This is a genomic window from Streptomyces sp. NPDC027189 (assembly GCF_055566975.1).
Map to the genome: position 1 here is coordinate 57,672 of NZ_JBVHRI010000009.1, position 55,698 is coordinate 113,369.

Genomic DNA, 55,698 nt, shown 5'->3' on the forward strand with positions numbered 1-55,698 from the left:
TTCCAGTTCGAATCGCTTTCCCTGACGTACGTCGGAGACACCTTCGAAACCGAGGCGCGGCAGTGCACGCTGCACCGCCTGGCCCTGGGGGTCGAGGATCTCCGGCTTGAGCATGACGTCGACTACGACGCGTGCCACTGGCACTCCCGGTGTGTGGTGCTGAGCAGGTCCCTTCAGACTACCTGCACAAAATTTCTACTCGCGTAGATTCGTAGAATCCTACGTGAGCCCGATCACGATCCCGCATCGACGCGGGGGTCTGTACGGAAAATCCTGGGAAAAACCGCAGAAGAGCGGCAGCACCCCATTGCCTTCGGACACGCGGAAGGTTTTAGTCGGGCTTCACAATGCATTGCCGGGCACTGTACAAAGGAATTGGCAATAGCCGATACTTTGCCCAATAACAGCCGGACAGTCGACATCTCCCCGACAACTCCGTGACGTCTGCGCACGTCATGACTTGATCGCAGAGGTGTCGCACGAAGGGACCGATATTCGTGGCGCAGCGTGTCGTGGTCACTCTCTTTGACGACATCGACGGCTCAGAAGCGGCGGAGACGATCGCCTTCGGACTGGACGGCAAGTCGTACGAGATCGACCTCAATCCAGCCAATGCCAAGAAACTGCGTAAGGCGCTCGCGCCCTACGTCGAGGCCGGCCGCAAGCAGTCGAAGTCCGGGAAGGCGTACACGCACACCGCGCTGACCCCCGACCCGGCCGCCGTCCGCGCCTGGGCCCGCTCCAACAAGATGGACGTGCCGCCGCGCGGCCGCATCCCCAAGAAGGTGTACGAAGCGTTCGCCGAGGCGCACTGAGCCCCCGGGTCCTCCGGGGACGCCCGCGAGGACCCCTCATCGGGCCCTGGGAACAACCGACTTGCGCTGACCCCCCGCTGATCAGCTAGAGTCTGGAGCACGCCGAGGGGCAAGGCCGAAAAAGCCGGAGCTCACGGAGTCACGCGGGTGTAGTTCAGTAGCAGAACATCCCCCTTCCAGGGGGAAGGCGCAGTGTGCAATTCCTGTCACCCGCTCTGCATCTCTTACCGACCACTGTTGTGGATCAGGTAGGCTGGTGCTCGCGCCGATCGGTGAGAGCCGGTCGGAGGCAATGCGGACGTAGCTCAGTTGGTAGAGCGCAACCTTGCCAAGGTTGAGGTCGCGAGTTCGAGCCTCGTCGTCCGCTCCAGCATGAAGGCCCCAGTCGGTGACTGGGGCTTTTTGCTGTGCCCTTCTCGATACCTCCTCTGCTGATCTCCGTACGTCTTCCGTCCATCTGCGTACGTCTTCCCCCGATCTCCGTACGCCTCTCGCCCATCTCCGTACGCCTCCCTCCGATCTCGGTACGCCTCCCCCCATCTGACATTTGTCATGCGGAGTGATGACACCGCGCACTGCTGCCGGGTCCCGTCCGGGGGGACGCTGATTTCATGAACACGAACGAGCACGATGGCGTGATTGAGGTCACTGATCTGCGGCGTGTGTACGGGGGAGATTTCGAGGCGGTCCGTGGAGTCACCTTCTCCGTGGGCCGCGGTGAGCTCTTCGCCCTGCTGGGCACGAACGGAGCAGGCAAGACCAGCACGGTCGAGCTCCTTGAGGGCCTCGCGCCCCCGGCCGGCGGACAGGTGCGGGTCCTGGGGCGCGATCCCTACGCGGAGCGGGCGGCCGTGCGGCCCCGGATCGGCGTGATGCTTCAGGAGGGCGGCTTCCCCTCCGAGCTGACCGTCGCGGAGACCGTACGGATGTGGGCGGGCTGCACGAGCGGGGCGCGCCCCACGGCAGAAGCCCTGGACCTGGTCGGCCTCGCGCGACGGTCCGGGGTACGCGTGAAGCAGTTGTCCGGGGGCGAGAAGCGGCGCCTGGACCTGGCGCTCGCGCTGCTCGGCCGCCCCGAGGTCCTCTTCCTCGACGAACCGACGACCGGACTCGACGCCGAAGGACGCCGGAGCACCTGGGAGTTGGTGCGCGAGCTGCGCGACGGGGGTACGACGGTGCTGCTGACCACCCACTACCTGGAAGAGGCGGAAGAGCTGGCGGACCGGCTCGCGATCCTTCACGAAGGGCACATCGCGGCCTCCGGCACCCCCGCCGAGGTGACCGCCTCCCAGCCGTCCCGGATCTCCTTCGAACTGCCCGACGGCTACTTCCTCGGAGACCTGCCACCGCTCGCCGAACTCGGCGTGGTGGACCACGAGACGGCGGGCCGCGTCATCAAGCTGCGCACCGGTGAGCTGCAGCGGACAGCCACCGCTCTGCTGCTGTGGGCCGAGCGGGCGCGGGTCGAGCTGCGGGGGCTCGATGTGCGGTCGGCCTCGCTGGAGGAGGCGTTCCTGCGGATAGCCCGGGAGGCGGCGGCGCACGGCGCGGGGGTACAGAAGAGGGAGACGGCGGCATGAGCGGAACGACAGTCACGACAGGCGTGGGTACGAGTACGAGTAGGGGTACGACCACGACCGCGGGGCGGATGGCCGCCCTGGCACGCGCCGAACTGACCCTGCTTGGGCGCACGAAGGCGACGCTCGCCGCCGCCGTGTTCGTGCCGCTCACCTTGCCGTTCAGCCTTCGCTCGACGGTCGACCAGATGGACCTGAAGGGCACCGGGCTCTCGGTCGGCTCGGTCATCCTGCCGTCCTCCGTCGGCTTCTCACTCCTCGTCGCGGTCTACAGCTCGCTGGTGAGCGTGTACGCGGCGCGCCGTGAGGAACTCGTCCTGAAGCGGCTGCGCACCGGGGAGCTGCGGGACGCCGAGATCCTCGCAGGCGCGGCGCTGCCATCGGTCGCGATCGGCCTGGTGCAGTGCCTGGTCCTGACGGTCGCCTGCGCCGCACTCCTGGACGTCGGGGCGCCCCAAGCTCCCCACTTCGCCATCCTGGGGCTGCTGTTGGGCCTGGCGATGTGGCCCCTGCTCGCCGCGGTCACCGCGAACTTCAGCAAGAGCGTGGAGGGCGCCCAGGTCGCCGCCATGCCCCTGATGCTGCTCTCCCTGCTCGGCTCTGGAACGTTCATCCCCCTTGAGGTGATGCCCGACGGACTGGCCTCGGCCTGCGAACTGCTGCCCCTCACCCCGGTGATCACCCTGATACGCGGCGGCTGGACCGGCGGCCTCTCCGCGCACGACGCCTTCGGTGCCCTCGCGACGGCAGTGGCCTGGATCGTGCTCGCGGTGTTTGCTGTACGGCGGAGGTTCCGCTGGGAGCCGCGGCGGTGACCACGGATGCGGGGGTGGGCATGAGCAGGCCGGGTGGCTGGTGGCGGGGGTGGGCATGAGCAAGCCGGGTGGCTGGTGGCGGGGCAAGAGCACGCCGGCGAAGGTCGAGACGTACACGCGGTGGTCGTTCCACTTCTTCTTCGTGATCGAGGTCGTGTCGATCGGACTGCCTGTTTTCGGGAACGTGTCGCAGACCTTCTCCTGGACGCTGTTCCTGCTGGTGTGCGGACACGCCGTGCTCTGCGCGGTGACCGCCTCGCAGGCGCTGGACTGGGCGCGCGGCACCCGGGAGCAGCCCGGGCGCATGCTGATCGCGCTGGCCGTGGGCACAGCTGTGATCGCCGTCGTGGCGGTCGTCCTCTCGGGCACCGAATGGCGTCCGGCGAGCGATGCCGAGGTCCGCCTGGCCGCCTCGCTGTTCGTCGGCGTCATAGCGTTCGGCACGGGCACACTCGCACTCGGAACGCGCAATGTTCGAAGGATGACGCACGCGGTGGTCGGTGCGGCCGCGGGTGCCGGAGCGGTGTCGTTTCCGCTGGGCTTCCCGGGTCCCTCCGCGCTGATCACAGCCGGTGTCGTCATGTTGGCCGCCGGGTTCCTCACCTTCACCGCGGCCTTCTCGGTCTGGCTACTCAACGCCGTCTACGAACTCGACGAGGCCCGCGAGACCCGCGCCCGCCTCGCCGTCGCCGAGGAACGGCTGCGCTTCGGGCGCGATCTGCACGACGTGATGGGCCGCAATCTGGCGGTGATCGCCCTCAAGAGCGAGCTCGCCGTGCAACTGGCCCGGCGCGGGCGGCCGGAAGCCGTGGACCAGATGACCGAGGTTCAGCGGATAGCGCGGGAGTCGCAGCGGGAGGTGCGCGAGGTCGTACGCGGCTACCGCGAGGCCGACCTCGGCAGCGAACTCGCGGGCGCCCAGAGCGTGTTGACGGCCGCCGGTATCGACTGCGAGGTCACCGGCTCGGCGACCGGGCTGCCCACCCAGGTCCAGTCGGCGCTCGGCTGGGTCGTACGGGAGGCGACGACGAACGTGCTGAGGCACGGGGACGCGGGGAGGTGTGCGGTGTCCTTGCGGGTGGCGGAGGGCCGGGTGACTCTCACCGTCGAGAACGACGGGGCGCCCGGCTCGGGGTCCGACTTCGAGCCGGGGAGGGGGTCCGGGCTCGCGGGGCTGCGGGAGCGGCTCACGGAGGTGGAGGGGGTGCTGCGGGCCGGGCCTGCCGGGGAGGGTCTGTTCCGCTTGACGGCGGAGGTACCGCTGCCGATGCGGGTGCTGCCGGGGGCGGATTCGGGTTCGGGGTCAGGTTCAGGGTCGGATTCGGGGACTGAGGCAGGTTCGGGTTCGGGTTCGGGTTCGGGGACAGGGTCGAATTCGGGTCCTGGCACAGGCGCAGGTTCAGGGTTGGGTTCGGGTTCGGGTTCGGGTTCGGTTTCGGTCGAGGATCCGGTTTCGGTCGAGGATCCGGTTTTGGAAGCGGGGCTGCTTCCGCCGCCCGGTGCGCATCCAGTGAGCGAGGTCACCCCATGACATCCGTACCGTCCGACTCCCCCATCACGTCCGCACCGGACGCCCCTTCCGCCCCACCCGTGCGTCTGCTGCTCGCCGACGACGAGCATCTGATCCGGGGGGCGCTCGCCGCGCTGCTCGCCCTGGAGGACGACCTGGTCGTGGTGGCCGAGGCGGCGACCGGGCCCGAGGCGCTGGCGATGGCGCGGGCGCACGAGCCCGATGTCGCCGTCCTGGATCTGCAGATGCCGGGGGCGGACGGTGTGAGGGTAGCCACATCGCTGCGGGCCGAACTGCCGGACTGTCAGGTACTGATCGTGACGAGTCATGGGCGGCCGGGGCATCTGAAGCGGGCGCTTGCGGCAGGTGTGCGCGGGTTCGTCCCGAAGACGGTGAGCGCACAGCGGCTCGCGGAGATCATTCGTACGGTGCATGCGGGAAACCGTTATGTGGACCCGGAGTTGGCCGCCGACGCGATCTCCGCCGGGGACTCGCCGCTCACGGCGCGCGAGGCCGAGGTGCTCGAATTCGCCGCCGACGGGGCACCCGTCACGGAGATCGCCGAGCGGGCCGCGCTGTCCCAGGGGACCGTACGGAACTATCTGTCGTCGGCCGCGTCCAAACTCGGGGCGGAGAACCGTCACGCGGCGGTGCGTCTCGCGCGTGAGCGAGGTTGGGTATAGTTGCTCTCGCGCCACGGCGCAGTGCGGACGTAGCTCAGTTGGTAGAGCGCAACCTTGCCAAGGTTGAGGTCGCGAGTTCGAGCCTCGTCGTCCGCTCCGAAGAAGAAGCCCCCGGCCTCAGGTCGGGGGCTTTTTCGTGTGTTCGGGGCCCCTTCGTGGGCTTGGGGATCCCGCGTGGGCCTGGGGATCCCACGTGGGCCTGGGGATCCCACGTGGGCTTCGGGCCCGGCTGGTCGCCGGGCCCGGTCGGGGTTACGACCAGCTCGTGCCCGTCAGGCGCTCGTACGCCTCGATGTACTTGGCGCGGGTGGCCTCCACGACGTGCGCGGGCAGCGCGGGCGGCGGCTGCTCGCTCTTGCGGTCCCAGCCGGACTCCGGGGAGGTCAGCCAGTCCCGGACGTACTGCTTGTCGAAGGACGGCTGGGGGTGGCCCGGCTCCCACTGGTCGGCTGGCCAGAAGCGGGAGGAGTCCGGGGTCAGTACCTCGTCGGCGAGGACGAGCGTCTCGCCCTCGTAGCCGAATTCGAACTTGGTGTCCGCGAGGATGATCCCCCGGTCGCGCGCGATGTCGCGGGCGCGGCTGTAGACGGCGAGGGTCGTCTGGCGCACCTGGGCCGCGGTCTCGGCGCCGACCTGGCGGGCGACCTCCTCGTACGACACGTTCTCGTCGTGCTCGCCCACGGCGGCCTTGGTGGCGGGAGTGAAGATCGGCGCGGGGAGTTCCGAGCCGTCGACGAGGCCCTCGGGGAGGGCGAGGCCGCAGACGGTGCGGGACTGGTTGTACTCGACCAGGCCGGAGCCGGTGAGGTAGCCGCGCGCGACGCACTCGACCGGGACCATCCGCAGGGACTTGCAGATGAGGGTGCGGCCGGCCCAGTCGTCGGGGGCGCCCGGTGGGAGTTCGGTGCTCAGGACGTGGTTGGGGACCAGGTCGGCGAGCTTGTCGAACCACCACAGGGAGAGCTGGGTGAGCGTGCGGCCCTTGTCGGGGATCTCGGTGGGGAGCACCCAGTCGAAGGCGGAGATGCGGTCACTGGCGACCATCACGAGGTCGCCCGCCTCGTTCTGGTACAGGTCGCGCACCTTGCCGGTGTGCAGATGCACCAGACCCGGAACCTCCAGGGGCTCGGGCTTTTCAACGAATCCGGACACGGTTCCTCCCCGTGGTTGAAGAAAAGGGGCGCCCGTAGGGCCCGAATAGGGTGGCGGTGGGCGACGGGTGGGCCAATTGGCTCGATTCTCCCGTATGCGGGGAGCGGCTTTGGCCAGGGGGTGTGCGGTGACGTTCGGGACGCCCTTCGTGCGGTGCTCGGTCAGTCGCGTTTGCAGATGCGGTCGAGGAGGTTGGCTGTGGCCCGCTGGACACGGGTGTCGACGTGGCCGGGGCGGTCGAGTGCCGGGGACCAGGCGAACGTTCCGGATGCGAAGACCAGCGCGCCGGACGGCGCTCGGTAGAGGGACGTCTCCTGGTGGCGCATAGTGCCCTCGCTGTCCCGGTACGGGGAATGGGCGAGCAGGATGCGGCCCTGGTGCTCGGGAAGCGGCGTGCGCGGGAAATAGCGGTCGGCCTCTCCCGCGACCATGCCCTCCAGCTCGTCGCCCTCGTGCGCGTCGGTCGCCTCCCACAGCCAGTGGTCGGCGTTGCGGACCACGAGGGGGTGGGGTTCGGGGACGCGTCCCGCGTACTGAATGCCGATGAGTTGCTGCTCGGGGCGGTCGATTTCACGCCACAGAGCGGGTTTCCCGGGGCCCTTGCGTTTGCGGCAGGTCAGCAGGCGGTCGGCGACGCCGGACGGGGACGGGCCCAACTCCACCTGCCAGTACATGGTGTTGGCGGAGAGGAAGACGAGCGATGTGCCGTTCTCGCGGGCGAGTTCCGTGGTGCGGCGCATCTGCGGCGACCAGTACTCGTCGTGGCCCGGGAAGACGAGGCCGCGGTAGCGGGTTGGGTCGACGCGGCCGGCGTGCAGGTCGCGGGCGTCGGCGTAGGCGAGGTCGTAGCCGTAGCGCTCGGCCCAGCGGATGAAGTCGTAGGCGTGACCCACGTGAAGCGGGAGGCCCGCGCCCGCGTACGGCCGGTCGAAGGAGACCGTCGTCGCGGCGTCCGCCTCGCCGAGCAGGCGGCCGTCCTCGTCCCACGCGTGGTACAGGCTGGCGCCGGTGTGGCCGTCCTCCGGGTACAGGTTGTACGCCTGCCACGTGATGTCCGGGAGCAGGAGGAGCAGGTCGGCGGGGTGGTTGTCGCGGATGGTGAACGGGACGTGGGAGCGGTAGCCGTCGGCGGTGGTGAGGACGGCGACGTACGCGCCGATGCTCCAGTAGGTGGGGATCTGGAGGCGCCAGGAGAGCCACCAGTGGTGGCAGGAGACGGTTCGGTCGGCGGTGAGGGGTGGGGGCTGGACGATGCCGGAGAGGCGGGGGCTGGTGGTGATCTTGCTGGCGCCGTCGCCGCCGTAGTGGCCGATCCGGTAGATGTCGACGCTGAATTCCTGGGGCGGGTCGACGGTGATGTGGAAGTCGATGGCCTCGCCGGGGGCGGCCGCGCCGGTGGAGGTGAAGCCCTTGATCTGGCGGTGGACGTCGTCGGCGGAGCGGGGGCCTCCGGCTCGGGGGTGGGGGATGGCTCGCTTGGCCAACGTGGCCCTGGTGCCGCGGTCGTCGCGGTCGTCCCGTACGAGGGTGGTGCTCCCCTGGGTGGGGTCGAGGTGGTCGATGTACCAGGGGACGACATGGCCGGTGTCGTCGAAGTAGTGCTCGTCGCCGCGGAGCCAGGGGACGGGGCCCTGGCCGAAGGGGTCCGTCACGGCGTGCGCGAGTGCGCCCGACTCCCAGCGGCGAATCTGCTCCGACCCCATGCCTGCTCCCCTCCCTCTTGCCCCCGTTGTCCTTGTAAGCCCTTGCCGTGCGCGCGATCGGTCCCAGCACATCACATAACGCACGCACTCCGTCACCGTTCGTCGCGAATTGATGCGAGTGGAACGTGTGACTCCGCCTTTCTGCTGGTGGGTGGGGCGGGTTTGCGCCGGTGGGCGGCTCTGTCATTCCGCCGGTGGGTGGTTCCGACTTTCCGCCGGTGGGTGGGTCGGTGCCGTCAAGGCCGATACGGGGGTCTGGCCGATACGGGGGTCTGGCCGATAAGGGGGTCTGTGGGCGGAGCCCCCGGGTACGGAACGGGTAGGGGCGGAGGGGGCGAAAAACTCCCGGGCGCGCTCAGACCAGGCGGACCGGCTTTTCCGGGCGGACGCCGAGGTGGCGGAGCCAGTCGCGGAGAGGGGCGGGGTCGCCGGTCTCCACGAGGGTGAAGACGCGGGGGCCCAGGTCGGCGGCGCGTTCGCCGTCGACGAGGAGGGAGGGCCCGTCGAGCCAGTCGAGGCCCGGCGCGGCCCCGGCGGTGTCCATCGCGGCGCAGCACACCATCGCGGTGACGTGGTCGGCCAGTAGCTCCCGGCCCGTGCGGGGTGGCTGGAGGGGGAAAAGAGGGAGCATCCCGTCGTCCCAGAGGGCCCGGTCGGGGTCCTGCGGCTCCGTGCCCCCGACGGGGGCGGGCGCCGGCGCCGACGCCTCCTCGCGGGCCAGCTCCGCGCTGAGCCCGGCCGCCAGCGAAGCAGACCGCTCGTTCCCGAGGCCGAGGTCCACGTCGTCCTCGTCCGCGGTCATCCCCATCTCCGCGTACGCGTCCCCGCGCGGAGCGGCGAGGGCAGCCGAGTCCGGGTCCTCCGGCCGGGCGGACAGGTGGTCCATCACCCGCGCCAGCGTCGGTCCGTCCGAGTCACGTGCCGCCGGGTCGGTGGAGTGCCGCACGCCGAGCGCGTCCAGGACCCGGTGGAGGCGGGCCGCGTCGGTGCGCCATTTGCGGTCGACGACCTCCTCCGGGTAGTCCTGCCAGTTGACCGGCGCCCAGTCGGGCCCGGGCTCGGCGGGGCCACCGTGGAAGAGGCGGGCGGCGAGGAGCGAGGCCGCCTCGTCCACCGTGCCGGGCTCTTCGAGCAGGTCGCAGGCGGGGCGCTCGCCGAGGCGGGAGGCGAACCCCTCGGCCAGGCGGTCACGGCGGGACAGCTCGGTGAGGGCCGCGACGACGCCCGCGTCCAGCCGGGACGGCCAGCGGCCCATCCGCCAGGCGGGCAGCGCGACCCGGGTCAGGAGCCGGTCCCAGCCCGCGTACGCCAGACCCACCTGCTCCTGCGCGACGATCCGCAGGCCGTAATCCACAGCCTGTGCACGCTCGGCAGCGGCGGCCGCCACACCGCGTTCCATCTCGGCCGCGTGACCCCGGCAGCTGCGCAGCAGCAGGCGGGTCACCCAGCCGACGCCGCCGAGCACCGTGCGGGAGAGCGGGCCGCGGGCGGGCGCCGACGTCACGGCCACGGCCGCGTCCAGGCCTCGTACAAAGCGACGGGCCGCAGCTATGTCGGGGTGCGCCGACGGGCCCGTACCGGCGACGACCGGGGCGAGGACCGCGCGCAGTTCCCCGACCCGCATCCACCACAGGAAGGGGGAGCCGATGACGAGGACGGGGGCGGAGGGGGCGCGGCGGGGCTGCGTCGACAGTCCCCGTACGCCCCGTGCTCCACGTATGCCTCGTACTCCCTCTATCTCGTCCCTGGCCTCGGGCGGGGGCGGCCCGTGCGCCGGGTGGGTGCGGTCCTCCAGCCAGCTGTCGCAGTCGGGAGTGAGCGCTATCGCCGAGGGGGCCGGCACGTCGAGGCGGTCTGCCAGGTCGCGGACCATGCGGTAGAGGTCGGGGGCCGATTCCTCGGTGATCGGGACCGTGGGGCTCACCGCGGGCCGGGCGCGGGCGACGACGAGCGCTATGCCCGCGGCCGCGAGGAGAACGAGTGCGGCGAGGACCGTCACGATCCAGCGCGTGGTCCCCCAGTGCCCGCCGGTGATGTGGCCCGTGGAGCCTCCGACGAGCAGCACGACGGCGACGGCCGCGGGCAGCAGGGCGACGGCCAGCGCCCTGCTGCGGATGCGCAGCACGGCGAGAGCCCGGGAACGCGCGGCCTGCGCGCCCACCTCCACACCCATACCGGTCACGACCTGACGTCACCCCCTACTGTCCGCCCCGCACCGGCTGTCTCGCAGCCCGCACCGACGGATGCCCTGGCGTTGCTCACTCCCCCACTGTGGCACCCATCACTGACATCGCAATGCCGGTGGGCCAAGTGCCGGAACGCTTTCGCCGCACCCTAGTTGGGGCCTCGGCCCCCGTCAGCCGGATGGGGCATCGGTCACTCGATGGAATGGCTTTGGGGAAAGGTGGATGACGGTCAGCAACGATCAGGCCCCGATTCCGTACAGAAATCCAAGCGGGCAGACGTACAGAGATCCAGGCAGAAGCCCGGGCAGCAAGAGGCCCCGGATTCCGTGCGGAATCCGGGGTCCGGGAGCTTGCCGAGCGGCGAGGGCGCCTCTGCGGGATGAGCGGGTGCGACTGGACTGCGACTGGGGTTACACCCCTGCCGCCGCCTTCGCCGCGATGTCCGTGCGGTGCTGCGAACCGTCGAGACCGATGCGGGCCACCGCCGCGTACGCGCGGGCGCGGGCCTCGGTGAGGTCGGTGCCGGTCGCTGTGACGGAGAGCACACGGCCGCCCGCGCTCACCACCGCGTCGCCATCACGCTTGGTCCCGGCGTGCAGGACGTACGCGTACGGGGCGTCCTGGGCCGCCACCTCGTCGAGCCCGGAGATCGGGTCGCCCGTGCGCGGGGTGTCCGGGTAGTTGTGCGAGGCCACGACCACCGTGACGGCGGCGTCGTCGCTCCAGCGCAGCGGCGCCAGGTCGGCGAGGGTGCCGTTCGCCGAGGCCAGCAGCACGCCCGCGAGCGGGGTCTTCAGCCGGGCGAGGACGACCTGGGTCTCCGGGTCGCCGAAGCGGGCGTTGAACTCGATGACCCGTACGCCACGGCTGGTGATCGCCAGACCCGCGTAGAGAAGACCGGAAAACGGTGTGCCGCGGCGGCGTAGTTCGTCGACGGTCGGCTGGAGGACGGTCTCCACGACCTCCTCGACGAGCTTCGGGTCCGCCCACGGGAGGGGCGAGTACGCGCCCATGCCGCCGGTGTTCGGGCCCTCGTCGCCATCCAGCGCGCGCTTGAAGTCCTGGGCGGGCTTCAGCGGGACGACGGTCTCGCCGTCCGTGATCGCGAAGAGGGAGACCTCGGGGCCGTCGAGGAACTCCTCGATGACCACCCGGTCGCAGGCGTCGGCGTGCGCGCGGGCCTTCTCGAGGTCGTCGGTCACGACGACGCCCTTGCCGGCCGCCAGGCCGTCGTCCTTCACGACGTACGGGGCTCCGAAGGCGTCGAGCGCCTCCTCGACCTCCTCGGGCGTCGTGCAGACGTACGAACGTGCCGTCGGGACCGCAGCACTCGCCATCACGTCCTTGGCGAAGGCCTTGGAGCCCTCCAGCTGCGCGGCCTCCTTCGAGGGGCCGAAGCAGGGGATGCCCGCCTCGCGCACGGCGTCGGCGACCCCCGCGACGAGCGGGGCCTCCGGGCCCACGATCACCAGCTCGGCGCCGAGCTCGGCAGCCAGCGCGGCCACGGCGGCGCCGTCGAGGGCGTCGACCGCGTGCAGCTCGGCCACCTCCGCGATGCCTGCGTTCCCGGGCGCGCAGTGCAGGGCGGTGACGTCGGGGTCGAGGGACAGGGAACGGCACAGGGCGTGTTCGCGGGCGCCGCTACCGATGACAAGGACCTTCACGGGGTCAGCCTAACCGCCGGGGACGGATGCCTTTGTGGGGGCTTCCGAAGCGGGGGGTGCTGGGCGTTGGTGGGATCCTCCGAAAACGGGGTCACTCGTTGGAGAACTCCTCCACCACCGTCGCGCCCAGCTCGCGGACGATCAGGTCGTGGCCCGAGAGGGCGGACTCGTCGAGGTCGGGGTCGTCGTCCTCGGGGATGTCGTCCTCGGGGGCTACCGGAGGCGGTTCGGGGGCCGGAGGAGGGGTCGGTGCCGGGGCGGCCGCGGCCGGAGCGTGGCTCGCGGACGGGCCGCCCTGGGGAGCCGCGGGGCGCGGCGCCGGGGCCGGCGGCTGCTGGGGCGCTGGGCGCGGGGCGGCCGGGGCCGCGCCGTAACCACCGCCGCCGTAACCACCGCCGCCGCCGAACCCGGAGCCTGCAGGAGCCGGCGGCGCGGTGCCGCCCGGGCCGCCCGAACCGCCCGAGGCGTCGACGATCGCCTCGATCTTCCACTGGACGTTGAACTGCTCGGACAGCGCCTGCCGCAGGACCTCCTCGCTGCCGCTGCTCGCGAAGTTGTCCCGCGCGCCCGCGTTGACGAAGCCGATCTGCAGGGTCGTACCGTCGAAGCCGGTCACCTGCGCGTTCTGGCTGAGCAGGATCCAGGTGAAGCGGCGACGGTTCTTCACCGCCTCCAAGATGTTCGGCCAGAGCATGCGGGGGTCGGGGCCGCCGGGGGCCGGAGCCGCGGCAGGGGCGGGTGCGGCCGCGGCAGGAGCGGCAGCGTGCGTGGGCGCCTGAGCGGGAGCCGATGGTGCCGGAGGCTGCCCCGCACCTGCGGGGGCCGCCGTCGGCCAGCCTCCGGGACGTCGGCCGCTGCCCGCGGCCGTGGCGGTGGGCCAGGCACCGGGCGCGGCCCCCGCCGGAGAGCCGGCTGGGGGCGAAGCGGCCGGAGCCTGCGGCTGCTCGGCCACGGGAGGGGCCACCGGGGCAGCAGGGGGCGCACCGGCCGCAGGAGCCGCAGGCACGGCCGGCTCGGGAGCCGCTCCCGCTTCCTGCGGGACCCCGATGCCCGAACCGCCTCCCCCAGGTCCAGCCCCCCGCACCGCCGCGCGAGCCGCCGCGGGCCCGTTCCCCGGAGGAACCGCCTGGCCTGTGGGCATGGGCGCCGCACCATGCACCTCGGGCCCGGGCACGTACCCCATGACAGGGCCGCCCCCGCCACCGGAGAAGTTCACGCCGCGTTCGATACGGTCCAGCCGGGCCATGACGGACCGCTCGTCCCCGTACGCGGCGGGCAACATCACGCGCGCGCAGATGAGTTCGAGCTGGAGCCGCGGCGAGGTGGCGCCGCGCATCTCCGTCAGCCCCTCGTTGACGAGGTCGGCGGCGCGGCTCAGCTCGGCGGCGCCGAAGACCCCGGCCTGGGCCTGCATCCGCTCCACCACGTCGACCGGAGCGTCGATGAGCCCCTTCTCCGCGGCATCGGGCACGGCGGCCAGAATGACGAGATCCCGCAGCCGCTCCAGCAGGTCGGCGACGAACCGCCGGGGATCGTTACCCCCCTCGATGACCCGGTCAACGACCTCGAAGGCCGCGGCGCCGTCACCGGAGGCAAAGGCCTCGACGACGGAATCGAGCAGCGACCCGTCCGTGTACCCGAGCAGCGAGGTCGCCATGGCATACGTCACACCCGCCTCGCCCGCCCCCGCGAGCAGCTGATCCATGACGGACATGGAGTCACGCACGGACCCCGCACCAGCCCGAACGACCAGCGGAAGCACCCCCTCCTCGACCGGAATGCCCTCACGCCCACAGACCTCGCCCAGGTACTCCCGAAGAGTCCCCGGCGGCACGAGCCGGAACGGATAGTGATGCGTACGCGACCGAATCGTCCCGATGACCTTCTCGGGCTCGGTGGTGGCGAAGATGAACTTGAGGTGCTCCGGCGGCTCCTCGACGACCTTCAGCAGCGCGTTGAAGCCGGCCGACGTGACCATGTGGGCCTCGTCGATGATGTAGATCTTGTAGCGACTGCTCGCCGGCCCGAAGAAGGCCTTTTCCCGCAGGTCACGGGCATCGTCGACACCACCGTGCGAGGCGGCGTCGATCTCGATGACGTCGATGGACCCCGGACCGTTCCGTGCGAGATCGCGGCACGACTGGCACTCCCCGCAAGGCGTCGGTGTAGGCCCCTGCTCGCAGTTCAGACACCGCGCGAGAATCCGCGCGCTGGTCGTCTTCCCGCACCCGCGCGGACCGCTGAACAGGTACGCGTGATTGACCCGGTTGTTCCGCAGCGCCTGCTGCAACGGGTCGGTGACATGCTCCTGCCCGATGACCTCGGCGAACGACTCCGGGCGATAGCGGCGGTACAGCGCGAGAGACGACACGCATACGAGGTTATAGGCGCCCACTGACAACAAGGACCGCCCGACAACGCGCCCCCGGCGTCCCCGGCGTCCCGGGGATCGCTTCCCCGGCGCCCCGAGCGTCCCGGGGATCGCTTCCCCGGCGTCCCCGGCGTCCCCGGAGGACCGCTTCCCCGACATCTCTCGTAAACGCAAGCGCCCCCCACGCACCCGCCAGAGCCAACCTACCCTTGCTGCCTTCCGGCCCTGGGGGAGTTCAGTCAGATAGCGCCACGTGAGGGGCTCTGCACAGAGTACAGGAACTGAGCGGGGGGAACGAGTTCGCGAGCACTCCTCAACGTCTTGTATTGTTTGCGGCGGAGGATTCGCCTAGAGGCCTAGGGCGCACGCTTGGAAAGCGTGTTGGGGGCAACCCCTCACGAGTTCGAATCTCGTATCCTCCGCCAGTGCCTCACCGGGCACGATGTCGAAGGGCCCCACCGTTCGCGGTGGGGCCCTTCGACGTTGTCCGTCTCACATTCCGTCTCAGTTGGTTTCTTAGTCGGCCTTGGGCGGCTCCCAGAGTGCGTCGCCGATCTGCTGCGCGACCTTCCGGAGCATCGGACCCGTGATGTGCATGTATCGAGCGCGCATCCGTGCCGCTCCCCCGGGCTCGCAGCCCATGATCTCGTCGACTACGACGTCCGGGACGCCGAGCAGAAGAAGCACGGTCGCCGCCGTGTGACGGGCGTCATGGAGCCGACCTTCTCGTACGCCCCGCGGCTACTGGTGCGAGTGCTGGACCGAGGACGTCACCACGACGCAACCGCCCGTGCTGTTGGCATCCTTCGACGCCTACTCGGCACCACAGGCCGGCCGATGGATCGCAGTCACACTCAGCACCATCACGCCCGGGCTCGACTCCGGCGCGTCAGGCGAAGCATGGGCCTGGCTGTACGAGGATCGCATCGAGACGCGACAAGCCCTCTTGCGAGCCAAGCCCTGCGCGGTCTCAGTGACGCACGCCAACACCCGCATCACAAGGACCATCCAACGAGTGCTCTTCTTACCACTCGCCCACCGCCAGGGCGTCGAACTCCCAGCGTGCGCACATGACTTCGAGCCCCAGCAGACCCAGCCGACCGACTGAGTGACAACTTTCTCTGCTGGTTCAAGCACCCGGCTCCGCTCCGCCGGGCGGGCTTCCCGGCTGCGCCGACGCCCGCCCACACATGGATAGGGCCAGGGCCAAGAGTCGAGCACCGGACGCCCGCTCCACGGTGTGTGGGTCGACGGCGGACGGGATGGGAGCTGGGGAGAGTGGTGGGCCGGAGCGGTAGTTCGTGAGGCCGAGCAGTCAGCCGCTGCAGGGCTTCCCTCAAGCGGTTCAAGCGCCTGGTCTCGAAGCCCCGGCAGGCCTAGGCTCAGCTGATGACCTTGGAATGGCAAAATGTGATCGTTCACTCGGCAGATCCGGAGGCCCTGGGGCAGTGGTGGGCCGAGGCTCTTGGCTGGGTTGTGGTCCACACCTCTGATGTGGAGTTCGCGATCCGCCCGGAGCCGGATCGCCGGCCGGGGTTGGAGTTCGTCCGCCTTGATGAGCCCAAGAAGGCCAAGAGCCGACTGCATCTCGACTTCGTGCCTGATGATCAGGACGCCGAGGTGGCTCGCCTTGAGGCACTTGGCGCACAGCGTGTTGATATTGGTCAGGGTGACCAGTCGTGGGTTGTCATGGCAGACCCCGAAGGCAACGAGTTCTGCGTCCTTGGCCAACGACCTCAGTGAGAACCCCTGAGAGCGCGCGTGCCCAGCCTGGCGGGCTTGCAGTTCAGAGGCTGCGTCAAAGGCGCAACGAGCTGACACCAGCGCCTGACACCAACACCAGCGAATAGGGGCGGGTGCCGGCGAACACGGATAGCGCGACCACCTTGTGCCCTGTGCTCCGGAACAGAGACAGCCGGGGCGAAGGATCGACCTGATAAGGATGAGGCCACAGGCTCAAATCCCGTTGGCCCCACCCGCGGAAAGACCCCCGGTCCGGTGGGCCGGGGGTCCTTTGCATGTTCGGCTGACACGGCCGCCGGAGACGGCCGCCGCTGTCAGCGCACCAGGGTGTGAGCCCCGGCCGCCAGGAAAGCGACTCCCGCGATCGCGAATTGGATCCGCATGATGGTAAGGCTCCACCAGGGCGTTCCGTACCGGGTCCGCCGCCTGAACACTGCGTCCGCCCAATCCCACACCCACACGTCCACGCCGCGGTAGCCGCCGGCCACCACGACGAAAGCGCTGCCCGCGATCAGTGCGAGCACCCCACGAAGCACCACGGCGTTGCCTTCCCCTCCCCACGACCAGCCTCGCCATCGCGGCATTTTCGCAGAGGGCGCCGAGGGTGCCCACACCTGATTCGCTCCGTCGACCGCTCCGTACAGTGCGCGGCGAGGGGGCAACGTGGTTGATCAGAACTGGGACGATGACACCGAGTATCACCGGGCTCTGGGGCGGGCGTGGGTCATGGTGGCGGTCGCCTCGTGTTGCTCGTTGGTGGTGGTCGGGTTCGTTGTCCTCGCTGTCTTCGGCGTGGGCGTCTTCGTGGCTCTCGTGAACGCTCTCAGCGGATAGTCGGCTGCGGTACGGCAGCGAAGTACAGCAACGACTGCAACCGCCCCCGGTCGGCGGCGTGCCTGTAGGACCTCAGCGCAACCCGCATGACCGTCAGCGCCCGATCCTCATAGAGCTACGGATCTGAAGGTGGCGCTCACACGTCGTACATGCCTTCCATGACCTCTCCGTACGCGTGCTCTACTCGGCGGGCCCAGGCCCATGTCCGCCGACGCCGCAGCGTCCCTCGTACTCGTCGCGGCGGTGACGGCCGCGTTCGCGATGCCCTTCGCCGCCGGCGCGATCGGCGCGCTGGCGTCGGGGGCCTGGCCCTGGTGGCTGATGCCGCTGGGCCGACGCCTCACCTCGTGGCGCGTACGACGCTGGGCACACCCCGACGAGATCGGGAGGGAAGCCGTTCGCGCACGCGCCGCCGGGCGACAGCTACGCGCCGACCGGCTCGACGCGTGCCGGGCGCGTACCGGGCCGGCCGGGCCCGGCTCCCCCACCTGGTCGGGCGATCGGATCCGCGCCGCCGAGGCGCACGTCCGAGCGGAGACCGGCGTCGACATCGTGAGCGACTGGACCGGGCTGCTCCTCGCCGTTCCGGACACCTCCCGCGCCGCGCCGAGCGGGGCCCGCGACGCCTGCGACGCGGCGTGCGAGGCGCTCGCCTGGAGCATCGCGTTCACACTCCTCGGCGCCTGGTGGTGGCCCGCGGCACCCATCGGGGCCGCGGTCTGGCCGGCCTCCTGGCGGTCGCTGCGCCACGCGGTGGGGGCCCTGTGCGGCACCACCGAAGCGGTCTTCGCCCTGCAGCACACCGGCCACCCCACGCAGCCCTGACACAGCGCACACCCTTGGGCTTCCCCGGCCGCCTCAGCTCCGGCGCGGCTCCCGTACCACCGCCACGCCCCCCGGCGGCACGGTGACCGCCCCCGAGAGCCGTACGCCGGTGAGCAGTTCCGTCGCCCCGGCGGAGACCGGGATCCCGGCGCCCCGGCCGCTGTGGTCGATCAGGAAGAGGTACTCGGCGTGCGGACCGCGCCGCCGGACGGCCTCGACGCCGGGCGGAGTGGCGGCGACCGGCTCGACGCCCGCCTCCGTACGGATCCGGGTCAGCAGGTCGGCCAGGGTGGCCGGGTCCGGGCGGGTGGCCAGGTACCAGGCGGTGCCCGCGCCGTACGTGTGACGCGTCACGGCCGGGACACCGGCGAGCGGGCCCTCCGTGTACGAGACCACCGCCTCCGCCCCGGTGAGGCGCACGCGCTCCGACCACAGCGTGGCCGTGCCGCCCCCGCTCAGGCCCACCGTCTCGCCCGGCAGCAGCGGGAACAGCTCGTCGGACCGTACGCCGAGGGCCTGCCGGAAGGCGCCGGGGTAACCACCCAGCCGCACATGGCAGTTCTCGTCCACCGCCCCGCTGTGGAAGCCCACCGCCAGCGTGCCGCCGCGTTCCGCGAAGCCGGCCAGATTCGCCGTGCCGGCGTCGTCCACCAGGTACAGGCTCGGGGCCAGGACCAGGCGGTACGCCGACAGGTCCGCGTCCGGGCGTACGAAGTCCACTGCCACGCCCGAGCGCCACAGTGGCTCGTACCAGTCCCGGATCAGGTCCTGGAAACGGAGTTCGCCGCTCGGCTGGGAGGGCAGCTCCAGGGCCCAGCGGGCGTTCCAGTCCCAGACGACGGCCACGGAAGCCGTGCCCGTGCTGCCGCGCACCTCCGCCAGGGCCTTCAGGTCGGCGCCCAGCGCCACCACGTCCTGCCAGATCCGGCTGTCCGTGCCCGCGTGCGGCAGCATCGCCGAGTGCCACTGCTCGGCGCCCGCCTTCGCCGCCCGCCATTGGAAGTAGGCGATGCCGTCCGCGCCGCGTGCCACATGGGCGAGGGCGTTGCGCCGCAACTCCCCCGGATTCTTCGCCCGGTTCACCGGCTGCCAGTTCACCGCGCCCGTGGAGTGCTCCATCAGCAGCCAGGGGCCGTCGGCGAGCGAGCGCGTCAGGTCGCCGCTGAGCGCGATGTCGATCTCCGACTCCGGGTCCGTGGACCGGAGGTAGTGGTCGTTGGAGACCACGTCCAGCTCCGGGGCCCAGCGCCAGTAGTCCAGGGCGTCGAAGTTGTACATCACCATGAAGTTGGTGGTCGCCGGCACGGAAGGGGCCACCGCGCGCAGGACGTCGCGCTCCGCCGTGTACAGGGACAGCAACTCGTCCGAGCAGAAGCGGCGCCAGTCCAGTACGTGGGTCGGGTTGGGGACGGCTCCGGTGGCGCGGGGCGGCAGGATCTCGTCCCAGTCGTAGTACCACTGGCTCCAGAAGGTGGTGCCCCAGGCGTGGTTCAGCGCCGCCAGGTCATCGGAGTACCTGGCCCGGAGCCACCCGCGGAAGGCCGCCGCGCTCGTGTCGCAGTAGCACTCCGCGTTGTGGCAGCCGTACTCGTTGTGGACGTGCCACATCGCCACGGCCGGGTGGTCGGCGTACCGCTCGGCCAGCGCACCCGCGATGCGCAGGGCGGCCTCCCGGTAGGCGGGGCTGCTCGGACAGAACGTCTGGCGGCTGCCGTACGAAAGGGTGCGGCCGTCGCGGTCCACCGGCAGCGCCTCGGGGTGGGCGCGGAAGAACCATGCCGGGGGTGCGGCCGTCGGCGTGGCCAGGTCGGCGGCGATGCCGTTCTCTTCCAGCAGATCCAGCAGCCGGTCCATGCGGACGAAGTCGAACTCGCCCTCGGACGGCTCCAGTAGGGCCCACGCGAAGATGCCCACACTGACCATGGTCACGCCGGCTTCGCGCATCAGGCCCATGTCCTCGGCCCATACCTCCTCGGGCCACTGTTCGGGGTTGTAGTCGCCGCCGTAGGCGATGCCCGGGACGGACAGGGTGCGGTTCATCGGGCAACTCCCCCGAGCAGACGGCGCGTTGTGGTCACGCCCCACTCGTCCAGCGACAGCAGCCGGTCGCTGGACGCCATCAGTCCGCCGGTGGACTCCACGTGTGCCGCCCAGCGTTCACGGGTCTCCACTGCCGGGCGGGCCATCAGGCAGTCGGGGTCGTTGACCCAGAGGCGGCCGTGCTGCCACTGGCGTCCGGTGCCGGTGAACTCGGCGGGATCCTGGCCGGGTTGGGAGTAGTCGTCGGCCTCGGGGCGGCGGTGCGGGGCCGTGTCGGGACTGACCCGCATCGCGTCGAACAGGCCGATGGAGGGGAGGATCGGCGCGCCGCAGCCCAGCAGATAGGCGTCCGGGCCGATCGCCTCGCGGATGAGCGAGATGCCTTCGCGGTACGCCGCCGGCGCGTCGTCCGAGGAATGCCGTACGCCGTCCAGCGCGCCCGCGTACAGGAAGTCGACCTTGAAGTAGTCGTAGCCCTCGGCGCGCAGGGTCCTGAAGACGTCCGTCAGATACGCCGCCGCGTCAGGGTGGGTCGTGTCCAGGACGCACAGGTCGTGCCCCCAGTTGCGGCCGCCGTGCGCGAAACCGCCCTGCGCGTCCCGTACCAGCCACTGCGGATGCTCGGCCGCCAGTTCGCTCGCCGGGTCGACCAGGAACGGTGCCGTCCAGATGCCCGCTCTGCGGCCCCGCGCGCGGATGGCCTCCGCGATCCCGGCGCGGGAGCGGAAGCGGCCGGACAACGTCAGCCAGTCGCCCAGCGCGCTCTGGTAGCCGTCGTCGATCTGGACGACGTCGATGGGCAGGTCGAGGGTGTCCATCGCGCGGAGGTTCTCGTGGATGTCGTCCTCGGTGACCGCGGTGAAGTACTCGTACCAGGAGCACCAGACGGTGGGCGCCGGTCGCGGTGCGGCGAGACCGAGGCCGTCCGCCCACTTGGCCAGCGCCGACTGGATGTCCCTGCCTGTCAGCTCCCGAACGGGCCCGTCGGCACTGACCTCCGCCCGGTCGCCGTGCACCTCCAGCCGGATGGAGGGGACGGCGTGCAGCGGATCGGCCGCCGCCCACAGCCGCACCGGCGAGCCGTCACCGGGGTCGAGCGCCAGGAGTCCCTCTCCCTGGAAGGCGCCGGACGGGACGGTACGCCCGGGCCGGTAACAGACGGTCGCCCAGTTGTCGTTGGTCGGGCGGTACGGCTTGTCGCCGAGGGCGTAGGCGCCGCTGGGGCTCCAGGACTGCCAGCCCTCCTCGTGGACCCGGGCGGCGCGCGGGTCCACGGACACGGAGGCGAGGGGCGTGAAGGGGTGGGGCACGGTGGTTCTCTTTCAAAGGGTCGGGCCGCGGCCACGACATCAGGTCGGGCGTCAGCCCTTGTTGGCACCGAGCGTGAGGCCGCTGACGAACTGGCGCTGCAGCACGAAGTACACGATCAGCGTCGGGATCGCGGTGAGCAGGGCGCCGGCGGCGACCAGGTTGGGGTCGGTGAAGTACTGCCCGGAGAGGTTCTTCAAGGCCGAGGTGATCGGCATGTTCTCGCCGGTCGAGATGAGGACGATGGCCCAGAAGAAGTCGTTGTAGATCCAGATGGACAGCAGCGTCGCCAGGGCCGCCATCGCGGGCCGGCACAGCGGCAGCACGATCTGCCAGTACATCCGCCACACGGAGGCGCCGTCGACGAGCGCGGCCTCGGTCAGCTCGTGCGGCAGCATCCGCATGTAGTTGCTCAGCACGAAGGCGCAGAAGCCGGACTGGAACGCCACGTGGATGAGGACCAGGCCGAGCGCGGAGTCGTACAGCTTGCCGCTGACCGTGATGCCGGGCAGGTCGATGAGCAGGAACATGCGGTAGAGCGGGGTGATGATGACCTGCTGCGGCAGCAGGTTGCCCGCCGTGAAGACCAGCAGCAGCGCGAGATTGACGCGGAAGTCGAACCGGCTGACGTAGAAGGCGACCATCGACGAGAGGAACAGCGTCACCAGCACCGCCGGGACGGCGATCAGCAGCGTGTTGCCGAAGTAGTGCGCCATGTCCGACTGCGTGAACGCGTTCGTGAAGTTGTCGAAGCTCAGCTTGTCGGGCCAGGAGACATAGCCCTTCGTGCTGGTCTCGGCGTACGGACGCATGGCCGCGTACAGCGCCCAGAGCAGCGGGGCCAGCCACGCCAGCGCGGCGCCCGCGAGGAACAGGTGCAGCAGCAGACGAGCGGGGCGGACGGGCGCGCGCCGCTTCGGCGCGACAGTGGCGGTGCTCATGCTCGCCGCTCCTTCCGGAAGGTGCTCACCAGGTACGGGATGATCACGACGAGCGAGATCAGCAGCAGGACGACCGCGATGGCGGACCCGTATCCGATGCGGCTGGACTCGCCGATGATGTTGTCGGTCACGAGGATCGAGAGCAGTTCGGTGCCCTGGGCCCCGCCGTTGAAGACGTAGACGAGGTCGAAGGCGCGCAGCGACTCGATGATGGTGACGACCAGCACGATGGTGTTGGTGGGGCGCAGCGTCGGGAAGATGACGTTCTTGAAGGTCTGCCATTCGTTGGCGCCGTCGAGCGAGGACGCCTCGCGCAGCGAGGGATCGATGCCCTTCAGGCCGGCCAGGTAGAGGATCATCATGTAGCCGGTGTGCCGCCAGGAGGCGGCGATGAGGATCGCCCACAGGTTGAGGTGCGGGTCGCCGATCCAGTCGATGTAGTGGCCGGGCTTGTTGGCCCCGATGAGGCTGTTGATCAGGCCCGTGTCGGGGTTGTAGACGAGTTGCCAGACGAAGCCGATGCACGCCATCGACACGACCACCGGCAGGAAGAACGCGGTCTGGTACACCCTGCTGAACCGGATCTTCTTGTCCAGCTGCACGGCCAGGAAGAGGCCGAGCGGGGTCGGGATCAGGATCAGGACCACGAACCAGATGACGTTGTGCTGGACGGCGGGCCAGAACTGCGGGTTCTGGGTGAACAGTTCACGGAAGTTCTGCAGCCCGACCCACTTGATGGCGTCGAAGCCGATGCCGTCCCAGGTGGTGAAGGCGAGGGCGACGGAGGCGAGGGCGGTCACCCACACGAGCGCGATGTGCAGGATCGTCGGGACGCCCGCCATCAGGCCCAGGGTGAGCCGGTCGCGGCGGGTGAGGAGGCGCCGGTGTCCCTGCGGCCTCCTCTTCGTGTCGGATGCGGGGGCCGGAGGCGGCGCGACGGCCGCCTCCGGCATCTCAGCGGTGCTGGTGTCGGTGCTCATGAGGACGCGAAGATCGTCTTCTTCTGGCGCTCGATCGACGAGAGCAGGCTGTCGACGCTCTTGGGATCACGGACGAACTTCTGCAGCGCGGGCTGCATCACCGTGGAGGTGAAGTCGGGCCGGCTGTCGCGGTCCATGTACTGGGTGAGGTTCTTGGCGCCGCTGATCAGGTCGTACCCCTTCTTCTGCATGGCGCTGTAAGAGGAGGTGTCGGCCTTGGTGGAGGCGGCGACGACGTTCGGGTCCGACTTGAGGTAGATCTGCTCGGCGGCCGGGCTGCCGAGGTACTCCAGAAGCTTGACGGCACCGGCGTGGTTCTTCGGGGCCTTGCTGAGCATGAAGCCGTCGGTCGGGGCCTCGACGGTGTCCTGCCCGTACGAGGGGTCGATCTCCGGGAACGGGAAGAAGTCCAGGTCTTCCCGGTCGGCGGCGTTGGTGAACTGCTGGCCCACGAACATGCCCAGCAGGTACATGCCGGCCTTCTTCGACACCAGGGTCTGGGCCGCGTCCTGCCAGGTGCGGCCGACGGCGCCATCCTGGTGGTACGGGAGGATCTCGGCCCAGTTGTCGAAGGCGGCGCGGGTGCGCTTGTCGGTCCAGGATGCCTTTCCGGCCATCAGCTCGACATGGAAGTCGTAGCCGTTCGTCCGGAAGTTGATCTGGTCGAAGGTGCCGAGCGCGGGCCACTCGTCCTTGTCACCGAAGGCGATCGGGACCAGGTTGTCCTTCTTCATCTGCTTGCACAGGGCGATGAACTGGGCCCAGGTGGTAGGGACTTCGTAGCCGTACTGCTTGAAGACGCTCTTCCGGTAGAAGATCGCCCAGGGGTACGTGTACAGCGGGACGAAGTAGTACTTGCCGTCCTCGCCCTTGCTGAGCGCCTTCATCGCGTCGGGGAAGTTGCCCTCGATCGTCTTCCACACGTCGTCGATCGGGGTGGCGAGCTTCTTCCCCGCGAAGAACTGCATGCGGTAGCCGGCGAACCAGTTGAACACGTCGTCCGGCGTGCCCTGGAGGTAGGAGTTGATCTGCTCCTGGAAGGTGTTGTGGTCCTTGGTGTTCACGTCGACCGTGATGCCGGACTGCTTCTTGAAGGCCGCGTAGATGTCGGCGAAGGCCTTCTTCGGCACGGCGTCCGACGCGTTGGAGCCGAGGGTGAGGGTCTTCGGGTCGCCGGCCGCACTGCTGCCGGCGCAGGCGCTGAGCAGGGGTATGGAGGCGCCGAGCGCGGCGGCGCCGCCGATGCCGCGCAGCAAGGTGCGGCGGCTGGGACCCGGGACGGAGAGACCGGAGGGGGAGAGGTGGTGCATGAGCGGCTCCTGACGGGCATGCGTCCGGTCGCGGGGAGAGCGGAGTTGAGCCGGATCGAAATCGACCAGAAATCAACTTGACCGAACATCGTGGGCGCAATAACAGCCGTATGTCATGTCATACGTCAAGAGTTGTCGGGCGCCTTTGTTGAAACGTGATCGGCGCACCCGTGAGCAGCTCCGCCGGCGGGGGCTGACCGCGGCGGCCAAGGACCGGGGGGCGCAGCCGTGGGCCGTGGGTCGGCTCAGCGAGCCCGCGAGTCGTCCTGGCGGGGGCTGAACGGTGGTCGCTGTGCTGCTACGAACGGGGTGTCCACGCCGCGGGTGGACTTCCCGGCCGGCCGCGCTGTGGTGGGCGGATCAGCCGATCTTCACGGTCTTGGAGACCGTGACCTGGTCGATGTCGCTGGTGCGCACCGTGACGTTCATGGTCCAGGTGCCGGCCAGCGGGAGCGTGAGGCCGTCCGTCCCCCAGTAGCCGCCCTTGTCGGTGAGTTCGGCGTCGAGCGGGCCGACCTTCTGCGCGGCCAGCGTGAAGGTCAGACGCAGTTCGGGGACGGTCGCGATGCCTCCGTCGGGGCCGAGGATCACGGCCTGCACCGAGTTCTCACCCACCCGGCCCGGCGTCAGCTCGATCTGCACCTTGCCGTGCCCGCCCGGCGTACCGACGTCGAAGGGGGCCAGCGTCGTCGTCGACGTGGGCCGGCCGGGGGCCGCGGTCGAGGCCGCGGCCGTCTCCTCGGCGGCCCGCCCCGGCTGGGTGCCGGTCAGCAGGGTGGTGACCACCAGGACGACGATGCCCACGGTGACTTCGGCGAGGACGGAGCGGCGCAGAGCCCGGCGGTACGCGGCAGGGTCACCGGAGCCGGAACCCGAGCCTGAGCCGGAACCCGGATCACCTGAGCCGGAACCCGGTTCAGGGGTGTCATCGGCTGGTACGTCCGCGGGGGCCGCCGCATTCGCGGCAGCCGGACCCCCGACCGGCACAGCCACCCGTTCCGCCGGAACGGTCGCGGGAACGGCGGCCTCCGCCACCACCAGCCGCCCCGTCCAGCGCCGCGAGTACGCCGCCCCCACGAGCAGGAGCAGCACCCCGCACAGCTTGACGACGAGGATCCTGCCGTACGACGTCGAGGTCAGGGCGTCCCAGGAGCCGAGGCCGCGCCAGGACTGGTAGGCGCCGGTGGCGGCGAGGACGGCGACCGAGGCGAGGGCGAGCCGGGAGAAGCGGGTGACGACGACCGTGGGGAGGGGCTCGCCCGGGAGGTGGAGCGCGGTGAGCAGGGCGGTCAGGCCGCCGAGCCAGACCGCCATGGCGAGCAGGTGCAGCACGGCGGAGACCATCGCCGCGGGGACCTGGTTCCCGGCGGACGCGTGCTCGGCGGCGGCCCAGGTGACCGCGAGAGCGAGGGCGAGCGTCCCGCCGAGCGCGAGAACACCGCGCGCCTGCCCGCGCCCCCGTACGCGCACGCGTTCGGGCAGGAAGGCGGCCGCCACCAGCAGCACCAGCCGGACCACCAGGACCACCCCGGGCCTGCTCGTCAGCGTCTCGCGCAGGGCCGCCGGGTCGAAGGCCGAGGCAACCCCCGTGCCGCGCTCGTAGGGGCCGCGCAGGAGCAGCAGCGCGAGCGTGGACAGCAGCAGGGTCCACCAGCCGGTCTGCAGCAGGCGCCGCACACTGCCCGGGTACCCGCAGGCCAGCACGAAGACGCCCGCGCCGATGAGCAGGGCCAGACCGCCGTACGCGACGTAGCGGGCGATGTCGTAGAGGGTGGCCGAGGCGGCGTCGGCGGCGGGTGCGGTGGGCACGGCGGCGGTGGTCGCGGAGGGTTTGCCGATGGAGAAGGTGAAGGCGCCCGAGACCGGGTGGCTGTCCGCCGAGACGACCCGCCAGACCACGGTGAACGTGCCGGTGCCGAGGCCGCGCGGCAGCGTCACGCGTGCGGTGGAGGACCGGTCGCCCACGTGCCCCGGCTTGCCCGTGTGGACGCGCCGGTTCTCCGGGGTGAGCACACGGAAGGAGTCGTCGAGGAGGCCGACGGACTCGCTGAACGTCAGCGTGACCTGCCCGGGGGCCGACTTCAGCACGCTGCCGTCCTGCGGATCGGAGCCCGTCAGCGCGGCGTGCGCGGAGGCGCCGCCCACGCCGCCGAAGAGGACAAGCACCAGGACACCGCCCAGCAGCGCCAGGCCCCGGACGATGTGCCGCCGGTCTCGCTGTCCGCTCACACGCCGTCTCCGTCTCGCGTTTCCAGAGTCTTGGATACGTACGGACGAATCCGGCGGCGTACTCACCCGCCGCAGCGGGAGATTACCCCCGGAAGGCCGCCTCCCTGGTGAGGAAGGCGAGCTGGGCGCGCTTCTCGGGCAGATATACGTTCGGAAGGTCGATTTCGGGCAGCACGACGGCCGGTCCCAGATCGAAGCCCTGCCGCTCGAAGCGGGCGATCGCCTTCTGGTTGCGCTCGTCGGGATCGACGACGACCCGCGCGCGGTCCAGGCCGACCAGCACGTACGAGGTGAAGGCGACCAGCAGCGAAGAGGAGAAACCCGGGCGCGCGCCGGCCTGTCCGGGCGGCCCGATCAGCAGGTGGACGCCTATGTCGCCCGGCTCGACGTCGTAGCACTCGCTGACGCGGTCGGCCTCGGGCTCGTAGGTCTGGAAGAGCGCGACCGGTTCGCCGTCCTTGACCGCGAGGAAGGCGTGGTGGGTGTCGAGCGAGTCCAGCTGCCGGTATGTGTCCAGGACCTGCTGCTTCGTCAGCCCGTTCATGCCCCAGAACTCGGCCCGCTCCTGGGCCACCCAGGTGTGCACGACGTCGAGGTCGGCGTGCGGGTCGAGGGGCAGGATCCGGACGATGCCGAAACCGTCGACCAGCTGCTCGTGAACGGCCTCGCGGTCGCGCCCGTACGGCTCAGTCGTCATGGTTCTCCTTGGTCAGCTTGTTCCAGTCGGTGACCACCGGGGCCAGATCTCCCCTGAGCCACAAGGGGAGTTGGTCGCGGTGGTGGGCCGTGCCCGGGACGCCGTCGGCGCCGAGGGGAACCACCCAGAGGCTGTTCTCGCGGTCGGCGAGATCCCAGACATAACGGGCGGCGGGGCCTCGCGCGCTCAGGTCGGTCAGACCGGGCACCGCCGACGTGCACAGCACGCAGTCGTGGTCGCCGGAGAGCCCAGGGGCCTCGTACGAGGGGTCGGGGAGTGCGCGCCAGGGAGCGAGCCGGTGGGTGTCACCCCAGGTGCCCGGCGTCCGGCCCGCGGCCACCTCCTCGACGGCGTCCCGCACCACGGCGTCCCGGTCGATGCCGTACAACTCCTTCGCCGTCAGCAGGTTTTCGAGGGCGAAGCCGACGCGCGGGGTGAGGGCGAGCCAGGGGAGGAAGACCTCCGGGTACGCGGGCGGGTCGGCCAGGACCGCCAGCGCGGGGTGCGCCACGAGCCGCCGTACCACCGCGCCGCGCACCGCCGCGTACGCCGCCGCCTCGCTGCTGTCGGCGTCCATCCGCCGGTCCCAGCCCAGGAGTTCCTCCCTGAGCGCGCCCGCCTCGGGGCCGAGCCCCTCGCCGAGGGCGGCCAGCCGGTCCAACAGGGCGGCTGCCGAGCCGAGATGGGTGTCCATGTGCACGGCGGGCATGTCCCGGGCGGACCACGTCCGCGACGCGTCGAGAAGCTGCCGGATGCGGGTGGCGCGGTGCGGCGGGGCGAACTCGACGCCCAGCGGGGTCGCCGGACCGCGCTGGTTCGCCATCACGGCGACGCCGTCCTCGAAGGATCCGTACGGCGTCTCGTGCCAGCCCCGCCACTCGTGCCCGGGCTCCCAGGCGGCCACCACCCGCGTGCGGTTGTCCTCGCTCCGGACCGGGACCCGCCCCGCGACCCGGTGCAGCACTCCGCCCTCGGTGTCGGCGGCCTGGACGACGTTGACGGGCTCCGTCCAGCGGTCGAACGCCCGGTCCACGTCGGCGACTTCACGGGCCCTGAGCAGCGGGAGGAGCGCGCTGAAGCCGAGGTCCTCGGTCACGCGGGGCGGGTAGCGCAGGCTGATGGAGTCCTGCGCGCCGGTTCCCCCTATGACCACGGGCCCGCGCGCGGTCTCGATCACCTCGACCTCGACGGGCTCGCCTCCGGCCACCTCCACGATCTCCGTGTGCCGCGCCACGGGCCGCCACTCACCGTCCGGATCGAGGGCTTCGACGGCCTCGGCGGCCTCGACGGACGAGCCGGTCGGCCTCAGGCGCTCGCGGTACAGGTCCTGGTAGTCGGCCATCGCGTTGGTGATCGCCCAGGCGACGGTTCCGGTGTGGGCGAAGTGGGCGATGCCCGGGACGCCGGGGACGGCGAGCCCGACGACGTCGAACTCGGGGCAGGAGAGGCGGATCTGCTGATAGACGCCGGGGTCCTCGATGAAGCGGTGCGGATCGCCGGCGATGACGGCCTGCCCGGTGACGGTCCGTTCGCCGCTCACCAGCCACCCGTTGCTCCCCGACGTGCCGGGCCCGTCCATGGCGAACAGCTCGACCGCCTCCGCGCCCAGCAGCCGTACGACCTCCTCGCGCCACAGCTTGGCGGGGAACCCGGCGAAGAGGATGTGCGTACCAAGCCAGACGCCGAGCGGGCTCCAGGGCTCCCAGCGGCCGACGGCGAGCCCGGTCGCCGCGAACTCCGGTGCGCGCCGGGCCCCTTCCGCCAGCCCCTCATTGACCCCGTGCACATACGAGACGACCCACGCGGCGGTCTCGGGGTCCCGTCTCTCCAAGGCGGCGAAGCAGCGTCTGGCCGTGTCGTCGAGCCGGGCCCGGCGTGCGAACCGGTCCCAGGCGACGGCCTCGGGGCCGAGGAACGCGGCCGAGGTGCCCTGCGAGCGGTGCCGTTCGACCTCCAGCTGCCAGGCGCGGTCCAGGGCGGTGGTACGGCCCTGAGCGTGAGCGAGTTCCTGTGCGCTGTCCGCGCGCAGGTGCGGGATGCCCCAGGCGTCACGGTAGATCTCGACGGTCACGAAACCATCCCCACTCTTCTCAGGTTAGGCTAACCTAACTCGCATTCTGCGGAATCGTACGCGAGGGGTGAGGGCAGCATGGGTCGCGGTCATGGCTGGGAGGGCGCGGTCCTCAAGCTGCTGCGCGCCAGGGATTTCACCTTCACGGTGACCGGCGCCGAAGACGTCGCCCCGAACTACCGGCGGCTGCATCTCACCGACGGCGGCATGCTCGCGGCCACCGGGGTCCACCCGACCATGTGGGTACGGCTGTGGTTCGACAACGCGGGCAAGCCGCACCAGCGGGCGTACACGCTGGTCGACCCCGACCCGACGACCGGGACCTTCGACCTGGAGTTCGCCCTGCACGAGGGCCGCGCCAGCGACTGGGCGCGGGTGGCCAAGCCCGGGGACACCATCGAGGCGACGGTGCACGGCACCGGCTTCGAGCGGCCCCGGCCCGACCCCTCGCGCGTCGTCGCGATCGCCGACCCGGCGTCGCTGCCGGCCCTCAACTCCCTTGTCGTCGCGCTGGATTCGGCACCGGCGACCATCTGGTTCGAAGGCACGACGGACGACCTCCCCCTCCGTGCGGACCCGGCCCGGCACGAGGTGCGCCACGTGCCACGGCTGCGCTCCGGCGCGCACCTGGTCGAGGAAGTACGCGCCGCACTGCCCGAACTGCTGAAGGGCGAGGCGGATCCGTACGTCTGGATCGCCTGCGACACGACGACGACACGGGCACTCTCGTCGTACGTCCGCAAGGAACTGGCCGTTCCCCGGCAGCGGACGCATGCGCTGGGGTACTGGCAGGCGACGTAGCGGAACCTCCGGACTTGCGCACGGACCTGCGTACGGACCTTAGGTACGGACTCGCGTACGGAGGGACGCACGGAGGGCGTACGACTTTTCGAGGGCCTCGTGAGTCGGGTGGGGTGCCCTGCGACGATCGCGTGTCGCGCCCGGCTGCGTCTCGCGGGAGGTCGGGCGATCATCGACCCATGAACGTCACTCTTCATCTCGCTCAGGACCCCGAGGCCGACGAACTCCTCGGCCGCAGTCCGCTCGCCGCCCTGATCGGGATGCTGCTGGACCAGCAAGTGCCGATGGAGTGGGCGTTCAAGGGCCCGTCGACCATCGCCCAGCGGCTGGGCACGGACGACCTGGACGCGCACGAGATCGCGGCGTACGCCCCCGAGGCCTTCGCCGCGCTCTTGTCGGAGAAGCCGGCCGTGCACCGCTACCCGGGCTCGATGGCCAAGCGGATCCAGCAGCTGTGCCAGTACCTCGTCGAGCACTACGACGGGGACGCGGGCGCGATCCGGGAGGGTGTCGAAACCGGGCCGGAGCTGCTGAAGCGGCTGGAGGAGCTGCCCGGATTCGGCAAGCAGAAGGCGCAGATCTTCCTCGCGCTCCTCGGCAAGCAGTTCGGCGTACGCCCCAAGGGGTGGCGCGAGGCCGCGGGCGCCTATGGCGAGCCGAAGTCCTACCGCTCGGTGGCGGACATCACCGGCCCGGAATCCCTGGCCAAGGTCCGCGCCCACAAACAAGAGATGAAGGCAGCGGCCAAGGCAGCGAAGGCCTCCGGCCGGTAGCCCCGTCAGGGCGCGGGTAACTGCGCGACCAGCCACCACCGGTCCATACCCAAACCCACCCGGCGGGATCTGGGGCGGAGCCCCAGGTACGGGACGGGCAGGGGCGGAGGGGACGAAAAACACCCCGCCCACCACCCCCGCCATGTCCACCGCTCGGCCCATCCCGGTGGCGGGCACCCCCGGGCCGTTCACAGCATGAGTCATGACCGAGCCACCGAGCGGCTCCCCCTGGGGCCCGGAGTACGACGACCGCCACGTGCACGCCGCGAGGGACACGCGGGCGCCCACGGTCGAGCCCGAGGGCCCCCTGCACTTCCTCTCCCGCGCCGCCTGGCAGACCGTCCTGGTCGCAGGCATCGCCGCTCTGGTGCTCGGCGTCCTGGTGCTGATCTGGCCGGGCGCCTCACTCCTCGCCGCGGGAGTGCTCTTCGGCCTCTACCTGCTCTTCAGCGGCGTCCTGCAGCTCGTCGCCGCCTTCGGCACCCACGCGGCGACCTCGCTCCGCGTGCTGGCGTTCATCAGCGGCGCCCTGTCCATCCTGCTGGGCCTCTTCTGCTTCCGCGGCGCGATGCAGTCGATCCTGCTGCTCGCCCTGTGGATCGGCATCGGCTGGCTGTTCCGCGGCATCACGCAGACCATCGCAGCCGCCTCCGACCCGACCGTGCCGGCCCGCGGCTGGCAGATCTTCCTCGGAATCGTCAGCTTCCTCGCCGGAATCGTGCTGATCGTGTCCCCGTTCGAGTCGGTCGCCGTCCTCACCCTCGTCGGCGGCTGCTGGCTCATCGCGGTCGGCATCGTCGAGATCATCATGGCGTTCCGGATCCGCGCCGGCGCCCAGGCCGTCCCCCGCATCCTGTGACCGCTCCCCGACGCCGCCCGGCGTCCCCCGACGTCAACTCCGCGCCCGCCAGGTACGCCAACAGGGCGGATCTCCCGGCACACCCGATGAACCACCGGCCTCCGGTGGGGAGATGACGTCTCATGAGCCCCGCCCCGCGCCACCCGCACCCGCTGCGCCGGTGCGCGCGAGCGCGGGGAGGGGCTCCTTCGCGCGCTTGGCTGCGGATTCTCATCCTGCTGATCGTCGCGATGCTCGCCGCGGGCGCACACCCCGAGGTGTTCACCACGTCCGCCGCCACCACCACGGCCACTGCCGGGTCGGCCACCGCCGAACACGACGTACTCGACACGGCCCTGCGGCCGCCCACCCGCCTGGGACACCGCTCCCTCTCCGCCCTGCGCCCCGACACGGGCCACACCGAGCGGGAGGCCGGCCCCCGCCTCGTACCGGCACCCGCACCGAGCTCGTACTCCCCCACCCTGCACGCCCTGCGCTGCGTGGTCCTGCGCTGCTGACGGACCCGGCTTCCGGACCGGTCCCCCACCAGCGAACACGAGGACACCCCCATGCCCAACGACCCCTACGCGGTCCTGCGCGCCCTGCTGCGCGCGGAAGCCGTACGCAACGCACCGAAGCCGGATCACCGCCCCGAGCCGGACGGGCAACCGTCCGACCGGAACCTGTCGGACGGACAGCTTCCGGGTGGACCACCGCCGATCACCCCCACCAAGGAACACGGCCGCGACTGATCATGGAAGGCGACCGCTTCTTCCCGTTCCCCAGGACGGAGCGGTCGCCCTTCACCAGATCGGTCGTCCTTCACCGGGACGGAACGGTGGCCCTTCACCGGGACGGAGCGGTGGCCCTTCACCAGGTCGGTCGCCCTTCACCGGGACGGAGCGGTGGCCCTTCACCAGATCGGTCGTCCTTCACCGGGACGTAGCGGTCGCCCTTCACCGGGACGGAGCGGGCGGCTAGCGTCGGCGACGAGCCGTCCCGAAGAGCGACCTGGTGATCTCCCGCCCGATCTGCGTGCCGACGGACCGGGCGAGAGACTTGAACAGGCCGCTGCCCACGACCTGCTCGACCATCGACTCCTCGTGCCTGTCCTGCTTGGGGCGCCCCTTCGAGGCGGCCGGTGTGGCCTGCGGCGCCGCCTCCCGCGCCGTCAGCTTCTCGTACGCCGACTCCCGGTCCACCGCCTGCGCGTACCGCCCGTACAGCGGCGACCCCTTCACCGCCTGATCCAGCATCGCCGCGTCGACCGGCCCCATCAGGGACTGCGGCGCCCGCAGCCGCGTCACCGCGACCGGCGTCGGCGCGCCCTTCTCGCTGAGCACGGTGACGACGGCCTCCCCGGTGCCGAGCCCGGTGAGGACCTCCTCCAGGTCGTACCCGGAGTTGGGGAAGGTCTTCACGGTGGCCCTCAGCGCCTTCTGGTCGTCCGGGGTGAAGGCCCGCAGCGCGTGCTGGACACGGTTGCCGAGCTGGCCGAGGACATCGGCGGGTACGTCCTTCGGGGTCTGCGTCACGAAGAAGACGCCGACTCCTTTCGAGCGAATCAGCCGGACGGTCTGCGTAATGGAGTCCAGGAAGGCCTTCGAGGCGTCGTCGAAGAGCAGATGGGCCTCGTCGAAGAAGAAGACGAGCTTGGGTTTGTCGGCGTCGCCGACCTCGGGCAGGTCGTGGAAGAGGTCGGCGAGCAGCCACATCAGGAAGGTGGAGAAGAGCTGCGGTTTGTCCTGCACCTCGGGGAGTTCGAGGACGGACACCACGCCGCGCCCCTCGGACGCCGTACGCAGCAGCTCGCTGGTGTCGAACTCCGGCTCCCCGAAGAACGGGCTCATGCCCTGCGCCTCGAAGGCGGTGAGGGAACGGAGGATCACCCCGGCCGTGGCGGTGGACAGCCCGCCGATGCCCTTCAGCTCCTGCTTGCCCTCGTCCGAGGTCAGGAAGGCGACCACCGCGCGAAGGTCCTTGAGGTCGACCAGCTCCAGGCCCTTCTGGTCGGCGTAGTGGAAGATCAGGCCGAGCGACTGCTCCTGGGTCTGGTTGAGCTGGAGCACCTTGGACAGCAGCACCGGACCGAAGCTGGTGATCGTGGCCCGTACGGGGATGCCGTGACCCATGCCGCCGAGCGCGTAGAACTCGGCGGGGCACCCGGCCGGCGTCCACTGCTGGTGGACGTCCCGGGCGCGCTCCTGGACCCTGTCGTTCGACACACCCGGCGCCGACACCCCCGACACATCGCCCTTGATGTCGGCCAGGAAGACGGGCACCCCCTGCGCCGACAGCTGCTCGGCGATCAGCTGGAGGGTCTTGGTCTTGCCGGTGCCGGTGGCGCCCGCAACCAGGCCGTGCCGGTTGAGCACCGGCAGCGGGATGCGGATCTGCACGTCGGGCAGGCACTTCCCGTCCCAGAGCAGGGCACCGAGATCGAGGGCAGGGCCGGAGAAGGCGTACCCGGAGGCGATCTCCAGGGCCTCCTGGGGGAGGGCGGGAGCGCTCCCGGCCCTCTCGGGAGCGCCGGCTGGAGCCGTCTTGGGGGCCGTGGCCGGGGCCGACCGTGGATCGGTGGCCGGAGGCACGGTCTCGCTGTCGCTCATATCAGGCCCCTGCTCCCGATTTGCATGGATTTACGGCGTCAACGGCGTCTTTTCCAGCGTCGCACTCCGTCGCCATGGCTGCGCCCGGAAGGTCTTGACCGGTAGGCTTTCCGTGTGATCTTCAAGCGCATCGGAAACGGACGGCCGTACCCCGACCACGGCCGGGAAAGCACCCGGCAGTGGGCGGACGTCGCGCCGCGCCCGGTCCGCCTCGATCAGCTCGTGACGACCAAGGGCCAGCTCGACCTGGAAACACTGCTCGCCGAGGACTCGACGTTCTACGGCGACCTCTTCGCGCACGTCGTGAAGTGGCAGGGCGACCTGTACCTGGAGGACGGCCTGCACCGCGCCGTCCGCGCGGCGCTCCAGCAGCGCCAGGTCCTCCACGCGCGTGTGCTCGAGCTCGACTGACAACCCGCCTTTTCAGGGCTCGGCCCGCCGAGGCTGACGCGGAGTTGACCCTTTCGGGTTCTCCTGGGCGGAGTCCAATGATCATCTAGTAGGCATTGCCGCCCAGGCGCATTACGCTGCGCCCATGAGCATGCTCACTCCCCCTGGCATGGGCCGCCAGTACCGGATCACGGGGGACAAGTACCCGCGGATGCGCCGACCCAAGGGGCGCCGCAGGCTCGTGTTCCTGGTCGTCGCCTCCGTCACCGCACTAGGGCTGATCGGGTGGGGAACCCTGCAGCTCATCGACGTGTTCACGGGCGGCGGCAACAAGGCCACGGCGGCGGGCTCCAGGGCGGACTGCGCGTCCAAGGCCAGCCCGTCGGCCAAGGCATCCACGGCGTCCACATCCACCACCGCGCTGCCCAAGCCCGGCCAGATCACCGTGAACGTCCTGAACGCCACGCCCCGCAGCGGGCTCGCCAAGGAGACCGCGGACGAACTGGGGAAGCGCGGCTTCAAGATCGGCAATGTGGGCAACGCGACGGATGCGTATGACAAGAAGGTCGACGGCGCCGGGATACTGCTCGGCGCGAAGGCGGCCTACGCGGCCGCGCTCCCCGTCCTCAACACGCAGCTCGCCGGCGCCGAACTGAAGACCGACGGCCGCGAGAAGGCCGACGAGGTCGACCTCATCATCGGCACCGGCTTCAAGTCGCTGACGCAGAAGGAGGACGCCGACAGGGCCCTGGCCCTCCTGGCCAAGCCCCAGCCAACGTCCTCCACCTCGCAGAAGAGCTGCTGATAGCCCCGTAGGCCTCGGAGGCCTCGAAAGAGGGGCTACTCGGCGGCTCCGTACATCCGGTCACCCGCGTCGCCGAGGCCCGGCACGATGTAGCCGTTCTCGTTGAGGCGCTCGTCGACCGAGGCCGTGACGACGGTGACCGGCGTGCCCGCCAGTTCGCGCTCCATGACCTCGACGCCCTCGGGGGCGGCGAGGAGGACCACGGCGGTGACGTCGTCGGCGCCGCGCTTGATCAGCTCCTGGATCGCCGCCACGAGCGTGCCGCCGGTGGCCAGCATCGGGTCGAGGACGTACACCTGGCGCCCGGAGAGGTCGTCCGGCATGCGGGTGGCGTACGTGGAGGCCTGGAGCGTCTCCTCGTCGCGCACCATGCCCAGGAAGCCCACCTCGGCGGTCGGCAGCAGCCGCACCATGCCGTCGAGCATGCCGAGACCCGCCCGCAGGATCGGCACGACGAGGGGGCGCGGGTGGGAGAGCTTGACGCCCGTGGTCGAGGCGACCGGGGTCACGATGTCGACCTGCTCCGTGCGCACGTCCCGTGTGGCCTCGTAGGCGAGCAGGGTAACCAGCTCGTCGGCGAGGCGCCGGAAGGTCGCGGAGTCGGTGCGCCGGTCGCGCAGGGTGGTGAGCTTATGGGCGACCAGGGGGTGGTCGACGACGTGGAGACGCATGTCGACAACAGTAGCCGGGCCCGGGGCGCCCGCCACTGCCCCGCCCGCCCCGGACGGACGCCTCTGCCCGGCGCGACACTGTCCGGCAAGAGCCTGCCCGCACTGCCACCCGAACGCTGGCATCAAACCGCCCATCAGAGGGAAGGTGGGAGGGACGGACCTGGGGCGGTGTGCCTATGCGAGACCAGGAAGAGGAGTCACCCGAGCAGTTGGAGACCGACGCCGAGCGCAGGAGGCGCCGCGCCCAGTTCCTGCGCGAGCTGACCGAGGCGCGCGAGCTGCGCGACCGGGTCCAGCCCCGCCGCGCCAAGGCCGCCCGACTGCGCCACGCCATGCGCATGCGCACCTTCCGCTGGTAGCGCGCCCGCCCCGACCGACGCCGCACACGCCCCGGGCCGATGCCCCGACCGCAGCAACCCGATCCCCCGCCCGCGCCGCGCGAGCCCGTGTCTGGGCCGGGAGGTGCGTACGAGTCGCCGACAGCCGCGTACGATCCGCTGTTAGCGATCAAAAGAGGCAGACACAGCAGGCCGAAGACGTCCCCTGAACGCTCTGTTTCTGCCACGATTCCGAGTGGGTGGGGCTCGGAGAAGCACTCCCCGCCCACAGCCTCCGCCGGGGGGACCCCCAACCGGCACGCCTATGACCAGTGGGAGAGTCACGGTGTACTTCGCCGCACTGCTCGCGCGCACCGAAGACGGGTGGGAAGCGAGCGACACAGAGCTCGACGATGTGGAGACCCTGTCGGATCTGACCGACCTGGCCCGTGAAGCCTCGGACGAGGACACGGTGCTCGTACTCATCGAGCAGGAGGACGCGTGGTTCGGCGTCGTCCGCGTGGACGGCGAGGAGGATCCTCGTATCTACGTCTCGGACGCCGCCGCGGCTGCCCGCAGCTCGTACGGCGAGATCCTGCTCACGGACGAACTACTAGGACGGGAGCCCGGCGACGACGATGCCGACCTGGACTCCCTCGACCTGGACGGCACGGAGGACGGTGAGCCCGAGGACTCCGACGAGGACGAGGACGAGACCGCGTCCGGCGAGGCCGTTTCGCACAGCCCCGTCGGGGACCGCGACATCCTCGCGGACCTCGGAGTGAGCGAGAAGGAACTGCTCGCCCTGGACGAAGGCGACGCGCTGAACACGATCGCCGACGCCCTCGGAGCGGCGGAGGTCCTGGAGACCGTCCGGTAGGGCCTGTCTTTCGGATCACGGCCGACCCCGCGACCCAGGCATGATCCGAAAGACAGGTCCTGGTCCTGGAAGTCTCCGGGGAGCCTCCGCGCGTCCCTGGGGATCTCTCACCAGGCCCTGAAGACCTTCCGCTAGGTTCCCCGGGTGAGCGCGACCGAGCAAACTCCACAGCCCGATCCTGCCGATCCGGTACGCGACCGCTGGCGGGCCGCGATGCGGCTCGCCCTGGACGAGGCCCACCGGGCCGTCCGGGGCGGGGATGTTCCCGTCGGCGCCGTCGTGCTGTCCGCGGACGGTACGACGGTGCTCGCGACCGGGCACAACGAGCGCGAGGCCACCGGCGATCCGACGGCGCACGCCGAGGTCCTCGCGCTGCGCCGAGCCGCCGCTGTTTTGAGAGATTCAGCGGCGCGAAGTGCCTCCGGCGAGGGTGGTGGTGGGAGACGGGTGGGCGAGTGGCGGCTGACCGGCTGCACGCTCGTCGTCACCCTGGAGCCCTGCGCCATGTGCGCGGGCGCGCTCGTGCAGTCCCGGGTGGACCGGGTCGTCTACGGTGCCCGCGACGACAAGGCGGGCGCGGTCGGCTCCCTCTGGGACCTCGTACGCGACCGGCGGCTCAACCACCGGCCCGAGGTGATCGCGGGCGTCCTCGCCGACGAGTGCGCGAGCCTGCTCACCGACTTCTTCCGCGACCGCTGATCATCGGAGCCGCTTCCGCGACCGCTGATCGTTGATCATCCGGGTCGCCGAAACGGATTTCAGACCACGGCCCACCTTGGGGTAGGGTCTCCCTCGGTAGCGTGTCCGAGCGGCCGAAGGAGCTCGCCTCGAAAGCGAGTGTGGCGCAAGTCACCGAGGGTTCAAATCCCTCCGCTACCGCTTGAGAAGGGCCCCGTCGAGAGACGGGGCCCTTCGTGCTTCCGGCGGTCGCGCGAGTGCACGCGAACAGTCGCTCGGGTACACGCGAACATCCGCCCCGGTACACACGAAAGCCCCGGCGCCGCTCGCGCCGGGGCTTTCGTGCACCCAATCCCGGGGGCTCCCGCAACCCCATGAGGACGGGGGAAGCGGCATCGGGGGGACAAGCCGCTTCCCCCGGTGGAGAAGGACCCACAAGTCCGCGCCGCTGTCTCGGGGGAAGCCTGCGGCGGGGACCCCGCAGTGGAGTCCGTCCCGGCCCCGCGGATTCCTGCCGATTCCGCCGGGCTCACCATCCATCCTGGGCCCGGCGGCGCCCGGATCGGCCCGACAAAAGTCCTCGACCAGCGGGCCGTTGGTCCTTAAAAGCGGTGTGAAGGTTACACTCACCGCCGTCAACAGGGGGCCCACCGGGCGCAACAGTCACAGGGGAGGCCGCGATGGCGGTGAATTCGAAGAAGATCGCCGTCTACGTGCTCGTGGTCTTCGCGCTCTACGTGATCATCACGGACCCGGCCAAGGCGGCCGATTACGTCCAGATAGGGTTCGAAGGCATATCGAGTGCCGCTCAAGCCATCGGAGACTTCATGACCTGGGTCGCCGACGGAGCCAAGAACTGAGCCGGCACAGAGCCGGCACAGAGCCGGCGCCGAGCCGACGGGGCAGAGACAAGAACCGCACCACCAGGGAGTGCCCGTGATCCGCCATCTGGTCCTCTTCAAGCTCAACGAGGGCGTCGAGCGCGACGACCCGCGTGTGGTCGAGGGCGTAGCCGCCTTCCGCGCGCTCGGCGACCAGATCCCCGAGCTGCGGTTCTGGGAATGCGACTGGAACATCACCGACCGGCCCATCGCGTACGACTTCGCGATCAACTCCGCCGTCGACGACACCGACGCCCTGAAGCGGTACTTGGAGCACCCTGCGCACCAGGCGGGCGTCGCGCTGTGGCGGGAGTTCGCGACCTGGGTGATCGCCGACTATCCGTTCTGACCCTTCCGGGCCGCACCGTTTCGAAGCCTCTGGCCGCAACCGGCCAGGGGTTTTTTGTGCCTTACGCCCCAACTCTCCTTCAACACGGCGTTATGCGGTGCTTGCACACAGTGCACATGTCTTGTGATGCTATGACCGCTTTTGACGGATGAGTTGATCACGGATGAGTTGACGGATCACAGAGGTGGAGTTGACCGTGCCGGCCAGTACTGCGCCTCAAGCACCGCCACAAGAAGTCGCACCGGCAGCCGCACAGGAAGTCTCACGGGACGTCGAGCAGGAAGTCGCGCCGGAACAAGCCGCGCCCGAACGCCGCCGCGGTGCCGACACCCGTGCCCTCACCCAGGTGCTCTTCGGCCAGCTCAAGACGCTGGAGCCGGGCACCCCCGAGCACAACCGCGTACGGGGGGCCCTCATCGAGGCCAACCTCCCGCTCGTCCGGTACGCGGCCGCCCGCTTCCGCAGCCGCAACGAGCCCATGGAGGACGTCGTCCAGGTCGGGACCATCGGGCTGATCAACGCCATCGACCGCTTCGACCCTGACCGGGGTGTGCAGTTTCCGACCTTCGCAATGCCGACCGTCGTCGGGGAGATCAAGCGGTACTTCCGGGACAACGTCCGCACCGTCCACGTACCGCGCCGGCTGCACGAACTGTGGGTGCAGGTGAACAGCGCGACCGAGGACCTGACGACCGCCTTCGGGCGCTCGCCCACGACCGCCGAGATCGCCGAGCGGCTGCGCATCACCGAGGACGAGGTGCTGTCCTGCATCGAGGCGGGCCGCTCGTACCACGCGACCTCCCTGGAAGCGGCCCAGGAGGGCGACGGACTGCCGGGGCTGCTCGACCGGCTCGGTTACGAGGACCCGGCGCTCGACGGGGTCGAACACCGCGACCTCGTACGGCATCTGCTCGTACAACTGCCCGAGCGCGAGCAGCGGATCCTTCTCCTGCGCTACTACAGCAATTTGACGCAGTCACAGATCAGCGCGGAACTGGGAGTCTCCCAGATGCATGTGTCAAGGCTGCTCGCCCGTAGTTTCGCGCGTCTTCGATCCGCAAACAGGATCGAGGCGTAACCGTTAAGAGCGAATCGCTCAACGGCGCCTTTTCCGACAGTTCAACGCAGAAAAACCGTCAGACCCCCTCTTTCCAGGGCCGATTCACCCCCTCCATGTCGACATGTCACTACAGCGTGTTGCCGACATGTGACATTCTGCCGGAAGCGCGTTTGCCGCGGCCCCGCCTCCGGTATTCAGGTGGAGGCTGCGTTCCTCCGACGGGAGCGACTGCCGCGACCGTCCGCGACCCAAAGGGGGTGGCATGTCCGCAGACCAGGGCAGCTCGAAGGTGCTCACGCTCATGAAGAGCGAGTCCGCGCCCGACGCGCTTCACGATGTCCCGGCCCTTCCGGCCCCCGACGCCGTCCCGGCCGCTCCGGCCCCCGAAGCCGTCCTCCCGGCCCCCGAATCCTCGGGCGCCATCGACACTCGCACCCTGTCCCGCTCCCTGTTCCTGCGGCTGGCCGCACTCGGCGAGAACAGCCCGGAGCGCGCCTACGTCCGGGACACGCTCATCGAGCTCAACCTCCCGCTCGTCCGGTACGCGGCCGCGCGCTTCCGCTCCCGCAACGAGCCGATGGAGGACATCGTCCAGGTCGGCACGATCGGCCTGATCAAGGCGATCGACCGCTTCGACTGCGAACGCGGCGTGGAGTTCCCGACGTTCGCGATGCCGACGGTCGTCGGCGAGATCAAGCGGTTCTTCCGGGACACCTCGTGGTCGGTGCGCGTGCCGCGCCGCCTCCAGGAGCTGCGGCTGGCCCTCACCAAGGCCAGCGATGAGCTCTCGCAGAAGCTGGACCGCTCCCCGACGGTCGGCGAACTCGCCGCGGTCCTGGGCGTTTCCGAGGAGGACGTGGTCGACGGCCTCGCCGTCGGCAACGCGTACACGGCCTCGTCCCTCGACTCCCCCGCCCCCGAGGACGACGGCGGCGAGGGCTCCCTCGCGGACCGCCTCGGCTACGAGGACACGGCTCTGGAGGGCGTTGAGTACCGCGAGTCCCTCAAGCCGCTGCTCGCCAAGCTGCCGCCCCGCGAGCGCCGGATCATCATGCTCCGCTTCTTCGCGAACATGACCCAGTCGCAGATCGGCGAGGAGGTCGGCATCTCGCAGATGCACGTCTCCCGGCTGCTGACCCGCACGCTCGCCCAGCTGCGGGAAGGGCTCATCTCCGACTGACCGCCCCGCGCGGGTTCATAATTGACGGAGCGTCAGCCACACTGGCGCGATGCGTCGAGAGTCGATACGTGGTCGCCGAGGTGCCCTTGTGGGTGCCTCGGCGGCTGTGCTGTGTCTGGGTGGCGTGCTGGCCGCGTGCGGGAGTGGCGGAGGTGGCGACGGGTACGTCGCCGTCGGGGCCGCGGGAGGTTCGCCGGGGGCACCGGGAACGGTGGTGGCCCCCTCGGGAGACGTGTCACTGATGCCGCTCACGGGCGGGGGCGACGCGGCTCCCGGCTCCAAGGGGACGGAAAATACCGGGAGTTCTGGATCGGGAGACACGACCTCGACCTCGGATCCCGGCTCCGGCGCGGCCTCCGAAGAGACGGCTTGGGGCTCCGGTGATCCAGCCGACGGGAGTGGCACGTCGACGCCCTCGTCCGGTGACGGCAATTCCGGGCGTACGAGCGGGGGTTCGGGCGGGAGTTCGGGGCACGCGTCCGCGACACCGACCCCGACGGCACCCGGGTCCACGGCGAGCCCCGGGCCCGCCGTGCTCAGCGTGGGCACCCCCTCGCGCGAGGCCACCGATCAGCGGTGGTGCGAGAAGGTGACCGTCTCGTTCCGCAACACGGGTGGTACGGCGGTGCGTTCGGGCACGGTGACCTTCGGGACGCACATCATCGGGGCGCTCGGGATCGACTGGGCGACGATCGAGTCCACCGAGGACCTGCCCGCGCCGATCACCGCCGGCACGAAGAAGGACAAGACCTGGACGGTGTGCGTCGACGCGTGGCGCGTGCCGCTGGGCATGCACATCGAGACGCGGGACGTGTCCGTCCGGTGGAAGTAGGGTTCCGCCCCGCGCCCAGAGCCGTAGGGGTTCCCGCCGCCGGGGTTGCTTGAGCGCGAGCCAAGCCACCCGCCGGGCTTACTTGAGCGCGAGCCAAGCCACGCCGGGGTTACTTGAGCGCGAGCCAAGCCACGCCGGGGTTGCTTGAGCGCGAGCCAAGCCGCCCCCAGGGGTTACTTGAGCGCGAGCCAAGCCACCGCGGCCACGACCACCACGGCGACGACGACGCCGACGATCAGGCCGATACGCGGCCCCGCGGGGGCGGCCGCCTGCTGCTGTCGGCCCTGAGGGGCCTCGTCCACGAACGCACGGAACATCTGGGTGCTACCCGCGGGGTCGTAGTTGCCCTCGGGGCCCTGGGTGTTTGCCATGGAGCAGGACACTAGCGAATACGCCGGTGCTGCCCAAGTGCGGGGGGCCACTGGGACTCGGTGATCCCGGCCGCGCCTTCCCAGCGATCTCGCGGCCTGGCCACCCCTCCCACCTGCAAGTTTACGTTCGCCAATGCTTGCCTTTGCCAAGTTTTTAGCCCTGCACGCTCCTTTTAGTTTGCCTGCGGCAACCAACTGTATCTATGGTTGCCCTAAGCAACGAATACGGGAGGTGTGATGGCCGAGCAGGCGCAGTACGAGGAGCTGGCTGGTCAGCTCAGCGCCATCGGCGCCGTGAAGAGGGACCTCGGGCGGATCCTGCCGCCCGACTGCCCCGGGGGCTCCGCCGCCGTGCTGACGCTGCTCGGCCGGTACGGCGAGATGCGGATGAGCAGGCTCGCCGAGCTGCTCTCCGTGGACATGTCCGTGACCAGCCGGCATGTCGCGCACGTCGCGGACCGGGGCTGGATCGAACGGTCCCCCGACCCGGCCGACAAGCGCTCACGCATCCTGCGCCTCACCACCGCGGGCCAGGAGCAGCTCGACGAGCTCTCCCGGCGCACGTCGCGGCTCCTCGCCGACCGGCTGAGCGACTGGTCCGACCATGAGGTCGGGCTGCTCATCCAGCTCATGGGCCGGCTGCGCGAGAGCTTCGGCGACTGCCGCGCCACACAGCGCACAGCGGCGCACCCGCATCCGTATGCGCCAGACGTAACAGAACTGACCACCCGTACACCCGCGTAAGTACGTAAGAAAAGGAAGCCCATGGCAACGACCACACCAGCCGGTGTGCGGGGCTCTCACGCCAAGCACGGAGGCGCCGCCGACGGCGCTCCGATGACGCACCGGCAGATCATGGAGGCGCTCTCCGGGCTGCTGCTCGGCATGTTCGTCGCGATCCTGTCGTCGACGATCGTCACCAACGCACTCCCCGAGATCATCGGCGACCTGGGCGGCGGCCAGTCCGCCTACACCTGGGTCGTCACGGCCTCGCTGCTGGCCATGACCGCGACCACGCCTCTGTGGGGCAAGCTCTCCGACCTGTACAGCAAGAAGGCGCTCGTACAGATAGCCCTCGTCATCTACGTGCTGGGATCGGCCGCCGCCGGTCTGTCCCAGAACCCCGGCATGCTCATCGCATGCCGTGTGGTCCAGGGCATCGGCGTCGGCGGTCTGTCCGCCCTCGCGCAGATCGTGATGGCCGCGATGATCTCCCCGCGTGAGCGCGGGCGCTACTCCGGCTACCTCGGTGCGACGTTCGCCGTCGCAACCGTCGGCGGTCCGCTGCTCGGCGGTGTCATCACCGACACCTCGTGGCTCGGCTGGCGCTGGTGCTTCTACGTCGGAGTGCCGTTCGCGATCATCGCGCTGATCGTGCTGCAGAAGACCCTGCACCTGCCCGTCGTGAAGCGGGACGTGAAGGTCGACTGGGGCGGCGCGTTCTTCATCTCCGCCGCGGTCTCGCTGCTGCTGGTCTGGGTCACCTTCGCCGGTGACAAGTACGACTGGGTGTCCTGGCAGACGTACGCGATGGTCGGCGGCTCGGTCGTCCTCGGGCTGCTGTTCATCCTGGTCGAGTCCAAGGCGAGCGAGCCGATCATCCCGCTGCGGCTGTTCCGCAACCGCACCATCACCCTTTCCTCCCTCGCTTCGCTCTTCGTCGGTGTCGCGATGTTCACCGGCACGGTCTTCTTCAGCCAGTACTTCCAGCTGGCCCGCGACAAGTCCCCGACGATGTCGGGCGTCATGACCATCCCGATGATCGGCGGACTGTTCGTCTCCTCCACGGTCTCCGGCCAGATCATCACCAAGACCGGACGATGGAAGTACTGGCTGGTCTCCGGTGGCCTCCTGGTCACCGCGGGCCTGGGCCTGCTCGGCACGATCCGCTACGACACGGTCTACTGGCACATCGCGATCTTCATGGCGCTGATGGGCCTCGGCATCGGCATGATGATGCAGAACCTGGTGCTGTCCACGCAGAACCAGGTGGCCCCGGCCGACCTCGGCTCGGCCAGCTCCACGGTGACGTTCTTCCGTTCCCTCGGCGGTGCGATCGGCGTCTCCGCGCTCGGCGCGGTCATGGCCAACCGGATCACCGACTACGTCAAGGACGGTCTGACCGACCTCGGCCCCAAGTACGCCAAGCTGGCGTCCGGTTCCAGCTCCAGCAGCATCCCGGACATGGACAAGCTGCCCAAGCCGCTGCGCACCGTGATGGAGAGCGCGTACGGCCACGGCATCGCGGACGTCTTCCTGATCGCCGCGGGCATGGCGCTGATCGCCTTCCTCATCGTGCTGTTCATCAAGGAGGTCCCGCTGCGCACCTCGGGCGCGCTGGCCCAGGCCGCGGAGGCCAAGGCGGAGGCCGCGGCTCCGGCCGCCGCCGAGGAGAGGATCCCGAGCTGGGCCGTCGCCGTGACCGAGGCGGGTCCCCAGGGAACGCAGCCGTTGGCGGCAGTCGCCACGGCGACGAAGGAGGACGCCCCGATGCCCTTGTCCGGCGGAATCCCGGTATGCGGTTACGTCCGCGGCGCCGAGAGCGCGCCCGTGCCGCAGGCCGCGGTCACGCTGATCTCGCTCGCGGGACGGCAGCTGGGCCGCTCGGTCGCGCAGGCCGACGGTTCCTACGCGCTGGACGCGCCCGGGGTCGGGTCGTACGTCCTGATCGCCTCCGCCGACGGTTTCCAGCCGCAGGCCTCGACGATCGTCGTGAACGACGAGCCGGTCGCGTACGACATCCTGCTGAGCGGCACGAGCGGGCTGAGCGGTGTCGTGCGGGCCGCGGGGACCGGCATCGCGGTCAAGGACGCCATGGTCATCGTGACCGACGTACGCGGTGATGTGCTGGCCACCGGGACCACCGGTGAGCAGGGCGAGTTCACCTTCGCCGAACTGGTGCCGGGCGTCATGACGGTCGCGGTGAACGCCGCGGGTCACCGGCCGCGGGCCCTGCCCGTCGAGGTCGGCGGCGCCGGAGTCACCCGCATCGAAGTCGAACTCGACTCGGGCGCCCAGGTCCAGGGTGTCGTACGGGCACCGCACGGCCCCCTCGCGGACGCCCGCGTGACGCTGGTGGACGCGGCGGGCAACGTGGTCGGCACGGCCAGGACCGGCACGGACGGCGCGTACGCCTTCACCGACCTGGACACCGGGGAGTACACGGTCATCGCGACGGGCTACCCGCCGGTGGCGACGGCCCTGACCGTGGGCGGTCGCGGAGTCGACGACCACGACCTCGAACTCGCCCACCCCGGCGAGTAGTCCGAGCCCCGGCCCGTGGGGACGCGCGCACTCTGAGCGGAGGTGCGCCCCCCGCGGGCCGGTTTCATTGCGACCAATTTTTCATGCATTGCAGGGAGAAAACGGGATGGGACTGACCGCACGCATCCGCACGCGGGACGGGTGGGCCGTGTCGCACGCGGTCGTCACGGTGACCGACATGACCGGTACGCAGGTGGTGCGCGCCGAGGCGGACAGCGAAGGCGCCGTGCACGACACGACCGCCCTCGCGCCCGGCGCGTACACCGTGATCGTCACCGCGGTCGGGTACGCCCCCGCCGCGTCCAGCGCGATCGTCACGGCGAGCGGCCGGGCCGAGGTCGGCAATGTGACTCTCGCCCGCCAGGGCGGCACCGAGCTTCCGCCGCCCGGCCCCTGGACCATCGACCCGGCGCACTCCTCCGTGAGTGCGGTCGCCCAGCACCTGGGCATCTCCAGCGTGCACGGCCGCTTCACGGACTTCGCGGGCTCGATCGAGATCGCCCCCGACGAGGTGGCCAAGTCCCGCGTGCAAGCGGTGATCCACGCCGCCTCCATCGATACCGGCAACGGCATGCGCGACGGGCACCTGAAGTCCCCGGATTTCCTGGACGTCGACACCTACCCGCAGATCACGTACCGCTCGACGGGCCTGACCCCGGCCGGTTCGGACCGCTGGACGGTCCACGGCGAGCTGACGATGCACGGGGTGGTGCGGCCGGTCGAGCTGGACCTGGCATACCTCGGCACCGGGGCCGACCCCTGGGGCGGCACCCGCGCCGCGTTCCGCGCGACCGCCGAACTCCACCGCGAGGACTTCGCCATGAACTACAACCAGGTCGTCCAGGCGGGCATCTCGGCCATCGGTACGACGTTGAAGGTCGAGCTGGACATTCAGGCGGTGCAGGGGCAGTGGCTGCCGCAGGCGTAAGCGTAGGAACGGCAGGGTCAGCCTGGGCGGGCCGCTGTGCCCCTAGGCTGCACCCATGGCACCGAATATCGCGACGAACACCTCCGTATCCCGCGACGAACTGCTGGACTTCGTACGCCCCCGGCACCGCGCCATCCTTCTCACCCGCCGTGCCGACGGCAGCCCCCAGGGCTCGCCCCTGACCTGCGGGGTCGACGATTCGGGGCGCATCGTGGTCTCGACCTACCCCGAGCGCGCCAAGACCCGCAACGCCAAGCGGGACGAGCGGGTCAGCCTGATCGTGCTGAGCGACGAGTGGAACGGGCCGTGGGTCCAGATCGACGGCACGGCGGAGGTCGTCGACTCCCCCGACTCGGTCGAGCCGCTCGTCGAGTACTACCGCAATATCGCGGGCGAGCACCCGGACTGGGACGAGTACCGCGAGGCGATGCTCAAACAGGGCAAGTCGATCATCCGGGTCACCCCGGAGCGGTGGGGCCCGGTGGCAACCGGGGGCTTCCCGGCACGGCGCGCTCCGCAGGAGTAGGAGCGTTTCCTCGCCCCTCCGCCCCTACCCCGTCCCGTACCAGCCTTTCGGCTGCGGGTGCGTGGGGGCTTGTCGCGCAGCTCCCCGCGCCCCTTTCAGGGGCGGAGGGGGCGAAGAAAGCGCCCCTCAGCCGCGCTGCACCATCGTCTCGATCCCCGCGATCAGCATCTCCAGGGCGAAGGTGAAGTCCCGCTCGCGCATTTCCTCGACGGTGTCGCCCCCGCGCGCCTCCATCAGATCGGCCGCGCTCTCGAAGTTCGCGGCGAACTGCGGCTGTTCGCTGATGGTGCTCATGGCCTGGCGGAAGTACTCGTCCTGGGACATGCCCGCGGAGGCACACCGCTGCACGAAGTGCCCCTCGATCGTGCCGAAGCCGTACACGAACTGGAAGACGGCGGAGAGCGCGCCCATCTGGCCGTGCGGCGGCAGCCCCGTGTTGCGGACCACCTGCTGCACGCGGAGCGAGAAGGCCATGGAGTGCGGGCCGATGTTGAGGAAGTTGCCGATGAGCGGTGACACCCAGGGGTGGCGCACGAGCAGCGCGCGGTAGCCCACGGCGAGGGAGCGGAGCTGATCGCGCCAGTCCTCGCCGGACTCGGGATCCGGCAGCTCCAGTTCGCCGAAGACCGCGTCGAGGGCCAGTTCGAGCAGATCGTCCTTGGTGTCGACGTACCAGTACACGGACATCGCGGTGACGTTCAGCTCGGCGGCCAGCCGGCGCATGGAGAACTTGGCCAGCCCCTCCGCGTCCAGCAGCCGCACCGTGACCTCGGTGATCCGCTCCCGGTCGAGTCCCGACGGCTGGCCGCCACCACGGGCCGCACCGCCCCGGTGGGCCTTGCCCTCCAGCCAGACACTGGTCCGCGCCGGACGCTTGGCCCGGTCGGCTGCCCTCACCATGGCGCACCTTCCTCGGAACTCGGACTGCGGGGCGGGCCGGAATTCCCCGGTCCGCCTCCCTGACGATGCTAAGCGGGCGCTACGCGGAAACCGCCATCGCGGAGTCTGCCCTCTCCGCCCGCCGCAGCAACGCCGCCGCGACCAGTCCGCCGAGAAGCACCGCCACCGCACCCACCAACTGGCTGGTCTCCAGGCCCGACGAGAACGCGTCGGTGAGCCGTCCCCGCTCCTCGTCCGAGCCGGCCGAGGCGAGCGCCGCGGGAAGCGAGCTCGCCGCCACCGGAATCAGTGCCGCGAACCGGGAGTTGAGGACGGCGCCGAGGACCGCCACGCCCAGCCCGTTGCCGAACTCGGCGAGCGTGCCGTTGATGCCCGCGCCGACGCCCGCCTTCTCCCGCGGGATCGCGCTCATGATGGCGTGCGCCATGGCGGGGTTGGCCACGGCGCACCCCGCGCCGATCAGCAGCAGCCCGAGCAGCGTGCCGCCGTACCCGCGCGCGGCGAGCGTCGCGATCGACACAAGGCCCGCAGACATCAACACCATCCCCAGCGCGATCGACACCGGCGTGCCGAGCTTCGCCGTCCACTTCGCCGACAGGCCGGAGAAGTTCAGCGCCACGACGGACAGCGCGAGCGGGGCCGTGCGGAGTCCGGCCTCCAACGGGCCGTACCCGAGCACGAATTGGAGGTGCTGGGTGAGGAGGAAGAGCGCACCGCCCATACCGAAGGTGATGAGCACCGCACCCGCGACCGCTCCCGTGAAGCGCCGGTCCCGGAAGAAGTGCAGGTCGAGCATCGGGTACGGAATCCGGCTCTCCCAGTAGGCGAACGCGGCCAGCACCACCACGGCGACCCCCGCCGTGACCAGCACCCGTCCCGACGTCCACCCGTGCTCGGGGCCCGAGATGATCGCGTACACGAGCGCGGTCATACCGATGGTGGAGAGCAGCGCGCCGAGGAGATCCGGACGGTCACCTCGCGGATTCTTCGACTCCGGCACGAGGGCCACCACCGCGCCCAGTCCCAGCGCCGCCACCGGAAGATTGACCAGGAAGATCGCGCCCCACCAGAAGTGGTTCAGCATGAAGCCACCGAGGAGGGGGCCGGCCGCGAACCCGAGCGCGTTCACGGCGCTCCAGATGCCGATCGCCTTCGGGTGCTCGTCGGGCGTGAAGATCTGCATCGCGACGGCGAGGGTCGTGGTGAGCAGCAGCGCACCGCCCACGCCCATGCCCGCCCGCGCGGCGATCAACTGCCCGGTCGAGTCGGCGAGTCCGGCGACCAGCGAGCCGATGCCAAAGAGCACGAGTCCCGCGATCAGCATTTTCTTGCGGCCGTAGCGGTCGGCCGCGCTGCCCGCCGTCAGCAGCAGCCCCGACTGCACCAGCGAGTACGCGTTGATCATCCACTGGATGTCCGAGGTGGCCGCGTCCAGCTCCCGGGTGAGGGAGGGGATCGCGACGTTCAGCACGGTGTTGTCGAGCAGCACGGTGAGCTGCGCGAGACAGATGACGCCGAGGATCAGCCAGCGCTGGGGGTGTCCCTGGGGAGCTCGGGGAGCTTGAGAGGTCGGCATGCTTGGCATGCTGTACACCGTAGAACACTTCCCATACGGCGTACAACGCGGTATTCGGCACCGCACGAAAGCGGCACCCGGCACCGTACGAAAAGGGCGGTGGCCCGGGGCGGGATCGCCCCGGGCCACCGCCCTGTGACAGGAACCGTCAGCTGCTGCTCGTCGGCTGCGTCAGGTCGTAGAAGGTGGCCGAACCGACCGTCACCTTCTTGAAGTTGGCCGTGACCCACGAGCTGATCTTCGAGGAGGTGCCGGAGTTGCCCCCACCTCCCATACCGCCGCCCGAGATGAAGTAGTGGATCTTGCCGTCCGCCACGTACTTCTTGAACTGGGCCAGCGTCGGGGACGGATCGGTGCCGTTGAAGCCGCCGATCGCCATCACCGGCTTGCCGGTGGCGAGCTGGTAGCTCGCGGAGTTCTGGGAACCGATGGCCGCGGCAGCCCAGGTGTAGTCGTCCGCGTTCTTCGCCAGCAGCTTCTTGGCCTCGGAGCCGACGGTCGCGCCGTTGAGCAGACCGCCCACGCCACCGCCCATGCCGCCCTCGCCCATACGGCCACCCATACCGCCCTGCGGGTTCTGGCCCTGGGTGTTGCCGTTGCCCTGCTGGTTCTGACCGGGGAAACCGCCGGTGCCGCCGGTCGGGGGCCGGCCCATGCCGCCACCCTGCTGGGTGTTGCCATTGCCGTTCTGCTGGTTCTGGCCACCACCGGGGAAACCACCCCGCATGCCACCGCCACCGCCGGGCCCGCCACCCCGGCCGCCCATCATGCTGGCGCCCGCCGGACCGGCCGTCACGATGGAGCCGGTGTGCCCGGTGTTCACCGTGGAGAGCGTGTATGCCGTCGGGCCCGCGATCGAGGCCACGAAGCTCAACCCGACTGCTGCGAGAGCCAGTTGGCGGCCCAGCCTGGCCGCGAAGATCAGGCCGAGCGCGCCGGCCAGACCGCCGATGAGGACCAGCCACTTCAGCCAGGGCAGGTAGTCGGGGGTGCGGTTGAGGAGGACGTAACCCCAGGCCGCGGTCGCGGTGACCGAGGCGGCAAGGGTGAGCGAGGCCCAGATCCTGGACCGCTCCTCCCACAGGACCGTCGCGCCCATGCCGACCACGGCCGCGATGTAAGGGGCCAGGGCGATCGTGTAGTACTGGTGGAAGATGCCCGCCATGTAGCTGAAGATGACCGCGGTCATCAGTAGCGCGCCGCCCCAGGCGAGGAACGAACCGCGGGCCAGGTCGGTCCGCTTGGCCTTGCGCGTGAGCACGAGACCCGCGACGAACAGGATGAGCGCGGCCGGCAGCAGCCACGAGATCTGGCTGCCGATCTCGGAGTTGAACATCCGGTCCCAGCCGGTCTCGCCCCATTGGCCGGTGCCACCCGCGCCACCACCGCCGCCGCCGACGCTGCCGGTCTCGTCGCCGTTGATGCGGCCGAGTCCGTTGTAGCCGAAGGTCAGCTCAAGGAAGGAGTTGTTCTGTGAGCCGCCGATGTACGGGCGGGAGGACGCGGGCCACAGCTCCACGATCGCGACCCACCAGCCGCCGGCGACGACCATCGCGACCGCCGACAGGGCCAGCTGGCCGAACCGCTTCTTCAGTTTCACCGGCGCGCAGACCGCGTACAGGACCGCGAGCGGCGGCAGGATCAGGAAGGCCTGCAGGGTCTTCGCGAGGAAGGCGAAGCCGACCGCGACACCCGCCCAGACCAGCCACTTCGTACGGCCGTCCTCAAGACCGCGGATCACGCAGTAGATCGTGACGGTCATCAGCAGCGCGAGCATCGCGTCCGGGTTGTTGAACCGGAACATCAGCGCGGCGACGGGAGTGAGCGCGAGCACGGCGCCCGCGATCAGACCTGCCGCTGGGCTGAAGCGGCGCCGGACGGCCGCGTACAGGACGCCGACCGTGGCCACGCCCGTGAGCACCTCGGGGACGAGGATCGCCCACGAGCTGAGGCCGAAGACCCGAACCGACAGGGCCATCGGCCACAGCGAGGCCGGGGGCTTGTCGACGGTGATGGCGTTGGCCGAGTCGAGCGAGCCGAAGAACATCGCCTTCCAGCTCTGACTGCCGGCCTGCACGGCCGCCGAGTAGAACGAGTTGGCGTACCCGGAGGCGCTCAGGTTGTACAGGTACAGCACCGCGGTGGCGAGCAGCAGACCCAGGAACGCGGGGCGCGCCCAGCGCGGGTCCTCGGGCCGGCCGCGCCAGAGCCGGCGCGCGAAGGGCTGCTTGGGCTCACCGGAGCCGGGGGCTGGGACGGGGGTCGCGGCCGGCACGACCGGCTCGTGCACGGCAGTGGCGCCCTGCGTGTCCGGCGGCCCCCAGGAGGGACTCGTGCCCCCCTGATGGCTCGTATCGGGCTGAGTCGTCATCGTGCGTTCCTCGGATCGTGGTCGTGCGGGCGCACCGCCTGCAACTGCATGGTCGAGTCCCCCCAGGTGCGGTCCGCGGCTTCACCGGCGCGGAACTGGGCTGTGTCGTAGGAAGAGGTGTCGTAGGAAGAGGTGTCGTACGAGGACGGGGGCGCCGTCGGGCGCCGGGGCAGCGGCGGATGCGCGGTGTGAGCGTGCGGGGCTTCGGCGTACGGGGCCGTCGCGTAGGTGGGCGAGGCCGGCTGGTGCGAGGCCACGACCTGCGACGGCGTCTCGCCCTGCCGGTCCGGGAAGACCCAGGCACGGAAGAGCAGGAAGCGCAGCACCGTCGCCGCGAGGTTGGCGGCGATGAGGACCGCCAGCTCGGTGGAGTGCGAGGGGTTGGTCGTCGCCGCGTTCAGGGCGGCGAGCGAGCCGCTGGTGAGGGCGAGACCGATGCCGAAGACGACCAGGCCCTGCGCCTGGTGCCGGATGGCGCCGCCCCGGCCGCGTACGCCGAAGGTGAGCCGCCGGTTGGCCGCCGTGTTGGCGACCGCCGACACGAGCAGGGCGAGCGCGTTGGCGACCTGCGACCCCGAGAACGAGCGGAAGCCGCTGTAGAGCAGCAGATAGAAGAGCGTGGACAGACCGCCGACCACGCAGAACCCGACGAGCTGGCGGGCCAGGCCCTTGGGTACGTCGGTCAGGTCGCGGTCGCGCGGGTCGTCCCCGAAGGGCCGGGCCAGCCGGTCGAGCGGCAGCGAGCCGGTGGCGAGAGCGCGTCCCACCCGCCACACCCCCCTGAGGTCGTCGGTCGCGGTCTTCACGATGTGCACCGTCGAGTTCGGGTCGTCGACCCAGTCGACCGGCACTTCGTGGATGCGCAGTCCGGCGCGCTCGGCCAGCACCAGCATCTCGGTGTCGAAGAACCAGCCGGTGTCCTCGACCAGGGGCAGCAGCACCTGGGCGACATCACGGCGGATCGCCTTGAAGCCGCACTGCGCGTCCGAGAAGCGGGCCTGCAGCGAACCGCGCAGGATCAGGTTGTACGTGCGGCTGATGAACTCCCGCTTGGCGCCGCGCACGACGCGCGAGGAGCGGGACAGCCGGGAGCCGATCGCGAGGTCCGAGTGGCCGGAGATCAGCGGCGCCACCAGGGGCAGCAGCGCGTTGAGGTCGGTGGACAGATCCACGTCCATGTACGCGAGGATCGGGGCGTCCGAGGCCGACCACACGGTCCGCAGCGCCCGGCCACGGCCCTTCTGCTCAAGGCGGAAGGACGTGACCTCCGGGATCTCCGCCTCCAGCCGCGCGGCCACCTGTGGGGTGGTGTCCGTGGACGCGTTGTCCGCGACGGTGATGCGGAACGCGTACGGAAACGTGCGCTTGAGGTGCTCGTGCAGTCTGAGCACACATGGCTGGAGGTCCTTCTCCTCGTTGTAGACGGGGATCACTACGTCCAGGACAGGCGTACCGGCGTCTCCGGCCGGGAGGTGCTCCCGCGCCGGCAGGTTGCCGGGAGAAGAGTCGGTTCGCATGGCAACGACTCTCGTCAAGCGCCCTGTTGCACCCATGTGGTGGCGCTGTGCTGTACCTGTGAGTGCGATTGCCACTGTGTTTCCAGAGCAAGCGCAGGCAAATGCAGCGTAAACACGGTCCTGCCGGGAATGCTGTCGACGGTTACGGCACCCCCGTGCGCGGACGCGACGGCCTGCACGATGGCGAGCCCGAGTCCGGTCGAACCGGAGGCCCGGGAGCGGGACGAATCACCGCGGGCGAACCGCTCGAAGACACGGGGGAGCAGATCGGCGGGAATGCCGGGCCCGTCGTCCTGGACGTCCACGCAGAGCCACGGCCCGTGCCGGTGCACCCGCGCCGTGACGGTCGTACCCGGTGGTGTGTGCGTGCGTGCGTTCGCGAACAGATTGACCATGACCTGTTGCAGGCGTGCGGCGTCGGCCGACACCAGGGCCGGCTCGTCCGGCAGTTCCAGCCGCCAGTTGTGGTCGCGCCCGGCCGCCCGGGCGTCGCTCACGGCGTCGATGACGAGCGGCACGAGGTCCGTCTGCTCGTACTGCAGCGGCCGCCCGGCGTCGAGCCGCGCGAGCAGCAGCAGATCCTCTACGAGCAGGGTCATCCGCCCGGCCTCGGACTCGATCCGCCCGAGCGCGTGCCGGGTGTCGGGGCCCGTCTCTTCCCTGCCGCGTCTGGTGAGCTCGGCGTACCCGCGAATGGATGCCAGTGGCGTCCGCAGCTCATGACTCGCGTCCGCGACGAACTGCCGTACGCGCATCTCACTCTGCTGCCGCGCGTGCAGCGCGCCGTGGATGTGGTCGAGCATCCGGTTGAGCGCCGCGCCGACCTGCCCGACCTCGGTGTGCGGATCGGACTCCGACTCGGGGACCCGCTCGTACAGGGTGACTTCACCGGTGTGCAGGGGGAGTTCGGAGACACGGGTGGCGGTGGCGGCGACTTTGCGGAGGGGGCGCAGGGCCACGCCGACGAGCACACTGCCCGCGATGGCGGCGGCGACGAGACCGGCACCGGTGACGCTCACCTCTACGAGGATGAGGGTGCTGATGGTGTTGGTGACGGACCTGGTGGGCAGGGCGACGTAGTAATTGCCCCTGCCGCCATGGACGTACGTGACCCGGTACTCGCCCTTGCCCGGGATGTCCACGGTGTGGATACCGGTCTTGGACACGGAACCGAGTACGGCTTCCTGTGCCTCGGAGAGCTCGACGGCCTTCATACGGTCGAAGACACCGCTGGTGGTGGCCTCCGTGGCGATGACCGCCCGGCTGACTCCACCGCTGGCGTCGACCTCAGCGGCGATGGTGTCCTTCTGCGTCGGGCCCTGGGTGACGAAGGAGGCGATCCTGTCCTCTGTCGAGGAGTCGCTGGAGGAGCTCGTCGAGGAGCCGCCGTTCAGGCCCCCCGGGAGATGACCGTCGTCGTCCAGATTCCTCGGGGGACCCCCGAGACGCTTGGCGGCCTCGGCGACCTGGCCGTCCAGCTGCTGGTACAGATGCTGCCCCAGCGCGATGGTCGTCACCGTGCCGATCACGGCGCAGACCACGGCGATCAGCGCGACCGCCGATACGACGAGCCGCGTCCGCAGGGTGCGCGGCTGTCGTCCTCGCCTCTTCTGCGTACGCGGCCGTCGTCGCCGGCTCATGACGCCGCGGGCTTGATCAGATAACCGGCCCCACGCCGGGTGTGGATCATCGGCTCCCGCCCGGCGTCGATCTTCCGCCGCAGATAC

Annotated in this window: 50 protein-coding genes, 5 tRNA genes, 1 other RNA gene and 2 pseudogenes (2 of these 58 running past the window's edge); 32 read left to right on the forward strand and 26 right to left on the reverse strand. The window is 70.3% G+C overall.

Going from position 1 to position 55,698, the window contains the following annotated elements; all coding sequences use genetic code 11:
• Nucleotides 1–138: the 5' portion of a phosphoribosylformylglycinamidine synthase subunit PurS gene (purS, locus tag ACZ4RZ_RS22760; protein ID WP_005482678.1), read on the reverse strand. 126 nt of this gene lie to the left of the window's left edge; only the first 138 of its 264 coding nucleotides appear in the window; its start codon is at nt 136–138; its stop codon lies off the left edge, out of view.
• 359 nt (nt 139–497) lie between these two features.
• On the opposite strand from purS, the gene ACZ4RZ_RS22765 reads away from it, so the two are divergent.
• From ACZ4RZ_RS22765 to ACZ4RZ_RS22800, 8 genes are all read left to right on the forward strand, one after another.
• Nucleotides 498–815 carry a histone-like nucleoid-structuring protein Lsr2 gene (locus ACZ4RZ_RS22765; RefSeq protein WP_467747042.1) on the forward strand — a complete coding sequence of 106 codons (318 nt, stop codon included), beginning with the start codon at nt 498–500 and terminating at the stop codon, nt 813–815.
• 143 nt (nt 816–958) lie between these two features.
• A tRNA-Gly gene (locus ACZ4RZ_RS22770) sits at nt 959–1,030 on the forward strand.
• Nucleotides 1,031–1,109: 79 nt separating this feature from the next.
• Nucleotides 1,110–1,185, forward strand: a tRNA-Gly gene (locus ACZ4RZ_RS22775).
• Nucleotides 1,186–1,426: 241 nt separating this feature from the next.
• Nucleotides 1,427–2,395, forward strand: a complete 969-nt coding sequence (locus ACZ4RZ_RS22780; protein ID WP_467747044.1) for an ABC transporter ATP-binding protein — start codon at nt 1,427–1,429, stop codon at nt 2,393–2,395.
• A complete protein-coding gene (locus ACZ4RZ_RS22785) occupies nt 2,392–3,207 on the forward strand; it encodes an ABC transporter permease (protein WP_467747046.1) in 816 nt (271 codons plus the stop codon). The genes ACZ4RZ_RS22780 and ACZ4RZ_RS22785 overlap by 4 nt, the downstream gene beginning before the upstream one ends.
• A 55-nt stretch (nt 3,208–3,262) precedes the next feature.
• Nucleotides 3,263–4,738, forward strand: a complete 1,476-nt coding sequence (locus ACZ4RZ_RS22790) for a sensor histidine kinase (protein WP_467747047.1) — start codon at nt 3,263–3,265, stop codon at nt 4,736–4,738.
• Complete coding sequence (locus ACZ4RZ_RS22795) at nt 4,735–5,400, forward strand: response regulator (RefSeq protein WP_467747049.1); 666 nt, start codon at nt 4,735–4,737, stop codon at nt 5,398–5,400. The genes ACZ4RZ_RS22790 and ACZ4RZ_RS22795 overlap by 4 nt, the downstream gene beginning before the upstream one ends.
• A gap of 23 nt (nt 5,401–5,423) precedes the next feature.
• Nucleotides 5,424–5,496: transfer RNA gene (locus tag ACZ4RZ_RS22800), tRNA-Gly, on the forward strand.
• Between the two features lie 156 nt (nt 5,497–5,652).
• Here the strand turns inward: ACZ4RZ_RS22800 and ACZ4RZ_RS22805 are convergent.
• The 6 genes from ACZ4RZ_RS22805 to ffs all read right to left on the reverse strand — a co-directional run bounded on the left by ACZ4RZ_RS22805 (nt 5,653) and on the right by ffs (nt 14,742).
• Complete coding sequence (locus ACZ4RZ_RS22805) at nt 5,653–6,552, reverse strand: phosphoribosylaminoimidazolesuccinocarboxamide synthase (RefSeq protein WP_467747051.1); 900 nt, start codon at nt 6,550–6,552, stop codon at nt 5,653–5,655.
• Between the two features lie 161 nt (nt 6,553–6,713).
• Nucleotides 6,714–8,255, reverse strand: coding sequence for a N,N-dimethylformamidase beta subunit family domain-containing protein (locus ACZ4RZ_RS22810; RefSeq protein WP_467747052.1), 1,542 nt, complete (start codon nt 8,253–8,255; stop codon nt 6,714–6,716).
• A 355-nt stretch (nt 8,256–8,610) separates the two neighbouring features.
• On the reverse strand, nt 8,611–10,428 hold the full coding sequence (locus ACZ4RZ_RS22815; protein WP_467747393.1) for a hypothetical protein: 1,818 nt from the start codon (nt 10,426–10,428) through the stop codon (nt 8,611–8,613).
• A gap of 423 nt (nt 10,429–10,851) precedes the next feature.
• Nucleotides 10,852–12,105, reverse strand: a complete 1,254-nt coding sequence (gene purD / locus ACZ4RZ_RS22820; RefSeq protein ID WP_467747054.1) for a phosphoribosylamine--glycine ligase — start codon at nt 12,103–12,105, stop codon at nt 10,852–10,854.
• Between the two features lie 91 nt (nt 12,106–12,196).
• Complete coding sequence (locus ACZ4RZ_RS22825; RefSeq protein WP_467747056.1) at nt 12,197–14,476, reverse strand: DNA polymerase III subunit gamma and tau; 2,280 nt, start codon at nt 14,474–14,476, stop codon at nt 12,197–12,199.
• Nucleotides 14,477–14,643: 167 nt separating this feature from the next.
• Nucleotides 14,644–14,742: signal recognition particle sRNA small type (gene ffs / locus ACZ4RZ_RS22830), an RNA gene on the reverse strand.
• 71 nt (nt 14,743–14,813) lie between these two features.
• Here ffs and ACZ4RZ_RS22835 point away from each other — a divergent pair.
• Nucleotides 14,814–14,901, forward strand: a tRNA-Ser gene (locus ACZ4RZ_RS22835).
• Nucleotides 14,902–14,992: 91 nt separating this feature from the next.
• On the opposite strand, the pseudogene ACZ4RZ_RS22840 reads toward ACZ4RZ_RS22835, so the two are convergent.
• Nucleotides 14,993–15,211 (reverse strand): annotated as a pseudogene (locus ACZ4RZ_RS22840) (site-specific integrase); the annotation flags it as partial.
• Between the two features lies 1 nt (nt 15,212).
• Between ACZ4RZ_RS22840 and ACZ4RZ_RS22845 the strand changes: the two are divergent.
• Nucleotides 15,213–15,584, forward strand: a pseudogene (locus ACZ4RZ_RS22845) (hypothetical protein); the annotation flags it as partial.
• Nucleotides 15,585–15,865: 281 nt separating this feature from the next.
• Nucleotides 15,866–16,219, forward strand: coding sequence for a VOC family protein (locus ACZ4RZ_RS22850; RefSeq protein WP_467747058.1), 354 nt, complete (start codon nt 15,866–15,868; stop codon nt 16,217–16,219).
• A 314-nt stretch (nt 16,220–16,533) separates the two neighbouring features.
• Here ACZ4RZ_RS22850 and ACZ4RZ_RS22855 read toward each other — a convergent pair whose 3' ends face one another.
• Complete coding sequence (locus ACZ4RZ_RS22855) at nt 16,534–16,743, reverse strand: hypothetical protein (protein WP_467747060.1); 210 nt, start codon at nt 16,741–16,743, stop codon at nt 16,534–16,536.
• A gap of 511 nt (nt 16,744–17,254) precedes the next feature.
• Between ACZ4RZ_RS22855 and ACZ4RZ_RS22860 the strand changes: the two genes are divergently transcribed.
• A complete protein-coding gene (locus tag ACZ4RZ_RS22860) occupies nt 17,255–17,878 on the forward strand; it encodes a hypothetical protein (protein ID WP_467747061.1) in 624 nt (207 codons plus the stop codon).
• A gap of 33 nt (nt 17,879–17,911) precedes the next feature.
• Here ACZ4RZ_RS22860 and ACZ4RZ_RS22865 read toward each other — a convergent pair whose 3' ends face one another.
• From ACZ4RZ_RS22865 to ACZ4RZ_RS22900, 8 genes are all read right to left on the reverse strand, one after another.
• Nucleotides 17,912–19,918 (reverse strand): beta-galactosidase, encoded by a 2,007-nt coding sequence (locus ACZ4RZ_RS22865; protein ID WP_467747063.1) that lies wholly within the window; start codon nt 19,916–19,918, stop codon nt 17,912–17,914.
• Nucleotides 19,915–21,228, reverse strand: a complete 1,314-nt coding sequence (locus ACZ4RZ_RS22870; protein WP_467747064.1) for a glycoside hydrolase family 36 protein — start codon at nt 21,226–21,228, stop codon at nt 19,915–19,917. Before ACZ4RZ_RS22870 ends, ACZ4RZ_RS22865 begins: the two co-directional genes overlap by 4 nt.
• Before the next feature lie 51 nt (nt 21,229–21,279).
• Entirely contained in the window at nt 21,280–22,167 is an 888-nt protein-coding gene (locus ACZ4RZ_RS22875) for a carbohydrate ABC transporter permease (protein WP_467747066.1), read from the reverse strand.
• Nucleotides 22,164–23,147, reverse strand: a complete 984-nt coding sequence (locus tag ACZ4RZ_RS22880) for a carbohydrate ABC transporter permease (RefSeq protein WP_467747068.1) — start codon at nt 23,145–23,147, stop codon at nt 22,164–22,166. The genes ACZ4RZ_RS22875 and ACZ4RZ_RS22880 overlap by 4 nt, the downstream gene beginning before the upstream one ends.
• The gene (locus tag ACZ4RZ_RS22885) at nt 23,144–24,457 is read right to left on the reverse strand and encodes an ABC transporter substrate-binding protein (RefSeq protein WP_467747070.1); all 1,314 of its coding nucleotides are present in this window, start codon (nt 24,455–24,457) and stop codon (nt 23,144–23,146) included. The genes ACZ4RZ_RS22880 and ACZ4RZ_RS22885 overlap by 4 nt, the downstream gene beginning before the upstream one ends.
• Nucleotides 24,458–24,817: 360 nt before the next feature.
• Complete coding sequence (locus ACZ4RZ_RS22890; RefSeq protein ID WP_467747072.1) at nt 24,818–26,686, reverse strand: copper resistance CopC/CopD family protein; 1,869 nt, start codon at nt 26,684–26,686, stop codon at nt 24,818–24,820.
• Nucleotides 26,687–26,768: 82 nt separating this feature from the next.
• Entirely contained in the window at nt 26,769–27,383 is a 615-nt protein-coding gene (locus ACZ4RZ_RS22895) for a GNAT family N-acetyltransferase (RefSeq protein ID WP_467747074.1), read from the reverse strand.
• Entirely contained in the window at nt 27,373–29,454 is a 2,082-nt protein-coding gene (locus tag ACZ4RZ_RS22900) for a penicillin acylase family protein (RefSeq protein WP_467747076.1), read from the reverse strand. The genes ACZ4RZ_RS22895 and ACZ4RZ_RS22900 overlap by 11 nt, the downstream gene beginning before the upstream one ends.
• 78 nt (nt 29,455–29,532) lie before the next feature.
• Between ACZ4RZ_RS22900 and ACZ4RZ_RS22905 the strand changes: the two genes are divergently transcribed.
• The 5 genes from ACZ4RZ_RS22905 (at nt 29,533) to ACZ4RZ_RS22925 (ending at nt 32,618) form a co-directional block, all read left to right on the forward strand.
• Entirely contained in the window at nt 29,533–30,255 is a 723-nt protein-coding gene (locus ACZ4RZ_RS22905) for a siderophore-interacting protein (RefSeq protein ID WP_467747077.1), read from the forward strand.
• 179 nt (nt 30,256–30,434) lie between these two features.
• Nucleotides 30,435–31,028, forward strand: coding sequence for an HhH-GPD-type base excision DNA repair protein (locus tag ACZ4RZ_RS22910; protein ID WP_467747079.1), 594 nt, complete (start codon nt 30,435–30,437; stop codon nt 31,026–31,028).
• Nucleotides 31,029–31,230: 202 nt separating this feature from the next.
• Complete coding sequence (locus ACZ4RZ_RS22915) at nt 31,231–31,887, forward strand: HdeD family acid-resistance protein (protein ID WP_467747081.1); 657 nt, start codon at nt 31,231–31,233, stop codon at nt 31,885–31,887.
• 122 nt (nt 31,888–32,009) lie between these two features.
• Complete coding sequence (locus ACZ4RZ_RS22920; RefSeq protein ID WP_467747083.1) at nt 32,010–32,384, forward strand: hypothetical protein; 375 nt, start codon at nt 32,010–32,012, stop codon at nt 32,382–32,384.
• 51 nt (nt 32,385–32,435) lie between these two features.
• Nucleotides 32,436–32,618 carry a hypothetical protein gene (locus tag ACZ4RZ_RS22925; protein WP_467747409.1) on the forward strand — a complete coding sequence of 61 codons (183 nt, stop codon included), beginning with the start codon at nt 32,436–32,438 and terminating at the stop codon, nt 32,616–32,618.
• A 225-nt stretch (nt 32,619–32,843) separates the two neighbouring features.
• On the opposite strand, the gene ACZ4RZ_RS22930 is transcribed toward ACZ4RZ_RS22925, so the two are convergent.
• Nucleotides 32,844–34,475: a helicase HerA-like domain-containing protein gene (locus tag ACZ4RZ_RS22930; protein WP_467747084.1), complete on the reverse strand. Its 1,632-nt coding sequence runs from the start codon at nt 34,473–34,475 to the stop codon at nt 32,844–32,846.
• 114 nt (nt 34,476–34,589) lie between these two features.
• Here ACZ4RZ_RS22930 and ACZ4RZ_RS22935 point away from each other — a divergent pair, with 114 nt between their 5' ends.
• Nucleotides 34,590–34,886, forward strand: coding sequence for a type II toxin-antitoxin system VapB family antitoxin (locus tag ACZ4RZ_RS22935; protein WP_003999914.1), 297 nt, complete (start codon nt 34,590–34,592; stop codon nt 34,884–34,886).
• Between the two features lie 124 nt (nt 34,887–35,010).
• Nucleotides 35,011–35,670 (forward strand): LytR C-terminal domain-containing protein, encoded by a 660-nt coding sequence (locus ACZ4RZ_RS22940; protein ID WP_467747086.1) that lies wholly within the window; start codon nt 35,011–35,013, stop codon nt 35,668–35,670.
• 35 nt (nt 35,671–35,705) lie between these two features.
• On the opposite strand, the gene upp is transcribed toward ACZ4RZ_RS22940, so the two are convergent.
• The gene (upp, locus tag ACZ4RZ_RS22945) at nt 35,706–36,341 is read right to left on the reverse strand and encodes a uracil phosphoribosyltransferase (protein ID WP_467747087.1); all 636 of its coding nucleotides are present in this window, start codon (nt 36,339–36,341) and stop codon (nt 35,706–35,708) included.
• Between the two features lie 176 nt (nt 36,342–36,517).
• Between upp and ACZ4RZ_RS22950 the strand changes: the two genes are divergently transcribed.
• From ACZ4RZ_RS22950 to ACZ4RZ_RS22990, 9 genes are all read left to right on the forward strand, one after another.
• Nucleotides 36,518–36,700, forward strand: a complete 183-nt coding sequence (locus ACZ4RZ_RS22950; protein WP_467747089.1) for a hypothetical protein — start codon at nt 36,518–36,520, stop codon at nt 36,698–36,700.
• A gap of 304 nt (nt 36,701–37,004) precedes the next feature.
• Entirely contained in the window at nt 37,005–37,538 is a 534-nt protein-coding gene (locus ACZ4RZ_RS22955; protein WP_467747395.1) for a tRNA adenosine deaminase-associated protein, read from the forward strand.
• A gap of 213 nt (nt 37,539–37,751) precedes the next feature.
• Nucleotides 37,752–38,237, forward strand: coding sequence for a nucleoside deaminase (locus tag ACZ4RZ_RS22960; RefSeq protein ID WP_467747397.1), 486 nt, complete (start codon nt 37,752–37,754; stop codon nt 38,235–38,237).
• Nucleotides 38,238–38,332: 95 nt separating this feature from the next.
• Nucleotides 38,333–38,417 (forward strand) — tRNA-Ser (locus ACZ4RZ_RS22965).
• 479 nt (nt 38,418–38,896) lie between these two features.
• Nucleotides 38,897–39,076 carry a hypothetical protein gene (locus ACZ4RZ_RS22970; protein ID WP_330305698.1) on the forward strand — a complete coding sequence of 60 codons (180 nt, stop codon included), beginning with the start codon at nt 38,897–38,899 and terminating at the stop codon, nt 39,074–39,076.
• A 76-nt stretch (nt 39,077–39,152) separates the two neighbouring features.
• Nucleotides 39,153–39,446 carry a Dabb family protein gene (locus ACZ4RZ_RS22975; RefSeq protein WP_189187256.1) on the forward strand — a complete coding sequence of 98 codons (294 nt, stop codon included), beginning with the start codon at nt 39,153–39,155 and terminating at the stop codon, nt 39,444–39,446.
• A gap of 196 nt (nt 39,447–39,642) precedes the next feature.
• Nucleotides 39,643–40,524, forward strand: a complete 882-nt coding sequence (locus tag ACZ4RZ_RS22980) for an RNA polymerase sigma factor SigF (protein ID WP_467747091.1) — start codon at nt 39,643–39,645, stop codon at nt 40,522–40,524.
• Between the two features lie 244 nt (nt 40,525–40,768).
• Nucleotides 40,769–41,686, forward strand: a complete 918-nt coding sequence (locus ACZ4RZ_RS22985; RefSeq protein ID WP_467747093.1) for an RNA polymerase sigma factor SigF — start codon at nt 40,769–40,771, stop codon at nt 41,684–41,686.
• 541 nt (nt 41,687–42,227) lie between these two features.
• The gene (locus ACZ4RZ_RS22990; protein WP_399082835.1) at nt 42,228–42,518 is read left to right on the forward strand and encodes a hypothetical protein; all 291 of its coding nucleotides are present in this window, start codon (nt 42,228–42,230) and stop codon (nt 42,516–42,518) included.
• A gap of 173 nt (nt 42,519–42,691) precedes the next feature.
• On the opposite strand, the gene ACZ4RZ_RS22995 is transcribed toward ACZ4RZ_RS22990, so the two are convergent.
• Nucleotides 42,692–42,889 (reverse strand): hypothetical protein, encoded by a 198-nt coding sequence (locus ACZ4RZ_RS22995; RefSeq protein WP_467747095.1) that lies wholly within the window; start codon nt 42,887–42,889, stop codon nt 42,692–42,694.
• A gap of 237 nt (nt 42,890–43,126) precedes the next feature.
• Between ACZ4RZ_RS22995 and ACZ4RZ_RS23000 the strand changes: the two genes are divergently transcribed.
• From ACZ4RZ_RS23000 to ACZ4RZ_RS23015, 4 genes are all read left to right on the forward strand, one after another.
• Complete coding sequence (locus ACZ4RZ_RS23000; protein WP_467747096.1) at nt 43,127–43,633, forward strand: MarR family winged helix-turn-helix transcriptional regulator; 507 nt, start codon at nt 43,127–43,129, stop codon at nt 43,631–43,633.
• Nucleotides 43,634–43,726: 93 nt separating this feature from the next.
• Nucleotides 43,727–46,153 carry an MFS transporter gene (locus tag ACZ4RZ_RS23005; RefSeq protein ID WP_467747399.1) on the forward strand — a complete coding sequence of 809 codons (2,427 nt, stop codon included), beginning with the start codon at nt 43,727–43,729 and terminating at the stop codon, nt 46,151–46,153.
• A gap of 106 nt (nt 46,154–46,259) precedes the next feature.
• Complete coding sequence (locus ACZ4RZ_RS23010; protein WP_467747098.1) at nt 46,260–47,081, forward strand: YceI family protein; 822 nt, start codon at nt 46,260–46,262, stop codon at nt 47,079–47,081.
• A 55-nt stretch (nt 47,082–47,136) separates the two neighbouring features.
• The gene (locus ACZ4RZ_RS23015) at nt 47,137–47,607 is read left to right on the forward strand and encodes a PPOX class F420-dependent oxidoreductase (protein ID WP_467747100.1); all 471 of its coding nucleotides are present in this window, start codon (nt 47,137–47,139) and stop codon (nt 47,605–47,607) included.
• A 126-nt stretch (nt 47,608–47,733) separates the two neighbouring features.
• Here the strand turns inward: ACZ4RZ_RS23015 and ACZ4RZ_RS23020 are convergent, their stop codons facing one another.
• The 6 genes from ACZ4RZ_RS23020 to ACZ4RZ_RS23045 form a co-directional block, all read right to left on the reverse strand.
• Nucleotides 47,734–48,507, reverse strand: coding sequence for a TetR/AcrR family transcriptional regulator (locus ACZ4RZ_RS23020; protein ID WP_467747101.1), 774 nt, complete (start codon nt 48,505–48,507; stop codon nt 47,734–47,736).
• Between the two features lie 79 nt (nt 48,508–48,586).
• Nucleotides 48,587–50,083, reverse strand: a complete 1,497-nt coding sequence (locus ACZ4RZ_RS23025; protein ID WP_467747102.1) for an MFS transporter — start codon at nt 50,081–50,083, stop codon at nt 48,587–48,589.
• Nucleotides 50,084–50,231: 148 nt separating this feature from the next.
• On the reverse strand, nt 50,232–52,454 hold the full coding sequence (locus ACZ4RZ_RS23030) for an ArnT family glycosyltransferase (RefSeq protein ID WP_467747104.1): 2,223 nt from the start codon (nt 52,452–52,454) through the stop codon (nt 50,232–50,234).
• Entirely contained in the window at nt 52,451–53,971 is a 1,521-nt protein-coding gene (locus ACZ4RZ_RS23035; RefSeq protein WP_467747105.1) for a bifunctional glycosyltransferase family 2/GtrA family protein, read from the reverse strand. Before ACZ4RZ_RS23035 ends, ACZ4RZ_RS23030 begins: the two co-directional genes overlap by 4 nt.
• Before the next feature lie 14 nt (nt 53,972–53,985).
• Nucleotides 53,986–55,611, reverse strand: coding sequence for an ATP-binding protein (locus ACZ4RZ_RS23040; protein ID WP_467747107.1), 1,626 nt, complete (start codon nt 55,609–55,611; stop codon nt 53,986–53,988).
• Nucleotides 55,608–55,698 carry the 3' end of a response regulator transcription factor gene (locus ACZ4RZ_RS23045; protein ID WP_179332490.1) on the reverse strand. Its footprint extends 650 nt past the window's final position, so 91 of the gene's 741 nt are visible here — the last part of the coding sequence; the start codon falls outside the window, past its right edge — the gene reads right to left on this strand; the stop codon is at nt 55,608–55,610. The genes ACZ4RZ_RS23040 and ACZ4RZ_RS23045 overlap by 4 nt, the downstream gene beginning before the upstream one ends.

What these genes read in the sequence shown, in the direction of transcription:
- ACZ4RZ_RS22780 (WP_467747044.1), top strand. Translation starts at nt 1,427, where the DNA reads ATGAACACGAACGAGCACGATGGCGTGATTGAGGTCACTGATCTGCGG.
- ACZ4RZ_RS22785 (WP_467747046.1), top strand. Translation starts at nt 2,392, where the DNA reads ATGAGCGGAACGACAGTCACGACAGGCGTGGGTACGAGTACGAGTAGG.
- ACZ4RZ_RS22790 (WP_467747047.1), top strand. Translation starts at nt 3,263, where the DNA reads ATGAGCAAGCCGGGTGGCTGGTGGCGGGGCAAGAGCACGCCGGCGAAG.
- ACZ4RZ_RS22795 (WP_467747049.1), top strand. Translation starts at nt 4,735, where the DNA reads ATGACATCCGTACCGTCCGACTCCCCCATCACGTCCGCACCGGACGCC.
- ACZ4RZ_RS22810 (WP_467747052.1), bottom strand. Translation starts at nt 8,255, where the DNA reads ATGGGGTCGGAGCAGATTCGCCGCTGGGAGTCGGGCGCACTCGCGCAC.
- ACZ4RZ_RS22815 (WP_467747393.1), bottom strand. Translation starts at nt 10,428, where the DNA reads ATGGGTGTGGAGGTGGGCGCGCAGGCCGCGCGTTCCCGGGCTCTCGCC.
- ACZ4RZ_RS22850 (WP_467747058.1), top strand. Translation starts at nt 15,866, where the DNA reads ATGACCTTGGAATGGCAAAATGTGATCGTTCACTCGGCAGATCCGGAG.
- ACZ4RZ_RS22860 (WP_467747061.1), top strand. Translation starts at nt 17,255, where the DNA reads ATGTCCGCCGACGCCGCAGCGTCCCTCGTACTCGTCGCGGCGGTGACG.
- ACZ4RZ_RS22865 (WP_467747063.1), bottom strand. Translation starts at nt 19,918, where the DNA reads ATGAACCGCACCCTGTCCGTCCCGGGCATCGCCTACGGCGGCGACTAC.
- ACZ4RZ_RS22875 (WP_467747066.1), bottom strand. Translation starts at nt 22,167, where the DNA reads ATGAGCACCGCCACTGTCGCGCCGAAGCGGCGCGCGCCCGTCCGCCCC.
- ACZ4RZ_RS22880 (WP_467747068.1), bottom strand. Translation starts at nt 23,147, where the DNA reads ATGAGCACCGACACCAGCACCGCTGAGATGCCGGAGGCGGCCGTCGCG.
- ACZ4RZ_RS22885 (WP_467747070.1), bottom strand. Translation starts at nt 24,457, where the DNA reads ATGCACCACCTCTCCCCCTCCGGTCTCTCCGTCCCGGGTCCCAGCCGC.
- ACZ4RZ_RS22895 (WP_467747074.1), bottom strand. Translation starts at nt 27,383, where the DNA reads ATGACGACTGAGCCGTACGGGCGCGACCGCGAGGCCGTTCACGAGCAG.
- ACZ4RZ_RS22905 (WP_467747077.1), top strand. Translation starts at nt 29,533, where the DNA reads ATGGGTCGCGGTCATGGCTGGGAGGGCGCGGTCCTCAAGCTGCTGCGC.
- ACZ4RZ_RS22910 (WP_467747079.1), top strand. Translation starts at nt 30,435, where the DNA reads ATGAACGTCACTCTTCATCTCGCTCAGGACCCCGAGGCCGACGAACTC.
- ACZ4RZ_RS22915 (WP_467747081.1), top strand. Translation starts at nt 31,231, where the DNA reads ATGACCGAGCCACCGAGCGGCTCCCCCTGGGGCCCGGAGTACGACGAC.
- ACZ4RZ_RS22920 (WP_467747083.1), top strand. Translation starts at nt 32,010, where the DNA reads ATGAGCCCCGCCCCGCGCCACCCGCACCCGCTGCGCCGGTGCGCGCGA.
- ACZ4RZ_RS22925 (WP_467747409.1), top strand. Translation starts at nt 32,436, where the DNA reads ATGCCCAACGACCCCTACGCGGTCCTGCGCGCCCTGCTGCGCGCGGAA.
- ACZ4RZ_RS22930 (WP_467747084.1), bottom strand. Translation starts at nt 34,475, where the DNA reads ATGAGCGACAGCGAGACCGTGCCTCCGGCCACCGATCCACGGTCGGCC.
- ACZ4RZ_RS22940 (WP_467747086.1), top strand. Translation starts at nt 35,011, where the DNA reads ATGAGCATGCTCACTCCCCCTGGCATGGGCCGCCAGTACCGGATCACG.
- upp (WP_467747087.1), bottom strand. Translation starts at nt 36,341, where the DNA reads ATGCGTCTCCACGTCGTCGACCACCCCCTGGTCGCCCATAAGCTCACC.
- ACZ4RZ_RS22950 (WP_467747089.1), top strand. Translation starts at nt 36,518, where the DNA reads ATGCGAGACCAGGAAGAGGAGTCACCCGAGCAGTTGGAGACCGACGCC.
- ACZ4RZ_RS22960 (WP_467747397.1), top strand. Translation starts at nt 37,752, where the DNA reads ATGCGGCTCGCCCTGGACGAGGCCCACCGGGCCGTCCGGGGCGGGGAT.
- ACZ4RZ_RS22970 (WP_330305698.1), top strand. Translation starts at nt 38,897, where the DNA reads ATGGCGGTGAATTCGAAGAAGATCGCCGTCTACGTGCTCGTGGTCTTC.
- ACZ4RZ_RS22985 (WP_467747093.1), top strand. Translation starts at nt 40,769, where the DNA reads ATGTCCGCAGACCAGGGCAGCTCGAAGGTGCTCACGCTCATGAAGAGC.
- ACZ4RZ_RS22995 (WP_467747095.1), bottom strand. Translation starts at nt 42,889, where the DNA reads ATGGCAAACACCCAGGGCCCCGAGGGCAACTACGACCCCGCGGGTAGC.
- ACZ4RZ_RS23000 (WP_467747096.1), top strand. Translation starts at nt 43,127, where the DNA reads ATGGCCGAGCAGGCGCAGTACGAGGAGCTGGCTGGTCAGCTCAGCGCC.
- ACZ4RZ_RS23005 (WP_467747399.1), top strand. Translation starts at nt 43,727, where the DNA reads ATGACGCACCGGCAGATCATGGAGGCGCTCTCCGGGCTGCTGCTCGGC.
- ACZ4RZ_RS23010 (WP_467747098.1), top strand. Translation starts at nt 46,260, where the DNA reads ATGGGACTGACCGCACGCATCCGCACGCGGGACGGGTGGGCCGTGTCG.
- ACZ4RZ_RS23015 (WP_467747100.1), top strand. Translation starts at nt 47,137, where the DNA reads ATGGCACCGAATATCGCGACGAACACCTCCGTATCCCGCGACGAACTG.
- ACZ4RZ_RS23020 (WP_467747101.1), bottom strand. Translation starts at nt 48,507, where the DNA reads ATGGTGAGGGCAGCCGACCGGGCCAAGCGTCCGGCGCGGACCAGTGTC.
- ACZ4RZ_RS23025 (WP_467747102.1), bottom strand. Translation starts at nt 50,083, where the DNA reads ATGCCGACCTCTCAAGCTCCCCGAGCTCCCCAGGGACACCCCCAGCGC.
- ACZ4RZ_RS23030 (WP_467747104.1), bottom strand. Translation starts at nt 52,454, where the DNA reads ATGACGACTCAGCCCGATACGAGCCATCAGGGGGGCACGAGTCCCTCC.
- ACZ4RZ_RS23035 (WP_467747105.1), bottom strand. Translation starts at nt 53,971, where the DNA reads ATGCGAACCGACTCTTCTCCCGGCAACCTGCCGGCGCGGGAGCACCTC.
- ACZ4RZ_RS23040 (WP_467747107.1), bottom strand. Translation starts at nt 55,611, where the DNA reads ATGAGCCGGCGACGACGGCCGCGTACGCAGAAGAGGCGAGGACGACAG.